Origin of the sequence: Reinekea sp. G2M2-21, assembly GCF_015687175.1 — a bacterium.
Lineage (GTDB): Bacteria > Pseudomonadota > Gammaproteobacteria > Pseudomonadales > Natronospirillaceae > Reinekea.
This window is the reverse complement of the sequence record NZ_JADPQG010000007.1, coordinates 1-56,662: the sequence shown is the minus strand read 5'-3', so window position 1 is coordinate 56,662 and position 56,662 is coordinate 1. Positions and strand designations below refer to the sequence as shown.

Here is a 56,662-nt window from a genome sequence, read left to right as displayed (position 1 = left end):
ATAGCTGTAGTGGTGAATGTCATTGTGAAATCGACCAGGTTTGCACAAAACGCTCACTTTAAAAGATAGCGGTGACTTGTTCACTTGAACAGCAGTGCTCTCACCGAGTCTCCCTATGGGCCTGTTAAGTTCTGTTGTAATTCTAAAGTTCGGGGCATCACGAAGTAATATGGCCAGACCGTCTGAAGGTTGATCCTTCACACTAATCAGAGATTGGAGATTGCATCTCCAAACAACATCGTGAATTGCCAGGCTAAGCGCCCGATGAAATGCAGCTTGAACAAAATGCGAATCGATTTCATTTAATCTAAACTCGGAATCATCGCTGGCAAATTCATACCATTGTATGAAATCGATCAAAGTCGTTAGAAGTGACTTCCGGACAGAGTGATACAACCGTTTCTCGACCAAGGATTCAGAGCCATCTTGGATAGCACTGGCCGCAATCGCAGAATTGCCGAACTTCACCAGCATCGTTTGTAATTCTGCGTCTATCTCTGTGGACAATCCAAGTTCGGTGCTAGATAAAGACTTCGCGGCTTGAACGATATGGCACATAGCGTCAGCTCCATTCTCTTTATTTTGATTGGATATGATTATAAACAATATTCCAATTCTAGAGGAAGTGCAAGATCACGCCATAATGCTTGAAGGAATATAATTGTCGTTCCGACGGTTCGCTGGGGGCCATTGCTGCTTGCCCCTCAATCGCTTGAAAATGAGGGACAAGCAAAGCTTGCCTTACTCATCCCTCTCTAGCTTTTTTCCAGCGGCAATTAGCTGGTTGCGTTCGTTCCAACGCTCTTTAAGCACATAGCGCTCCTCGAAACGGCCTGCCAAACGGCTTTTCATGATTCGAATAGCGCCCATTTCAAGTAATAGTCGGCGCAGCTCATTGTCGGTGTATCCCGGGACACGCGATCGTATTGCTCGGAAAGAGCGCTCAACAAAACGCTTGTGATTCAGCATGTCTCGTATGATTGAAATCGCTCGTGTATCCATACGTCGAGCTTTCCGCTCCTCGTAAGTACCAACAAATTTCGCCGCGATAGTCACCCCTGCGCCTATAACAGCACCAACAACGGCTACTACCACATCAGTAAAATCTAAAGTCATGTTTCGATACCTCTTGTACCTTGTTAAAGACAAGGTCATGGTATCCAAACAAAACACCAACGAGATCGCGACTCTAACCTACTGACCTTCGCCATATTGCTTTGCGCCTAGAGATCCGACGGATTGCTGGTCGTAAACTTAGAAACTCATACCTCTGAGATCATCTGGCGCGCTCTCAAGAGTCCATGTAGCGAATTCAAAGGGTATATCTTCAAGCAAGATCTGGGATTTCTCAAATAATGCTGGGTTTACTACTGGCGCGCACTTGATAACGAAGGTGTATCCATCCTCACTATGTCCTTCTGATTCAGGCGTTCGGCCGCTGATTGGATTGATAGCCGTATAGTCAGCGCTTAAAAATCCAATAGATGCCCCGATCGCAAACTGCTGACCATTGAATATGCAGCCTTCCTGAGCGAACAACATTGAAGATGAAAAGAGAATTGCCAACAGTAGGGATGTTGATTTCATGACTTAGTGCCCGGATTCAATTAGTGGTTTTTTGAAGTGGATGTCGCCGTCTTGATAGATCGCCCATGATTTGGCATCGGTGTCTGAAATCAAGAAAACATGGACTAAATGATTGGAGTTTGGGAAACTGGCGCTATAGTAAAAACAGTTGCCAAGCTTTTGATGAACGAAATACCCGTAGTCACATTCTGTTTCAGGCAATGTTTTACAATGATCGATCAAGATATTCGCCGCCCAGTATGTTGACTGGATCGGACTACCTTCAATGGATTCAAGCATTTTCTGTTTCACTGGTATCATCGATGATGGAACAAATGCGGGTTGTAAGAATTGTTGTAGCGTCATTATTTTTGACCCTCATCTTGATAATGGCAAACGTTACTGTAGTCTACTGTATGATTATAATCATATCTTAGATTAATAAAGATATTATCCGCTTCCAGGTATTGATGCAAATAATGAATTGCAGCGATATGTCCCCAGCAAACAGCAGTGGCATATCCGCGTTCAGCGAGTGCCTTACACCACCGTATCTGCTCTGCGGAGGGTAAGGCGCTTTTTGAAATTCGTTTCATTTCGATCCGCAAACCATGAAATCCGCGGTGGGGTTCATCAATTAGAATGTCAGGAAACCCTTCTCGGACACCAGTGCCTTTGAGTGACCCACCTATGCCGCTTGGTCTGAGGCCCCCCAAAGGCACTGCTGTCGTCACTTCCATCACCCGAGGAAAGAACATTTCGACGTAAAGCAAGAACATCTGTTGTTCCATCTCTTCCCATTCAGTACGAGACTTTTTCCCAATGTTGTTGACGTTCAAACACAACCCCGTCAACAAATCACTAGAATGTCCACGCCTGGCCGCAACTTCCATGAAATCGGTGGCAGCCAATGCAGGGCTGTACGCAGCATCCGGTGACCGTTTTTTAGTGCGATTCTTACCGTCTCGGCCATGTTTTGCTTGGTAGTCCACAAGCCAAGTGTTGGTTACTCGCATTAGCCGTAGACCTCGTCAAACAGAGCGTCACCAGTTTTACCAGCGGCTATGGCATCCTCGACATCAAAAATGCTCAAGCGAAGCTTTCGCAATGCTTTCTCAAACTGTTTGCCTTGTGCGTCCAAGGATAGTTTCTTGGCCAATACAGCAGCCTTCTTCGCCTCGCGACGATAGTGGAACATCCGATTTTTGATACGATCTATCGCCTTTTGAATATCTTCTTCACAATGAACAGTGCGAAGCTGAGATTCGAGAATTTCCAGAACAGTTTTCATGTAGTGAGCCCTCATTCGAAACAAGGGAAGAATAAAGGTACCAGTACTGTAAATAACCGCGGCATTAAGTCGCGGCTACTCGCCATATTGTTTTGCGCCTAAAAGGTCATTGGTAGCCCATATTGGATTTTTCACATATACTGTATTGATGTACAGTATATGTGTGGAATTTAAGGCCAAAGTGAGTCTTGTTGTATGAGGTTTTTACCAGACGAAGTGCATAAATTGGATTTTTCGGACTTGAGAAATCTTATCCGCCGCGGTCAAATATTTGGTATTAAGCGTGAGTATTCCCACTACGGAAATGAAGCGACCTGGCGGCTGTTTGTCGAAGTGTTGAGGCCGAACGGAAAAACTGAGGCATTGCTTGTGGGTGCTCCATTTTACACCGAGCTGGAGATGTGGCGCGCGTTTGGCGATGCCACTGTGCCTGAAAATCCCGCTGAATATGTCCACTACATGCCAAATTCATATCCGCGAAAGGCAATTTGCGGCGTTGGCCGATTTGCCAAATTGTGCGGCATTGATACGACAGCTGATCTGGACGAATTCTTAGCGAGCGAAAAGCGATGTTTGAAGTGCCATATAGTGCTACGAATCGAAGGGAAAGCCGGCCCAGACTAGCTGGACCTAAAAGTACAGACCTGGTCTTATTCTATGGAAGCCAAAGGCTTGTCAGCTACAGGTTTGGATTCAGCTTTATCAGCATCAGGGATGATACCATCAGCGATCTGTTGTGCCTGCAATCGAGCCTGTTCCAATTGTGCGCGAAGGTCAGATTCTTGTTGAATCAAATCAGCGCGTTTTTGATGACTCTTCGCGAGCTGTTTAACTTGCTCCAAGGCTTTTTCATAGTCACGCTCTTGAATAGCTTCAATTGCGCTTTTTTCGTCAGTTTCAAAGTTTTCGAACTCAAGCAACTGGTCCAAAACTTTGTCCAGGTTCCGGTTGAGCTTTGTGATTTCTTTGCCGATCGTCACGAGATGTTCACCAATTGCGTAGAAGTTAAAGTCTTTCGAGTTGGGGGTTAAAACCGTTTCCAGTGCGGTTGTGGTCATTAAAGCCTCCTTTGGCCATTAAATAAGTTTCATGTACTTCTCTCAAGCTACGCCCTTAAACGGCAGGCGCAGTTAATCTTTTAATTGGTTCCGGACTTCAAGCATCAACTCAACAACATCGAGCTGAGTACCCATGAAGGAGCCAATCAGTTGGTGCATGCTGTCGTGGTCTTTTTGCTCAATAATTTGTATGAGCGCTTTTGCCACAAGTTTAATAAGCGCTTGCTTCTTTTGATGAAGGTCGGTCGACCCTGCGGTAATTGAATCCAGGGTGGTAGACAATTTCACAGTGTTTTTACTCATAGAATGATTCCTGCTCCTTATGGATCGCTTTCAACATTTTTTCGACAGCCTCTGGATTTAGCCGCGCCAATGCATAGCCAGTCATACAATCACTGCCTAAACTGGCCTCGGTAGTGACATAGTAATGACTGTCATGCCCCTTGATTTTCCAAATATCCTGACTGGGGCTACTGGCATCCTGCAACAATTGATAGTCAGAAGCTTTTACCTTTAGATATGGGCGCTTCACATGCTTTATCTCTAAACCCAGTCTTTCGACGGAAGCACCTTGAACGAGCTCTAACCAGCCTGTATCCACCGGCCACCGAATGAAATAGTCTTCGACCAAGTTCGGCAAAGCACGATCCCATTTCTTATCCATTCCCTGAAGGGCATCGACTGTTGAGTACGGAATGTCTTTTTCTTCAATGACCGGAAAGGCAGTTTGAAGTAGGGCGCATAACTTACTTTGTATGGAAGCGTAAAAGGTATCCACCAATGCCACGGAATGCGCTTGAACTCGACCTGTTACACCATCCGTAATGAAAGACTCAATTCGATTGTCATTCCGATCGACGGTAACGTCTATTTTGTCAGGAAAACTGACGGTTACCTTTCCTTCATCACGGCTGATGCTTACATCGACGCTACCGATTGAATAAACACTTGATCCGGTCTCAGACTTCTTCGCCTCTATGGCTTGATCAGACAGATGCTTAAACTGTTCAATCACGATCTCTGCATGGTCGACTGCAGCGTCGACGACGGCTTTATCCGGCGCCTTGAGATGAAGGGCTAAAAATTTGCAGGCCCTGTATAGTTGGCGCTGGCGGTCTTGAGCCACTTCGACTTTGCCAACCATGCCTTGCAGCTCACCTTCAAGTGCATCCACCTTTTCTTGGTTTTTGCTTAATCCGGCACAGAACAGTTCGTACCAGTAGTCAATATCCGGACAGATAACATTCGGTCTGTCCTTCCAGCAGTATGAATCCTTATCGAGGTTGTAGACCGCAAAGTCTGGAACGTTGGCGATCTGTTCAAATTGCTTCTGTTTGGTGTCAGCTTTCATGACAGTTTCCTTGTTATCTTTCATGACGCAACCTTAAAATCAGAGTATTCCCGCTCAAGAAACAAAGCGATTTCGGCAATGTCTTTCGCATCGACGCTGGCATCCAGTCGATTATCGACCTGTGTTAGCGACTCCAAGCCAGCTAGCCGCTTGAGGGCAAATAGGGAAGGACCAGGATCTGAATCATCGGCATCACTGGTTTTACAAAGCTTACTAATACAAAGCGGCTCCGGCCGATCAAAGGCGATACCGCACCGGTCAAATTGAGCTTTCAGGGCAAGCCAGTGAAAATCGGAGGCATGCGTGATTAATGGGATACCCGGATCGAGATAGGCGGTGATTTCGTCTGCAATAGCACTGAAAGGAGGCAACGCTTCTAAATCTGACTCTCTGGCGCCATGCTTGCGAGTCGCGTCCTCTTGAATAGGGCAGGTAGGTTTGCACTGGATAGTCATCGTATCGATGATTGAGCCTTGATCAACCAATACAGCACCAAAGCTAATGATGTCTGGAAATATCAGTTCGCCTTTAGCGTTTTGGGTGATCAGCCCGGTTGTTTCAGTTGAAAACGTAATAAACAGACCGGGTATCATGCCGCCACCTCATTATCTTCTCTTTCACGGCAGTCGGTAAAGTTTTGCATAAACACCAAAGCATCAGTACGAGTAGAAAAGCAGTTGATACGGGTTTGGCCGCGATAGACCTCGAATGGCAGATACAGACCATCCCAATTGCGAACGGGACTTTCGGAATCAACCAACGTCAAATCCTTTATGTTTACTGGTGTGTAAAGAGTGGCTTTCCAAAGAATTCGATTCGAATCGCTACTGACAACCTGGACAACTCTTGAATCATCGAATCGATTCACTGTATCCCCATCAATAAGACACAATCGACTGAAGTAGCCATCCACTTGGCCTTCCATCATCCCTGCTTCACAGTAATCTTGCTCACCAGTAGCCGGATTCCCCAAAAACAGCCTGACGCGCCGATCAGAGGTAGCCAGGTTGCTGAGCAGAGCAACTAAAGACATTTCAGTAGAGTCGGAGAAGCGAATTCCGTTAAAAATCATGTGGACACCTGCTATTAAAAAGATGAGAAGAGGATAACAACGCACAACTATCCATCCCCTCCCGACCTTACATACAAACTACCGCCACATTGTTTCGCGCCAACAAAACTCGATGGCAAAAAAAACCACGCCTAGAAAAGCGTGGTAAATAGTCGAGGGTCGCCATGAAACTAACATGATTCGATATTCAGCCTAATGCGTTATATGTGCCTTGTCAACTTAATAATGATAATTTATCTTTATTATCATAAAGTGTGCAGTTGTGAGGTGCTATATGACAGATATTGAGAAATACAAAGAAGCCATAAGAAGTCACAAAAAATGGCACATTGTCATTAGACTTCAGCTTAACAACGGCAGCACGATGGCCATTGATCGATATGTCAGTCGCTATGAGTCATTACCTAATAGTCTCCTCAATTCATTCGCGAAAGGAGAGCTGATAAACGCCAAATCCGTACAGTACGCACAAATAAGAACGATGAGGGCAGTCCATGAAGAAATTTATGGTCCTGCTAGACGGCACTTATATTTAATAGCCGCCAGTTAGTGCTAGTCTTCAAGCAAACGAAATAATCCAACATCTATCTCTTCTAACCGGTCAATGGGAACCCAGAAGCTTACCCACTCAAAGCACTCGCCGTCTTCCCATTCACTTCGATAGATAGGCCAAAGCCGCATTTTACCATCATGAATTTTCGGACTCATATCGAAAGCATTTGGATAGCGCAATTCCCCGCAAAATTCGACTGGAATATAGTGTTCACCCTCAACATCGTCAGGGCGGATGCTAATCAAAGTAGAAGGCAGTAAGCTGAGATCAGAGCAGCCAGACAGCACTCCAGTTGCTTCAATCCTTTTTTGCAAGCGTACGGCATCAACCAGTGCTAAATCAACAGTCATGGCTTGCGCCCTCTACCTGGGTCGACACAACAGCGGTACCATGACTTAGTACTACTGAGTGCTCACTTGATGGTGGTAGGCTGAACTGAAGCACATAAGTGTCATCCACCGAATAGTGCAAGGCGTCGATTGGCCTTGTATTTTCAACGATAAAGTAGGAATGAGCAGAAAAACTCACCAGGATATGAGTGCTGTGTACCAGCGCTTTCTGTATGTCCACCGGCACGTCAGCCAAAAACTGAGTGACGTTTCCTGCTTCACAGATCGCAGGGCTACCCAATGCACAAAGAATTTTGCCATACTCAACATCAAGTTCGTCGTCCAGCAACCCGTAGCGCAACGTATAGCGGGCTTCAATAAACCGAGCAAAGCCACGCAGTGCTGACCCGACTGCGTCAAGTTGGTTCTTCTTCGATGCAAATTCTGGCCGGTAACCTAACCGAAAAACGTCATCCACCATTCCCTGAAGGGCACTGTCACCAAATTCACGGTGCACCCAAGAGTCGAAGCTGCCGTTGGTAATCACCGTCACAAGTGATGTATCAACATGGGAAAATAAATTGTAGATCATCAGCATAAGCGAACTGCTCATATCAGCTGATGTAAGAAATCTTCCTGGCTCAACACGGCTGATCGCAAACAAATCAGAAAAAGAATTCTTTAAATCTTGATTCAGTGCTTCGGCGATATCTGAGAAGTTTGATAATCCATACCGATCTGTAGGTGTGCGCATGTAGGTCTGAAACTCAGGTAGATCAAGAGCCAGTGCCATCATAAGCAACTTTCGTTTAATGCCATCGAGCGAATACTCCGAACGCATGAAATTCACCTCATTCCAGTTACTAAAAGATTTCGGCAGGAATAACACCCTGCCGCCCACCAACGGCCGCTAATTTAGCAAAGAGCCTTGCTCTGAATCCGAAGATTCTTTTTCGTCAACGACGGCACCATCGACCGTTGCGCTGTATTCATCTAATGTAAGCCCTTTCGCAGCAGCTCGGATGCGTTGTTCAATCTCATCCGCAACATCCAAATTGTCTTCGAAGAATTTACCGGCATTCACTTTGCCCTGACCAATCTTCTGACCGGCGAATGAGTACCAGGCCCCCGATTTTTCAATGATGTTAAATTTAACACCGAGTTCAACCAGTTCGAGATTGCGATTGATACCCGCGACATAACCATCTTCACCAAAACCGATGACAAAGTTGGCCTGCTTAAATGGCGGCGCTACTTTGTTTTTGATAACTTTAACGCGCACTTCGTTGGCAACAGCGTTATCACCATCTTTAATCGAACCCGTACGACGAATGTCCAAACGCACGGAGGAATAAAACTTCAAACTATTCCCCCCTGAAGTTGTCTCAGGATTCCCAAACATAACACCTATTTTGAGACGAATCTGATTAATAAATACGACGTGTGCTTTTGCTTTGGCAATCGAACCGGTGATTTTTCGCAGCGCACTGCTCATTAGTCTGGCTTGGACACCGACACTTGCGTCTCCGATTTCCCCTTCAATTTCAGATTTTGGAACTAGCGCTGAAACAGAATCGATTACGATTAAGTCAACCGCATTCGAACGCACCAAGCGATCACAGATTTCCAGTGCCTGCTCACCGGTGTCAGGTTGCGACAATAGTAAATCATCAACTTTTACACCAATCTTCGCAGCCCATACGGGATCAAGCGCGTGCTCAGCGTCGATGAAAGCACACGTTTTTCCGGCTTTCTGCGCTTGCGCAATTAAGCTCAGCGTTAATGTAGTCTTACCCGAGGACTCTGGCCCAAAGATTTCTGAAATTTTCGAGACGGGCATACCGCCTACACCCAGCGCAATGTCCAATGCAAGTGAACCGGTAGAGATGGTTTCAACATCCACCATTTCGCAATCGCCCATGCGAACACAAGCGTTTTTGCCAAAGCTTTGATTAATGTCGGCCAATGCATTTGCAAGTGCCTGGTCACGACCTGCGATATTCGTACTCATAATAAGTATCCTGTTCAGTTCAAGAAAAAGCATTCTCGGTTCTTTGTAGAGCACCCAAACAATACGCCCTTACAGCGACAGCACCCCCATCGGCTAGTTTTCTAGCCATGCGCCACATTGCTTTGCGCCTTCAAAGTCGCACCGAACTGCCTTGCGGCAATATCAGTCCGTAGGGAATTAACCTTTTGAATTTTTACTAAACCCTAGGAGGTCAATAAGAGCCATCACTAAACCGCAGTGCATCTCTGACTTGATGCTCTGCAATACCTGCTGTTCTGTTACAAACTTTTTAGGAAAAGCTGTGCCAATACCATTTTCTTCATAGCCACCGTTACCAGCGTATTGATCATTCTCATGTTGCCATTCGGAGAAAATATCATTGATGATCTCTCCAGAAAGGACATTTGATTCACCATCGAAAACGTTCAGTTGATTGAACATGTCTCCATCTGTGTGAAAGAGACAGAGATTACTGTGGCTGTCCAAACCATCTTCAATAGTCTCTGAAAAGGAAGGATTACAGTCTGCTCTGGAAGCCAAATACTGAAGTCCACTGCCAACGATTCGTTCAATATCATCGTGGGAAGTGATTAATTGCTGGCAGATAAGTTGACCATTTTCGGTGCTGTTCATATTGAAGCGATTACCTGTTCGTTCTTCAGCAATTTGTTCTGAAACGAACGAAGCTAATGCTGTAGAGGTGCTCCTGTAGATTTCTTCGTAGTGACACTCGGCCAACAACGACTCAAACTGCTCGACATGAGTGCGAAGTACGATGGGGCAATTCACCAGATTCATTAAAAAATCAGATTGACCATCAATCTCGTCTACAGTGATTTCATAACGATTTTCCATCGCTTTGAGTAGCGACCTGACAACGTAAATGGCCGACAGTTTTTCACGATCATTCGTGACGATCAGACTGGCATAATCGCGGTGATCTAACTCCATCATTAAACGATCATGAAAGGTCATAAAGGCATTGCCACTCGCCCATGCAACTAAGTCTTCCAAATTGTGACCGCAAACGGTATCTGTTACAGGTGGAAAGTAGGAGATGCTGCTTATGTCTCGTTCCAGGGTCAGTTCTTCCGTATGGGAATTCACACAAAAGGAAAGGTAATCGCGGAAAGCGAAGGTGCTGTCACGTATCTGAAATGGTGATGCCGAGTTGGTACCATCAATAGCGGTTATAATTTTGGTTTTTGTGTCATTGTCGATCTGGCCTGACCGCCTGATTTCGCGTTTGAGCCAATCGAAAAATGGTATTATAGCACGTTCAATCAGGCCATTGTCGCCATGAAGATACTCTGCTATTCGGTCGTTTTTGCTATCGTGACCAGATTTGATGTTGTGGTCACCTAAATAGCGATAGAACATGGAGGTTGGTATGATACCGGCTTCAGTCGCATTTCTGAGCGCAGTGATAGACTCGCTCAGAATGACTCGTTTTGCCTTCAATTTGCCGAGATTTCCAGCAGGGCAGGCAATAGAATTACCAAGTTGAAATGGAATCCTATCTAATCCGCAAATCGAAAGTGGGCTTTTTATAGAGGCGGCAAACTGGCTCTGATAATCTTCAACACTGATGGTGAGTGAACCAAAGTCTTGTTGCGTGAGAGGTCTTTTAGCTGCGCAGCCCATAGTGCTATCCCATTCGATTCTGTATGCAAATCGCTTTCTTCAAGTATGTTGCTAGTGGTGACAAAACCGTCACCACGAGACTCTTTGATTGCTTTGATCTTTAGATCAAGGCGATCCATGTTTCGCATGAGCGCTACCCCTTGGTTTTTACGGGTGGCAACACAACAGGGTATACCATCACATCTCCCATCAATCGAGCATCTTCTTCGTAGATGGTCGTGTTACGCAACATTGGGAACTGTTGCGACAAAATGCGCTTCGCATCTTTGAGTACCGATACACCCGAAGGCCATGCAATGCGCTGCCCATTAACTTCAAAGCAAATATTCATGTGGCTCTCCTAAAATAATGATGCGTTTTCGAGGACGGAATCGTCGTCCTCGGTTGTTAGCGGTACTGGCGCTGCATCCGGTGCAGACGTATCGTTATCGGCTGGCAAATTTGCCAACTCACTAGCGGGGGTCGAATCGGTTTCGCCACCTGCCTCTACCTCTGACTGATTGTCAGAGGCTTGATTAATACTGGCGACCAGGGCGGAAATCACATCATCAGCGTTGGTTTTCTCTCGGTACTGATCCACTGCCAGCTTAGCAACGGCATTCATACGGTGAAGCGCCTCTGCTATTGCCAATTCAATCTGCGAGCCATTCCCTTCCGATACAATCGGCTGGCTCAAAGCTGAACGCAATGCGGTGGTCTTTGCGTCGAGCTTGTACGAGCTTTGCTGATCTACAGCGAAGTGAACGATGGCGTTTGCTGCACCGTCACCGCGAGGTTGCACCGTGATCACAATGCGATCCAGGCCAATGCCTTCACCTTGCTCAATTAATGATTGGATAAGAGACATAAACAGTTCCTTTTAGGTAGATGATTTAGGCTGGTATGCCAGCTTCAATCAGAAGTGAAAGAGGCGCATAAGATGACCAGTCATAGCTTTCGTTGCTCAAAACGCCGTCGATGTATTCTGAAACCTTGCCCTTACTCAGCTTGCTATACGTGGACTCGTCAAACTGCTTGATGTAGTTTGCTTTGAAGCTCTCTCCGGCTTGGGAAGGCTGATCGAGCAATACGCTTAGGGCAGCTTTTGTGTATAAGCCGAGTGATTCCTTAGTAGGTTGCCAATTCGCTATAAGATTGGACTTGTAGATATCTGTATATTCGGAGACAACGTAAGTTTTCAGCATCTTATATAAACTCTGCGTGGCCGGTTCAGCCGTTGAATCATGGCGACCTCGTCCAAACTCAGTTGCGGCTAAAACAATGACGACTTGCAGTTTATTCAAAGTCGTTAAATCCAGCGCAACCAGCTTTCCAATGCGATCAGGACTGCTGCTCAACGCCGAAATCACTGACTCGTCATAGCCATTAGCTGTAAGAAACGCTTTAACCTCTTTCTGATTTGAATCAACGCAATAGGTATCTGCCACTGCGTTGATTGCCATTGCGCGTATTAACCGATCTGACTTGATATTGGCCGAAATAGCCTGTCGAGCCGCTGTGCGATGGTGACCAGCGTAAGCAGTAAGAATACCTTTGCTGAGTGTTGCCTTTTTAGGCGCAGTCTTAGCTGGAGATTTGGCTGAATCGGGCTTGCTCTTGCCTTTCGCTGTACCAGCCTGCTTGATAACATTATCAGTGGCAATCATGTCTGCTTTCTTGGGCAATGCTGACTCAAAACAAGAAAGGTTGGTACACTGGTTTTCAATAACAACGCCAGCGGTCAGAATCCGGTCGTCAATGATCGCGCTGTTGTTTGCACAGGTGCGGCATGTCGCAAACTGATCCGCTCCCATGATTTCTTCACTTGTAGTTTTTCGCAGATTCGCAGGTTTCTCATGGAGCAAAAAGACCGACTCGTATTCCTCAGCCAAAGCCTCTTTCTTTTTGAGTAATTCGGTGGCTTGCTTTCCACCAAAGCACTTGGAATTACCACATTTGCCGCCCTGAACACCAGTTGAAGCAAAAAGATCGCTTTGAACGCTTGAATTGTGTGGACACTGTTCGCAATCGGCCAAATCGAATAGTGCTTTATTCAGTGGAATCGACTGCTTGCGGCAATGCTCATTTAACTGAGCCACCGTCCATTTTTCTTGAACCACCTTAGTCAAAATGGCATCTTGTTTATCAGATGGGAACTGAGACAGAACGCTGGCGTGACCAACGTCAATCAGTCTTTCGCGTATAGCGACCTTAACTTTGTCGCTGCAATTATTCAGAGTGATTCGCTGGCGAACCATTGTTTCGCTCCAACCCAACTGCTTAGCCGCCAGTTTGTAATCACCACCGTTAACCTGAACCGCTAACGCGGCACTTTCGGCCTCGTCAGCCGCATTCATATTCTCACGCTGCTCATTCTCGTCCAGCATGATGGCAAGCGCCTCGGCATCATCACACTCAACGATACTCACATCGATTAACGGCCATTTAAGATCGATTGAACCGTCCCGACGACCGTAGCCAGCCAAAAGCTCGTATTCGCCTTCGTTTAGATAATCGACCTTACGGGCAACAACCGGCTGAATCAGTCTGCCACGCGCACGCATGGAGGTTTTAAGGTTTACAAATGACTCAGGGTCGCGGCTAGTTCTGACATTCCCCCACTTGGCATCTTTGAGGCAATAAGGCGAAACTTGAATGGTCGTTCTTTCAGAAATCGCCATGTCAATAGTTGCAGGCTGGTTCATACGGTGCTCCCGAAATTAAACAATACAGTTAATTTTTATACCGAGAGTGTAGGAGAATGCCCACCGGCAGACTCCACAGCACTAAAACACGGCAATGCGCCTTATTGTTTTGCGCCTCAATGCACGCATTCTTAGCGATAGGGAGATGGATCACCGACTGGGGCAAAGGTTAGGGGAAAAGTGAAGGAGAAACGCACTGCAAGGGTGAGTGCGTTTAGATCAAATTAGTTAAAATCTAATTACTGGTCTTTGTAGCTTTCTTAGCTTTTGGCGATTTAATTGCTTTACATTTGGCATCGACTTTCTTCTTCAGCGCTTTTTCTTTAGCGTCCTGGCTGGCAGTAAACTTGCGTGTTTTTTTTGCGTTTGCGCGAGCTCTATCTGTTGACCATTTCTTAGTGAAGCGTTCAATAGCTTTCGCCAATGCTGCTTCATCGGCCGCAGCCAGTGAGGCTTCGAATTCAGCCTGAGCGGCAGGTTTGCTAGCAGAAAACTCTACTAATGGTAGGCGAGCCAGGAACAGTTTCATGTCCAGTTTGGCTTTATTTAGTTCAGTCTTTGCAGAGGCCAGTAATGGGGCAAGTGACTTAACCTTATTTTGCGCACTGAGTTTAGCCTTCGGTGATTTAGCAGTTTTGGCAGTGTCCTTGGCTTTGGCCAGTTGCTCTTCCACTTTTGCTACTTGAGATAATGCTTTGTTCAATGATTTCTCTTCGGCAGATAAAGTAGGAACTATTGCAGCGGACGCTTTCTGAGTTGCCTTTTTAGAGGTTATCTTTACCGGCGATTTCTTAGGAGCAGCTTTACGAGCGGCGGGTGTTTTCTTTGCGGTGAGCTTCTTTTTAGTTTGAGGCATACCATTCTCCTGGTAAGGTTACAATAGCTTTTTAACCAATGAAAGATGACCGGCAAATAGGTTTTTGTCAAATATTTAGGCAAACCGGCTCAGATATAGGTGGAGGCTCCTTTTATACGAAGTGGCATTTCAACTATTGAACCAAGCAATCTCTGGAAATATTAGCGAACATTTCGATAAATGGTTGAGGACTGCCTATTTGGTGCTATTCCATATCTCAGCGATATGTTCTTTTACGTAGAGGGGGACGATATCTAGATATCCTGAGTCCAAGCCTTCAGTTGCTCCAGTCAGTATTGCTACTCGCGCCCAATCATAGAAAGACGCATCCTGACCTTTACTTACAAGATCAGAAAAACCGAGTTCATCAGCTAAAGATGGGTCGTCAGACGACTGAATGGCAGAGTTGATGTCGGTAGCCAAAGCACTTAACCAAGTCTTGAGTTTTACAGAATCGCAATTAGGTACCATGACATTAGCCGAATTGTGCGCGAACACCTTCTGAGCATAAGTATCGATTGAACCGCTATGTGCAGCAAGCACATAGTGCATCCAATGACTGACAGGTACCGAAGTGTCATTGTGGAGTATCGCACGTAATTCAGAAGCGTCTAAGCCAGCATCTCTCATTAGAGTAGAGTGGGAAACACCACTACTCAACGAAGTACGAGTATTCACGTCATTAAGGAGCGAATGCGAAAGTATTTCAGCTTCTTGTAAGATTCGATCTTTTCTATTCATGAAACAAAAGCCTAGCTTAATCTAAAAAAAGTGTAACCTTTAAAAGAATCCTAGACAATGAATAATTAATTGCAATAATGATGCCATATGTAAATAAAAAGTGCGGGCTATCATTATGATTTTTAGGTCAGAACGTTTGTTAACTTTTATTCTATTACTCGTTTTTTTGGCAGCCACGAACTATGTGTCGGCTAGTACGCGTTTTGAGCAAACTAAAGACGAAGACTTTACGATAATTATGAACTGTGAGAACAGAGGCGCAGATTTGGTTATCTTTGTCGTCAAATCTGATAAAGGCAACGCCAAACGAAGTAATTCGTTTAGTTTTGACAAGACTATTAGCCGAGATTGCCAACAAATGAGCACCAGCGGATATTCTGGCAACATCGATGGTGCGCCCTATCAAAGAGGACACTATCTCGCGTTTAATACCCGGGACGACACTGAAGAACTCGCAAAAGCCACGAATGTTGTGACGAACATAACCCCAATGACGAAAAGTTTAAACACCGGCGTATACTATGAGACGGAATTAATAACCGAGTGCTATCGCGAAATCTCCACATTACATGTCTTCACAGGTCCGATATGGGGAGTTAACATTTCAAATGATTTCTTCTTGGCATCGCATGGCACGCCAACACCGGACTATATTTGGAAGCTGATCTATAGCGCGAATGCAGATGCATATATAGCTTGGATCTTTCCAAACACGCATAACGTATCGGATTATCCCTTGGACGACTACCAGGTTACGTTTGTAGAACTTTTGGATGCCATCGGGAAAGATAAGCCCAGTATTGCCTCAAAAATACCCTGGCCCAAGTCTTTGATGAATCCGGAAAACAACCTAAGAAATCTGCTTATCGATTGGTCGATGCAACGAGATGGACGATTTCATTTGACTTGCCAAGGCGTGAAAGCTGAAGTTGATTGAGCGCCATACCGTCAATTCTGCAGCCCGGATTAACGGGCTACAAAATTACTGAATTAGTCAGGCTTCCGCTTTGGTTCTGGCAATGGTTTTGGCGAAGGTTGATTTCGACCACTACGCTGTTTTCTGTATGCATAAGTCTCGGATCTATCTGCCATATTAACTCTGCGAGAATGCATGTTTTTCGCAAGTTCTGCAAAGTCATGAATTTCCTCTCTCTCACCAATATGCTGAACCGCACTCACCCCATCTTTGTAGTAGTGATTTAATAAGTGATTCTGGTGAATATCATCAAGGTCGATCGACTCCGAATTGGTATTCCAACAAATTGCACGCGTTGCCAGCTCTCGATTAAGCACTCTGAGATTTCCTTCACGAAAAGACTGAATATCTTTTTTCAGCCGTGACATTCTCGGATCCCGTGACCCTTCCAAAAAGGCCCCACGATCAATTAATTCGTTCGATGACAAAAGTACCGATTGATAGGCGCGACCAATTGATTCATCAATTGCTCGATTGTAATAACCGGCAAGGGTTTCACGTGAAGTAAACAACTGTCGCTCAAGTTCTCGAATGGGTGTGTCTGATATTTTATTAATTGAAGCCTGTAGTGCGGCATCGAAGCTTGCCGCATATACGACGCGGCTGAATGCATCCACAATAGAGGTTGTGTCACTCATGTCGACACTTGTGCGGATGTGGCTGTCACGTTGTGAAGTATAATCTGCACGGAATTTCACCGGTGAATTTGGAAGAATCGGTCTCCGGCCGGATTTGTCGTTGCCTTGGGCAAATCTTAGCTTATTGGATTGTTTTGATAGGGCATAGCTTAAGGCTTTCGACGCTGATGGGCTTTTATCTATTAGCGCAAGCGCACCAAGCCCATACGGCGTACTTACTAGGTTTTTCAAACGATCGCGCATTCCACCTGCAGAAAGCCGTTGACCTTCAGCCATGTAAATTGCCTTGAGCAGAAATGCAACATTAGAATCTGATTGAGGTCTACTACGATCCCACGGTGGAAACGGTAAGGTACCCGATTCAGTCCTATCGCTTTTTTTTAGGAAATGTAGGGTGGGCGGATTTACCACGCCTCCTAAATCAATACCAAGCGATCGGCATAGCAAGTCACAATTGTCTTCAATAGTGTTGTCAGCAATATCATGCGGCACAACTATGTCTCTTTGAGAGATACCTTTTACTGTTACAAAGTATTCTTTGGCAATATCCTTGTTTGTTAGTATGTCCTTATGCATGGCGTGCCTTCCTTATGGGATATTCAGAAACACTCTGATCGAGCTGCTCGATAAAAGATTTTGCATGAACAACGTCAAGAGATTCCTTGCCTAAAGCATACAGTCTCACATTGAAAGGCTGTCGATAAGCCGGGTCAAGGATGAAAGTAGGAAGGCTAATGCCTGAGTTTTCTGTAAGCTTGTACTCAATTGTTGGAACCGCCATTGATCCAGAAAACCCCATGCCTGGCATAACATCAGTATAGAATTGGGATAGCGATTCAATAAGATTCACTCGTTCTGAAATTCGAACGACAATCTCTTCAACGCGATTTGATCCGTCCACCTGCAATGAAACGGTGCTGATTTTCAGCGCCCTCGATAGACTCATTGACTCAAGGTATTCATCACTGAAATGCAAGTATTGCTTGGTCACTGCCTCTGAAGATAGCTCCAAACGCCTCGCCCAAATATTGAAATACCAAGCTTTAATCCCATCTGGAAAAGACACATCAACAATTTCTTCAATTGGACTCTCGATTACTCGATCTGTTAGTTCCCCCAGTCGCTCAAGAACTGATACCAGTGGTATACCGATGAGTTTTGAAAGTGCATCAATTATTGCAACATAATCCAACTCGTGGACATACTCTTGAAGTTCCAGCTGCCGCTTACTTGGTTTAGTCATGATCATCTCGACATTTTTAAAGAGGCTTGATTATCCCGGTCATGTTCTTCTTCAAGAATATGCTCTGCAGCCAATTCCAGACGCACGTCAAAATCGTTTCGCAGACCATTTGCAAATTCCTCACCAAAGGTTAGCGAAACGGCTTTAGCAATTTGATTAAATTGTTCTTTGGTCATTCCATGCTCAGCGGCATGGTCTGGCAATGACATTACACCGGATTTTACGTCGTTATAAACTTTACGAGCTTCATCTTCTGACAAACCCATTTCAACCCGAACAATGTCAATACAGGTTGCCTGGTCGCTCAAAGGAAGCATTCCATCATGTTGTGGCGTTATCTGACCATTGTAAAATCCGTTTCCAAGCGAAATTTGCATCGAATTTGCTGCATTTGGATCTGGGACCAAGCCGAACGATAGCGGCACCATTTCGAAATGCAATCCAGTTTCAGGGTCGGGATCAATCGATTTCACAACGCAACGAATATCGCCGATATTGAATCCTGTGGAGTGGACTGCATGGTTAAATAACATTGACCGAGCCAGGCTTGCCTTTGCTTCAGAACTGTTAATCATCATTCGGTCAAAAGTATCTGCAATGGCTGCATATGTAGGGATCTGACGGTCTTCTTGAGAGAGCAAATCAGTTAATGGGAAATTAAACATTGGTATGCTATTCGTTGTCTTAAGGTTTCCTTCTGAGTCAATAAACATATCCGAATAAGCGTACTCGGTAATTTGAGCTGCAACCCCCGTTTTTTTATTTTCATGGACACGGGATTCATAGGAGTCACTGATGCCAGCGCTATGTGCAGCGTCACATAGGACGGATGACATGTAAGCTTCATCCACCTGCGAAACAGGTCCTTTTCCGGAAGGTAACTTCACATTAAAGACTTTTTCTTGATCAGAATCTGCTGCCAAAACTGATATAGACGTATCTCGTCCTGTCATATTCACAAAAAGTTGGCTTCGGCCGTAGCCCATGCTTTGCAGTGTAGCGACGGTGTCTTTTGTTACACTGTCAATGTCAACTTGCGTGAATATGTCGAGCATTCGGTCGTTTAGAGGAAGCATATTGAAGGTATTCGGACTCTGTCGGGAATCATGGCCATAAATGTCAATGCTGCCAATAGAAGCTCCACCCATGTTGCACAGCGCGTTTAGACGGTGCACATCATTCTTCAATGACTTATAGCTAGACATGCCAGGGTAGGCCTGAACAACGTCAGCATTTTTACCACGCGGAATTGCATTAGCCAGTACAGATGGGACATTACCGTTTTCTAAGACAATAAAGTCGAACTTTTGGTTTTTCACTGTTGGCGGAGCATTGTGATTGGAAATGCTGAGAGCCGGGCCGTTGAGTTTCTTATACTCATCCGAATATTTAAAAATGCTAACCATTCTAGGGGGGTTGTTGGGATCCTTTAGATCTGGCATTGGGACATCATGAATGATGTCACCGATCCTAAAATGCTGGATAACACCATTTTTATTTGGCAGGCGTCCAAAAACACTCATTCTTTGAAGTTTCTGCTCGCTTGAGCCATCACGAGACGTTGCTAGTTTGCGCTTTGCCATGACATCACACCCCTTATTAATTGACAATAATACTAGTCCTTCATTAAGAAAAGTGCAACATCATGCTATGTTAAGGGTCTTTGTATGTTTGGGGCATTCCCGGGATGCGCCTTGTACCGATGGCCAAGGCGCTTGCGTCAATAGAATAAGGGGGAGCGAAGCATGAAATATTACCGTACCATATGATAATCCTATTTGGTGAGCTGGAATATTTTGGCCGCCTTTGCTGTAAGCCAGAGCTGTTTACGAGGGTTTTCCCCGTGTGGATATGGCACATCAGTCTTTCCTGCATCGAAAATCAACTTATCAACTACATAATAGCCCGAAGAAGGCCGGGCCACACCGCTTCAGAGAACCAATCCACCGGCGTTTCATCGATCTTGACCTTTATTTGTAAACATGCGATATCATTAAAATTATTCTAAGTGATTAAAAAGATTAACAAGTTTTCTCTATTGCAAGGTAAAAATTCACGTTTTGACACAAAAGTTCTTGATTTGCTTATAAATGTCGATCAGTCTTAATCTGTTATGGAGGTGTAATATATAGGTATGCAGTCGAGCACATTAAGCGGAAAAAAAATTCTGCTATTCGAAGATCAGCCGGCCGTGATTACTACTGTCACTGCGCTACTCGGAAAGCATAATTCGACTCTTGAAGCGTTTAGAACGCCGTTCAAATTGAACCAGTCTGATCTCCAAGCCTACGATGCCATCATCCTGGACATCCGTTTTTCCAATGAAAGTGAAATGGGTCCACTTGACTCTAAAAATGGGATTGAGCATCTCAAATACCTTCGTTCACAGACTCAGACTATCCCAATTATTATGCATAGCGTTGACAACAACACAGTAACTATAAACGAAGCGTTCCAATTCGGTGCGACAGCGTTTGTGCCAAAATACTCTTGTAACCACTCGTTGATTGCAATATTGAAAGCGGCCATTAATGGCGACCAAAAAGCATTGGAAAGTTCTAAAAAATCTCATAATCACGAAGAGCAGAGTCATAGTTCCTCAAGGCGAATTGATGCCATTTTAGGACAGGAGCCCTACCTGAGCCTGATAAACATGATTTCAGCTGGTAGTAGTATCCGGGAGATTGCTGCAAAAAAGAGATGCACTCCAAGGGAGGTTGTCGTAAGAGTGGAGCTGCTCAAGAATATCCTCAGGCGCAGCGCTAGTTCTGAGATGATTGAGGAAGTAGAGAAGTTTATCCGCGATAACGAAGACGCCTTTCTTTCAAGAAGATAAGCTCACGACCTTAGAATTTAGAGTAACCCTTCTTGCATATGCTTTCGTTGATTACCAATTTTAAGTTTTGGTGATTGTTAATCACTTACAGAGGGACCCAAGTGTCCACAAGTCAACAGGAGTTTCGGCGCCTGTCTTATCTTTCACTAATCTCAGTCTTCCATAAACAGTCCCTGAAGAGATACAAAGTTCGTCAGCAATTGTTTCTTTGGAATGCCCTTCTGACAGTGATATAAGCAGTGCGCGTTCCTGGTCAGATAAGCTTTCTATTCTATCGACCTCAATACCTCTTTGCTTTAGATATACATCAGCTTTCCAATACGCTCGTTTTAGACCAATTGTCCAAAGTGAATGTAGTGGATTTGCGCTGGATACTTGAAATACGTTACATAGAGCAATTAGCCGATGTCGGTATGTTGGCAGTGAGCAGCCCACCATTAAAGCAGCGTCTTGAACATGCCATGTAACAAAAAGAGCACGTAGCGATTCCTTTAAAACACTGGATAGCTTTAGTCGATCTATTCGCGAATGATCTACAGGTGCCACATCAATCAGTTCATAGACATCGATGGCAGGGTTATTAGATCTAAGTCCTTTAGATAGCGCCACTAAGGTCTTTGTTAGTAATGATCCCCAATCATCACCGTCTTTATCGTCTTGGGTCTTATCCAAGACAGACTGAATTTTATATTGGGACAGATCTCTTCGAATCGGCATTGTTTCAATTTGTGAGCTTACAACAATTAGGGCATCGGGCTGAAGCTCCCTAAGTTCACGAATAATCTCATACCCATAGTTTCGAGCCTGCCCCCTAAGTAAGCAATCAATTATATAGACGTCAGACCTGTACCCATCCCTAAGTGAACCAAAGAGCTCAAGATGATTAGCATAGGACTTGGCCAAAACGAGCCCTCGGCTCTCGCTGACTACTTTCTCAGCATACATCCTCGAAAGACGCTCATCCTCACAAATTGTAACACTAAGCATAAAATCACATAGCCCAAAAGAGCAGCAGACCACGACTGCGCGAAACAGAAAGCATATAAACTCAATATCAAAGGTGGCGACCAGGTCTTTTCGGAGCAAGGCAGCATATTCATTCTAAGAAAAATCGAACGCTATTAATAGATAAGAGGAAGACTATTAATAATGAATAGATCAAAAAAATGACATTCAGTTCAGTTCAGATCAATCTGTACTACCTACGAAACCCTCAGCCGATAACAAACCGCCTGTGCCTTAGGTATGGAAGGGCGGCTTGATTTGGATTGCAACGGCCACCTTTCACCAGTAACGGGAATATACCGCTTATTCGAACCAAATACATTGCTACCAATTGCTGATAACTACCTGTTTGGCAGGTGGAAAGTCTTAGTCAGGTGATTTGCAGCCAAAGTTGACTAAATCCCCACTAAATTAATATCCGCGATCTGGGCTGGCGATCCCAGATTGGCCGTGTTTCCTGATGTCAACCTGTAAAGTATTGCAGTATGAGAAAAGGCGATTGGAATGCAAACTGCTGTATCTGACTGAAGCGGGGTATTTAATGCTTGATTATTGGTTTTTTGAATTCGCTTACAGGCTTAAGCATTGATTCCATAAAACCTCGATCCATGCAAGTACGCCTGTTCATAAGAATCAAACGATGATAGATTGGCATTCATGGTGCTTACCAAAGTACAAGGCTTGGCTAGCTCTAATGGAGTATTGTGAATCAGCAGGCAGTTTTTAAAATTGCCGGCTTAAGAATCCATTGAATGTAACAATCGGGGCAGGATGCACCCACCTAGAGTTGAAAGAAATTCACAGGGAAATGGAGAGTAGTAATGTACCTTGAAGCAAAAAGAGATATCAGTCGAATTTTGACAGAGTTCGCAGGCCTTTTTGCGGATTTATCTATCAAAGATGCGAAAGATTGGGCATCATCTTACATCGAAATGTCTCGAACTTTATCAGATTGCGATAGAGAGTGGCTAGATGAGGAGATGCTGTTCATCTTGATTTCAGATGCAATTACTCGCAATTCGCTAAATACTATTCTGGCTTTTTTTATTTCGTTGAGAAGTAAAGGGAATTCCCAATTTCAGCAACCATATCGATTTACATTAACCGAAAGTCACGTCTCAGACCTTCTGTGTTTTGAGCAGCACTTTGTTGCGCATAAAGAAGCTTTTTCAATAGGGAATTTAATATTCGCTCATCATTTTACACGAAATGGATTGCTCAAACTAATCAGACACGCGGATATTAATACGGTTATAAGGGTTATTGCGGATCCTTTGATACAAAAGGAACACAAGTGCAAGCACATTCAAAAGGCTATTATGGACAGGGCCTTTAAATCTAGGTTCGCAGATGATGCTTTTCAATTACGACAATATGCTCGAAGGTATGAGCCGAGCCAAAGTCAATCGACCAAACGAGCAATAAATGTTTCCTGTTTGGCTGATCGCTTCCCAGGTAAGCAAGGAGATAACGACCTTTGTTGCGCTGAGAATTAAAACCTTAGTCCAGCAGTCCCTATTCATATTTTCCTCAATAATCGTATTTACCGTGGCGCTCCTCTAATAATCTCATCATTTCCCATCGCCAACATTTGAGAATCCAATTTTTTTGGCTCCTTCGCTGCTCCCGTATCAAGTAAGTCACTGTGTCTTGATCGTCGGCAACACTTTTTGGTATTCAGAAATTCACAAAAGTAAAATATTGCCATGCCTAATCTAATGATTATAATGCAAATTCATCATTTTAATGATAAATGGAAATTGCATTGCACTCGAGGAAAGGCCAATGAGAATCGCGTCACGAGCAACTTTGTTTTTTGCACTATTTACACTAAGTGCTTTTTCCGTTGCGGAGATTAAACCCGCAATTTCCTATACCACAGCAGGTATATGGGATTCATCCTTCAACCAAGCCGTGTACGAAGAGGGCTCCTTTGTGTACGCATTTAAAATGGGTAAAGGCCCCGTTTTTAACCACGAGCCAAAAGGTACAGAAGGAACGGCCTTGTATCGAGCCGACCTGGCACGACTTGCGCGAGAGGGGTATGACCCAATTGTTGCAGTAGGTTTCGCCTATGAAGACGCGGTGAGGGATATAGCCAGTTATTACACAAGCACTCGATTTACTCTAATCGATGCTGTTGTGGATCTTCCCAATGTCCAATCCGTGAAGTTTGCTGAGCACGAAGGGTCATTCTTGGTTGGAGCGCTTGCAGGTCTCAAGACTGAATCAAACGTTGTTGGTTTTGTCGGTGGCATGAACATTCCACTTATTCACCGGTTTGCTTGTGGCTATGCCCAGGGCGTGAAACTAACCAACCCAAGCGCAACAATTCTGGGGCGTTTCGTTGGAGACAGCTATTTAGCTTGGTCAAACCCAAGACGTGGTGCCGAATTGACAGTAGAACAATATCAGTACGGAGCAGATATCGTTTTTGCTGCTGCCGGCGGCTCATCGGTTGGCGTTTATAAGACCGCGCAACATTATGATGCCACAGATACGGACTTTCCTACTCGATATGCCATCGCGGTTGATTCCAATCAAAACTCCAAGTTCGAGAATTCGATTTTAACTAGTATGCTCAAGAACGTAGGTCGTGCGGCAATTGAATCGTTTGAAGATGCCGCGAATGGGACATGGAAGCCGGGGTTGAAAATAATGGACTTGCGGGCTGAGGGGGTTGATTGGGCGTTGGATATTTTCAACGAAGGGAAAATTCCACTAAATGTGGTTCGAGAGATTGATCAAATTAAGGCAAATATCGCGAAAGGGAGCCTGCAAATTGGGGATTACGATACAGAAGAATCCTGTCCGGTTACCATATTATGGGAGGGCGATGTAAACACTAGCGCAAACGGCGTGCAGCGCACAGCGCAGCTGGAGCGTGTCTTTAGTCGTGGAACAATACCAATTGAATTTGATGAACTCTCGGAGGTGAGTCAATGAAATACATAATCACATTGTTTCTTGCTGTGTTTTCAACGGCGGCCAGTGCTGCAGACCTCAGAATATTGGTATGGGACCAGAATAATAATCCGGCGACATTCAATATGATACGAAATAACTCTGGCCTTAAAATCTCTGTTGATGTTTACAGCACGTCGGAGGAAGCATTCACCGCTATCGATTCAAAACAATATGACCTGATTATCGGGAGTGCAGAGCACATGGCTGCACTCCAGCAAGACTACGAGTTTGCAGAGCTAAACCGAAACCGGGCATTTGGTTCGGAAGCAGGAAATATTATGGATCGAAATGAGCAAATGGGATTAGATCCGGTTTTTTTTCTGCCCTTTGCTCGTCGAACTGTTGGGTTGTTGTTTGATAGGTCCAGCGTGAATCGATTGGTCTCGGAAGGTGTCCCAAGCGATCCATTTGCGCTAGCGTTTGACGATTTGTTTGTTTCACGCGTCGACATTTGCGGTATTTCTTCATTTTCCGATCCGATGGACTTTGTGGCAATTTGGTCTAGCTATCACGGTGTCGGGCAAATTGGCTTTGAAGATGTGGGGTCTGCGTCGAATTTCGCTTTTAAGAAAAACCTTTCAAAAATCACAAGTCGATGGTCAATGCTCAATTCAGGCGAATACCATAAGCAAGCCTCTTTGAATCGCGCTTGTGTTGTTTTAGGGCAGTCTGGAGAATTGCTCAAATCTATGGAAGATCTCAGTGGCAATGGTAATTTTGTCCTTATTGGAACTGCTAGCAATATGCCTATATTTACTGACGTTATTGCAGTGCCCGGTGACCAAGTGAGTCCGGAGGTTTACCGGTTATTGGAGGCTATCTACCTACCTGAAACACAAGGAATGATTGCGAATGAATCAGGCCTCATGCCTATCAATCGTAAAGCCTCAGAGTTTGTTAAAGGCGCCCTAATTGATGAGAGACTGGTGTTTCCAGAGTTGAATGGCGCTTCTCTAAACTATCTCGAATTACCATCAGAGTTTGTCATGAAACGAATAATTCGTTCATGGTATCAAATGTCTTGTAGTGCACAAAAGGACTGCACAGTACCAATATCATTGTCACCAGGCTGGCCAATTAGCGCTTATTACCGAGCTCACTAATAATCCGCCTTACAATTAATTATCTTGGTGTGTTTCGTTGAAGCACACCTGGTGTATCAGTAACTGAAACGCACCGCCTTCTAAGCGGTCCTCAAACGATTCATTAACAGTAAGAAAGCCATATTTAACTCCGTCTTGATCAACGAGTAGAGGCGGATAACTCGCGCTAGGTTCACAGGCGCTGTAAACTGAACCTAACTTCGAATACATTGAGTCTGGGTTCATTAAGCTGTTTTGGCTGAAATCCGAACCGTATTCTTCCAGGTTATTGTATATAGAGGTTCTATTCGATTGCTTGCAGTCAAGACAACCAAGAAACTGAAGATAGCCATCACCGCCAAAGAAAAGATATCTTTCTAAAGGGTGGCTTTGGAAAGATAGGGCGAATGCCGGCACCAATAGCGCCGACAATGTAAGAGATATGATAGTTGGGTGTTTCATACACGGCGATCTCCGTAAATCAGAGAGAGATAGCCAAGTAAGGCAGAAAATCTAGCTATTCGCTAGATTTAAAGCGTCTCTTGGTTGCTCGGCGATTGATCTCACGTTTGGCTTCTAACAATTCATCAGACAGTTTAGCATCTCTAAAACCACGCATCTTCTTAACGCCGTGCTTACAAACTGCCGCCGAAAACTCATTTGACTCAATTTTGCTTTTTTCGAGAGGCGAATCGCTTCCAGGGACGACATAGACGCCTGTGTCAATACTGCCAGCAACCTCCCGAGCTTCGGCTTCTTTGTCCTTAAGTGAGTGTTTCAACCGATAGGTAGCGGTAAAGTAGTCATCAGCATGATTGAATAACTCGGGATCTAGCTTATCCATTAAATCAAGAACAATCTCAGGGCGCGCTACTAACAGGACGTCCTCAATTTTCACAGTTGAACTAATCTCAAGTTCTTTTATACCTTTCTTTAATGCAGGTACAATAAACTTCGAAAGAAGTGACCGGGCATCCTTTGCACTCAATAAATTGGAAGGCTTGGACTGTGCAATTTGCTCTTCTTTTTTGCGCTTTGCTTCTTGCAGCTTTTGCTCAAGCAGGCGAATTTCCTTGTCCACTGCAGTGTTTGATAAATTACTCATTATTTTGCACCAATATTATTTCATAAATTAATTGGGATTAGTTTGAGTCCTAGGATCAATTCTTTCAATAAATTGGTTTATAAAGAAATAAGGAATTAGAATATATTCTGGGCATGATAGGTGTAAGTCATTGAAAAATATAGCATTTTCGCGAATTAAAAAAAAAGAAAGTTTAACAAAGCATCAAAGACATTGCCAAATTGCGAAGGTAAAGCGCCCCTTATTAGCTATTTTTTGACGTTATTTAGTGCATAATGTCAATTTTTAAGTGCACAGCAGACCCAATAATAATATGAATAACAAGAATGGTAAGCCATGAAAGCGATCAAAATACTAATTATTGCACTTTCTTCTTTCTTAACAGTTGCCGCCTACGGTTCAACGATTGATCTAAGTAAAAGCGATAGTACAAGCTTTATACTGGATGGTGACTGGTCTTTTGCAAAAGAAATCTATATTCGGCCAGAGAATGGGCTACTTTTCAGAGACTATCAGGACCAGATACCAGACCTGCAAGTAATTCAGGCTTCAGGGGTTTGGAATGAATACTACAACCCGGAATGGAATCACGGACTTAAGTTCACTGGTGAAGTAGGAAAGGGTTACGGAACTTTTTTTACAAATATCAAGCTTCCGCAGAACATAGATTGCGACCAGCTGTCGATTCAAATGGATCGCGTAAAAATGGCCTATAGAATGTATATCGATGGGAGGTTAATTCTTGAGCATGGGTCACCTGGGATAGACCGCGCATCAACCGAGAATCTCTATTATCCTCAAATTGTACACTTCCCGTCCACGAGCAATTGTCATGATTTCGAGATCGGCTACCATGTTGCAAACTTCATTTATTTGAAAGGCGGGCTGGATGATCCAATTCATGTGGGTCTGATCAGTGATCTCACTCACAAACGTGAACTGCGCATTTCGATCAGAAGTCTAATTATAGGAATCATGCTGTTTGCTGCCCTCATTTCGCTTACATGGTATGTAACTACTATAGAAACAATTCGGACCGGATCGCTTCTGTTTGACGTTACAGCCCAGAAAATAACTTCTCCTGTCAAACAGTTTGTGGGCGGATTGCGTCGCCTGCTAAAAAGTTTTTATACGCCTTATAGACAGACGGAGGATCAAGAGTCAGAGTTAAGCGGAATTCATCGGCGCAGCAGGGCGCACCTTATCTTTTTCTTGGTTGTCATTGGTTGGGGAGTTCGTACGGCAACGGAGTCAGAAAAAATCATCAATATCGTATTCCCAGGATTGCCACCTGAAGTTACTTTAAGACTGGATCTTGCTTTCATCTATTTTGCTTGGCCTCTTTTGATGATATATAAAGAGAGCATTCTACCTGGATCCACTAATCGATACGTATACTTCATTAATTTTGTTTGGATGTCTTTTGCATTTCCGCTTGGGCTATTTTCACTCTATATGAGTGGTTACATCTTGGTTATCTCACATATATACCTCTTGTTTTTAACCGCTTACCTAACACTGTCTTGTGGCAGATATGCCTTGAATTCAAAAAAAGTCTTTCATGTATTCCTAACGGCAGTAACTGCGTTGGTGTTCTTAGCCACAGTGAATGACATTCTTTACGAAATTGGGGTTTTCAGAGATCTTGGATACGTATCTAACTTCGCGATAGCTTTGTACTGCATAGTGAATGTCACACTATTAAGTACTGATTTGATTAGGCTCAATTCAAAAAGAGAGGAATCAATAGTTAGATTTACCAATAAAGCAAGAACTGAAGCTGAAATAGCCAACGAAAGACTTCGACAATATAAAGACAGTATTGCTGATACGATCCATGACAGGGTCAGCACTCCACTTTCGCTTATCCTTCTTCAACTAGATCAGATAAAAAGTGATCAGCTAGATCCGGAAAATGCTGCATTGATCGAATCCGCAAAAGCCAATCTTGACGGTTTGTACACGGACATGGATAACTTTAGCGCAGATACAAAGCCATCAATGGCAATTATTGACACAATTGGCATAGGCGGTGCCGTAGAGAACCTAGCCCTAAAACACTCAACAGAGCAGCAAAATATTATTGCTGATATTGATAGAAGCTGCGAACAGAGATTATCAAAAAAAGCACAATATGAGCTTTGGTATTTGATTCAAGAAGCTGTGAATAATGCAATGAAGCACTCGGGGGCAGATGCAATAATTATTCGCGGGACATGCAAAGAGGATCACGCAGTATTTATGGTAATAGACAATGGAGAGGGGTTGCAAGATATCGACGATACCGATGGAATAGGATTGCAGAGCATGCGGAATAGAGTCGAGATTAATCAGTTCCAACTCAATATCGACAGTAGCGATGAAGGCGTAACCATTCAGATTGTTACACCTTATTCAGAAGTAAAAGGCGATGTTGAAGGATTAATTAATGTTTAAAAAGGTTGTGTTTATAGTTGGGCTCTGCATTTATGCTATCCCATTTGCCATAGCTAACCAAACTATGGTAGTTGAGAGCAAACGAACAGACCTAATCAATAAGATTGGTGAGGTCAAGTACTATCCGAGAGAGTTAATTGCCAGCCACACAGAAGCATATGGTCCTGGCGAAGTTGTCCAGATACCTCATGCGCAGGAAGAAGCAGATACATTTGGCACGTACATTGTATTGGTGCAAACCGACAATTCATTTCTGCCGTTGACTGGCTTGTTAGTCAATGGAGCCAAGTTTTCTCATGCTATTTTTATCAACGGGCGGCTCGTTTCTAAGCAAGGATCACCAGGTTTAAACAAGAGTGAAACTATTCATCGCTACTTACCGTCGATCGTTCCGCTGCCCAATAAGGAGTCGATAGCATCTTTGCCTGACAGTAAAAAAGTTGTAGAAGTTGCGATTCAAACTGCAAACTTTACTGGCCTGCCAGGTGGTTTAGATGGCCCGTTGTTGATTGGCGACTTCAATGCTCTATTTGAGAGGCAAGCTAAAGCCACCTTTGTGAATATCATAACAGCGACTGTCGCAATCGTATTAAGTGTTTTCTTCCTAATCTCATTCATTTACGGGAGAGATGTAGCGCATTTGGCGCTTTCTTTGGCTGGGGTGACGATTAGCATAAGGCAAATTGTTATTGGACATGAAAGTATTAGAAGCATAATTTCCTTTTTTAATGAAGTGACTCTAATCGCAGTCGATTATTCGACCCCATATTTCCTGGCTTCGTTTTTTGCACTGTTTACTCTTTCAAGTTTAAAGACTGAGACAGTGCGCTATAGAGAAGAAACTGTGCTTAGCACCGCGCTCATTATCATTACTGTTGGAATGCCGATTTTATGTATCAGTTTGACATATTTAGGCGGCCCGCGATTGTTGCACGACGCATTAGTTATTGTCGTTCTTGCGCTTTTGGTGATTGTTTGGGGTCTACATGAGTTAATTACACATAAACGGAAAATTCAAATATTTGATTTTTTACATGGATACTTACTGCTGATAGCTATGCTGTTTTCGGTATTGTGGGATGTGAGCATTGTTTTTGATCTAGTCGATGGGCAGCTGATAAGCACTTACACTCTGATCGCAATGATGTTTCTGCAAGTATTAGTCAACTTTAAAGAAGGCAATGAGAGTTCAGTAAATTACAAAAAAGCAGTAGAACGGTATGAAGGCGAACTTATCGCGAAAGAAACCGCTGTATTAAAAAGCCAACAGGTAAATGACAATTATCGCCATATTGCTGAGGAAATGGTTAAAGGAAAAGAGAACGAGCTAACCACCATGGCGCGCGAAATCCATGATGCGATGTCGAAAGCAGTGACTACTGCAATTCGCGTAATGCGTGAATCCAAAGATGTTATTGACTTGGATCATCGAGGTGTTGCTCAGCAGCTCGAAGCAGCGCAAGATGAGCTATCTTCGTCATATAAAGTTTTTAGGGCCCTTTTGCATCACAATCGGCCTGCTGATTTGGATATGATAACACTTTCGACTGTTTTGGAGCGACAATTGCTCGTACCGAAATCGGTCATTTATGATGTCGCGGTAGCGGAAGATACAGATCAGCTCAACATTGATTCAAAGATCAACATCTTCAGAATCTGCCAGGAAGCTGCGACTAACATGATTAAATATTCCAACGCATCGCTTTTTCAGATCTATATAGACTCCGAACGTAGAAATGGAATTGATATTTGGACAATAAAGATTCTAGATAATGGTGACGGTGTGGATCTGACAAAAGCTCGGAGAAATGGTTTGGATAATATTGAGTTTCGTTTTGAGCTTATGAAGGGCAAGGTTGATATCCATACAAGCCCGGGGAATGGCTTCATATATGACGGATGGATTCCAAAAATCCCAAATAAACTACGATCAATGGACGAAGAATATGAGGCCTTTCGGGCATCTCAAGAAGGCAATCGGGCAGACTGAGCGAACTTATCTAGCCTCATTTCTTGAATATAATGATAGTTAGGTATTATAATGATGTAAAAGCTATTCGCGGTAGCCAATGAACACGCTCAAACAAATTGATAGTCGTTTCTCTAGTGACATTGGACGATATATTGCCGCCAGGGCTAGGCATGATTATATGCGGTCGAATCTGATCGCCAGAAAGTATTCAATTCCGAGTGATCTTTATCTTTCGAGTGCTGTTCCTTTGGTGTTGCATGATAAGAATACCGGCATATCGTTAGCATTCAGTGAGAAGTACCAAGTCGTTACTGAAGCTGACGTTCGGACATTTAGTCGAGATATTTTTTCACTTTCGACGGTGTTCGATGTCACTCAGTTTTTGCCAGTTTATCAATCATCCTCTGTAAACCTTTACAAAGTTTCCTTTAACGACAATGCAATCTTTGGATTCAGAAAAAAAATTGGTGAAGATGAGCATATATGTGCGGTTGCAATTCTGCAGATTGGCCGTCGCATATTGTACAAAGGGTGTCGGATAGAGCCTTTTGTCGATTACCCTGTCTATACATCAGAGCAACTTACACTAAATCAGCTGATCTTGAGTTTAACTACTGAAATGTGAGCACCTGGAGGCGACTGCTAATGAGTCACGCAAAAATTACTAAAAATTCAATTACTGCACACGAAGAAAAGCAAGCAAGGAGAAAGAAGCGGACTGATGAAGACATTGATCTGCAGAAAGTAGAAGTATATCGAAGGAAAGCAGACTTGCAGTTGGAAAGGGAAATTCGCCGCATTGAAGGCTTGGATGGTCTGTTGGCAGATATATAAGAGAGCAGCACCAAATGGCTCGGGTACTGCCTCCAAAGAAACGCTATAGGTTAACAGCAACTTTCAAGGCTTTGCCTGCCTTAAATCGCGGTACTATAGATTCAGAAATCTCAATAGGCTGGCCAGTCTGAGGGTTTCGACCTGTACGTGCTGCGCGAGTACTTACATCGAAAGAGCCAAATCCAATCAACGTTACTGACTCACCGTCAACCAATGCCTTTGTTATCGTGTCGATCACTGCGTTTACTGCACGCTCAGCATCTGTCTTAGTTAATTCGCTCCCTGTGGCAACTGCAGAAATAAGTTCACCTTTGTTCATAATTGTTACTCCATGATTGTGTTAGGTAATGGTATTCACAATTGGCTCAATTTAGAAGGAAAAACTGCTATCAAAATAGCGTGAGCTCGGTTTCTGTTTTTGCTAGGTTTTCTAATACTACAGGAACGGTTTCGAAATACCTTTTACTGAATTGATCCAGCGTACTGAAACATCGTGTAGTGGATCCCTGCTCATTTAGTCCAGGTTGCTTCTCACCATATTTCCATACGCCAAACCATTCATTTTTTATGATGTCTGGCATATCACTCACCGGCTTATCTGACTCAAGCAGCTCTTTGTGTTTGAAGATTAAATCGGGATTCATTGCTAATGGCCGGGTGAGATTTTCTGAATACAGCGTGAGCCAGTCTTGGAAAATCGCTTCAGCGTCATTAACCTTTAAAGACGTAATGCCAACACTATTACCTTCAATGCTTATCAATATTCCTTCCTCGGCGATTCCATTTGCCACAGCAACGACCGTTTCGACCCATAGATTAATGAGCCGTGCGGGTGTTGCCTTACCTGCTGCGTGGTGAACAACTTGTCGGCGATCATTAATCCCGCGTACTGCAAACTCACCAAACATCTTTTGCTCGCCTACTGTGGCACTTGTGTTGATGACTCGTTCGGCGATAGGACTGAATTGTTCTACAACTGAATGTATCGACTCCGCCAACCGCATTGATCGATTTAAGATCAACTCAGATAATTCGCCCTTTGGAAGCTCACCAGATGCTTTTTTGCGTGCAAACCATAGACCCTCCTGCCGGCCGGTTTGTAGCCAGTCAATGGCGTCTGTCTTCAAACCATATTGCGGTAGAGCGTCAATCAACATTGGCTCCAAACTGTCTAGTGGTTCATGCCTACCGTCGAGGTAGGCGCCATATCGTGTTCTGAGGAATAACGCAGCAGGGTTGCGAAACAAGGTCTTTAGATCAAGAATTGTGATTGTGTTGGGTAGGTGCTCAAGTGCAATGTTGCCACCGGAGAGTGTCGGTGTTTCAACACAGTCAGCGTTAGTAGAAATTTTTTGAGCAACTTTTGCCCAGTCTTCAGCGAACGTAGGTAATGTTCCATCAAAGTAAGCAGCACTGAACGGCTGAAGCGCGTTTCTTTGGTTAGTGTGTTCAATGATGCCGATGTACTGATCCGATATCGAAGCTTGTTCGCTTCCGCGTAGTATGAATTGCGAAGGCAAAAAACGTTGAATTTCCTGTACCACGGTGGAGGGAGTGCGTTCTTCATTTGTTTTGGCGCTGTTCCCCTGATAAGAAAGATAAACAGAGTCCTTGGCAAGAAGCAGTGTTTCGAGGATGAAATATCGGTCATCGATCCGAGGGTTCCTGTCTCCTTTGCGAGGAAACTTCCCTATGAGGTCCATGCCTGAGGCCGGGACTCGGCGAGGAAATGCAGTATCATTCAATCCTAGCAGGCAGATTGCGCGAAACGGAATAGAGCGCAAAGGAACACAATTTGAAAAGTTTACCGCGCCGGCGAGGAATCTTGAACGGACCGAGGTTGTACTGAAGCTACTCGATAAAGCTCGCTCAATGAAACTAAGCGATACCGGTAAGTCGAAGCCGATTGATTCAGCTGAATCAAGTAGAGCCGCAAAAGCATCTTGAATTATCAATGCATTATCGGGCTCAATCGCATCATCGATCAGGGTTGCCAAGACTTGTCTCAGACTGTCAATCCATTTAGGAACGGGCTTGTCATTCATGGCATTGTCGTGCCAGTCGGCTAATTCATCCAGGAACAGAGCAACTTTCGCATAGTCAGCTCTGTCAGAAGAGGGCACTCGGAAAGGATAAATACCATTCACACAGGAGTCTGAACCAAAAACCTGCCCTGCAGTAATTCTGAGAGTACCATCCTCCCAGGTATTATTGTGTGTGCTGTCATCAATACCGTGGCGCAGTCCCCAGCGCACATGGTTTCGGTAAGCCAGGGCCATCAGTTCGCCCGCGCGGTCTGCTGTTAGGTCAAACCGAGCGAGCACCGACGGAGAGCTTAAGAGTTCTGTTAGCTCGAGAACACTAATGCGGCGCTTATTAATGCTCACCAGCAACGACACAAGCTTAAAGATGGGAGCCGATTCAAGTATTGAAATATCCGAGATAGAATAGGGCATCGGTGAGCCCCGGAATACCTGATGCACAAACGGTGCATACTCCGCAATGTTTGGCGCCATCACCGCCACATCATGCGGCTTTAAGTCTGGGTGGCTCTGAAACAGCCCCAAAAGGTGGTCCTTCAGAGCTTCGACTTCTCTAAGAACGCTATGCGCAGAGGCGATTCGAATGCTGCTGTCTGTTGGCTCGATAACGGGTCGATCATCAAGTCCATATTGGCCCGCTTGGCGGATTGCATACTGAAGATGGCCAAGCATCGTATCAGGGGGCACGATATCGGGTTCTAGCTCTTCAATTGTAGCGCCACCGGCAAGAAGCTGATTGAAAAAGGTTTTACCCATAACGCCAAAGCTTGAGAGCAGGGGATTGCCGATTTCCATGTGTTCAACGTTTTGCCCGGATGACTGACTTTTCAGCAAGCGTTTGGTACTCACATGATCAGCCCAAAATCCTTCAGCGGGATTCATCCAATACAAAACAACATCAATATGCTCGGACAGGGCGAGCAAAATTTCTAAAAAGACCTGCGGTATCTGACTGACACCAAAGAGCGTGATCTGATTCGGTAATTTATCGAACGGTAAGTCACCCGTTTTGATCTTGGACATCAGAGTTCGAATGAGCTCAGCCCTGTCATTTATGTATGACAGACCATCAAACGTCGCGCGGATCATTCGCCACATATGAGCCTGCCACTTTTGATCTCCCGGCAATGGGTGTGTGCTGCCTTCAGAAATTATTGAATCCTTTCCGTCGGCCCAGGCATTTAGCCAGTCAGGTCGATAGAAGCTATAAGCATCAAAGGTATCTGCAATTTTGCCAGCAAGAGCAAGGTGGTCTGCGTCCGAGGGATTATTCTTCAAATAAGGGACCAGTTCAGGCCACTTGTGCTCTTTCATTAATTTGAAAATGCTTACCTGCATCGTTTCTTTGTCAAGCGCCCAGCTGCCAGACTGACCCAACACCGAATTCAATAAATCCCAAATAAAGCGGCTAAGCATCGGAGTCTGAATGTTCGCCGCTATTCCGCTACGCGTAGCCAGTTCCTGTTTTAGCCACCGGTCCATGCCTACTGTCAGCAGAACACAGCTGAAAGGTTCCAGAGGGTGGGCGCCTGTAGTCTCAATTCGGTCAATTAGGTGTTCAATCAACGGGCCTGTGTCGGTGCAGCTAACTACCTTCAGCATTTTTAACCTCGGTATTTGTAAATATAGACAACAATATTATCTATGAATTTAAAACTTACAACAAATTATTAAGATAATTTATCTTTAAAAACATATTGCGTCAAAAATAATAATGGATAATATTGTTATCCAAATAAACGCATTCAGACAGAGGTTGATTATGGAGCCGATAAAACCGCTCACTCTAAAGCTGGAGGACCAAATTGTAATCGAGGCCTCCGCCGGCACCGGTAAAACCTACGCAACGGCAACAATCTATGTCCGTTTAGTGTTGGGGATTAATACACCAGATAATAAAGCTTACCAGCCGTCTGAAATTTTAGTGGTCACTTTCACTGAAGATGCCGCCGATGAGTTGCGTTCGCGCATTTTTCAGCGATTGTCCGATTCCATCATGATGATTCAGCAAAAGAATCCTGAGAATGAACTCGAAATGGAGTTGTTATCAGAAATCGCTCAACTTGAATTTCCTGAACATCAATTTGAATCAGCTGAGGCTTTCGCTATTGCCAGGCTCCAGTCTGCCCTTATTTCAATGGATGAATCAGCAATATTTACCATACATGGTTTCGCACACCGTGTGCTGTCCGAGTTTGCATTCGAAACCAGCGCACCTTTCGATTTCGACCTAATAACCAATACCACTGAGTTAAAAAATAATGCGGCGGCCGATTTTTGGAGGAAGCATGTCTTAACTCTGCCGGCGCAAACACAGGAACGCGTAACTCGCGCTCTAAAAAGTCCAAGCAGCCTAGCCCGCTCTTTCATTCGCCACACCCAACATACCGATGTTATTTACGGCGAAGGGTTGTCTATCGAGCAGGTAGAGCGACTACAGAGCCAGAACATCGTAGCGATTGGCGAGCTTGTGCGTGCCTTTGAGGAAGCTGGTGGACCCCAAGCCATGGCTGAAGCCCTGCTTTCCATGGGCCTGAAGGGCAATGTCTACAGCAAAAAAACACTATCGGGCAAGCTAACAAATCTCTATGAGAATGCATTGGATGGTCAGGTCGACAATAGTAAAGATCTTGCATTATTGTCAGTTGAGAAGTTCAACGACAGCAAAAACAAGACATCTACTGCTAACTATGAAAACATTCCTGGTTCCCAGCATCTGGTTCAATTTTTCGAAAATTATCGAAGCATAAATTGGGACATGGTGGAGAGTAGCCTTCGAGAACGGGCGAATGCCTTCATGAACGCATACATTGGGGATGACAAATCAAAAAACAGCCTACTTGATTTTGACGATTTGCTCTCTTTATTGGAGCAAGCTCTTCATTCAGCCTCGGGAGACCGATTGGCGGAAGCATTGGCCACTAAGTACCCCATTGCTTGTGTCGACGAGTTTCAAGACACTGATCCGGCGCAGTATGCAATATTCAATAAGATATACAGCTCAAACGCCGCTCAGTCGCTTTTGATGATCGGGGATCCAAAGCAGGCGATTTATGCATTCCGCGGTGGCGATATCCATACATATCTGACTGCAAGAGCAAAAGCACCCAAGCAATTTACGCTCGATACAAACTATCGTTCTCACCCTGATGCTGTCAGCGCCGTGAATAAGATTTTCGCCGGTGTAGATCTAGCCAAAAATGCCAGTAAACATGAAATGCTATATCAGTCAGTTAAAGCAAATTCATTAGGAAAGGCTGAATATTCGATCAAGGGGGAACGTCAGCCAGGTGTCGATTTTGTCTCTTTTGATAAACAATTGAGTAGCTCTACCGCGGCAGAGCATTTTTTGGCGGAACAGTGCGCTGCTCATGTGAGTAGATTGCTGGCAAAAGGTGTCGACAATACCGCGTTGGTCGGTGGTGAATCACTGGCGCCACAACACATCGCTATTCTCGTAACCACTCACGCCCAAGGTGAAAAAGTTGTCGCTGCGCTCAATAAGTTCGGAATCGACTCGGTAAGCCGGACGCGTCAAAGTGTATTCAGCACTCAAACCGCTAAAGACCTACTTGTTTTGGTGCAATCCATCATGAATCCGGGCAATGACAGGGCGGTAAAGTCCGCTATTTGCTCACAAACTCTCGCATACTCTCAGTCCGAATTGGATGAATTGTTCGTTGATGATGACTTGTGGGACCACCAACTAAACATTCTTGCCGAAGCAAAAACGGCACTAATGGAGCAAGGAATCGCAGTCGCGGTTCAGCACGTTTGGAACCACCTTTCGATTGGTGACCGAATTGCACAAACCAAAATGGCAGAGCGAATCATTACAAATTGGAGGCACATCGTAGAGCTTCTTCAAATCAAAGAGCAAGAAGTCCCGGGCGCACCTGAGCTACTACAGTACTTTGCACAACAAGTTGCGCGACCTGACGGTTCTGAAGATCAGGAAATGCGATTGGAAAGCGAAGACAACTTGGTCCAGATAGTCACATTGCACAAGTCGAAGGGGCTGGAGTATCCCTTAGTATTCATGCCCTTCACGACCTTACCTTCGCGAGCCCGCTCCAACGTTTATTACGACGAAGGGGAGGAGGGATCAAGAAAAGTCATCGATCTCTCAGCCGCCAATCCTGGAGAGCAGGCGCAAGCTGAGCATGCTGCAGAGCAGCTTCGGCTGTTCTATGTCGGTATAACTCGCGCCAAGTTCAGTACAATTGTTTACGTGACTAATGTAGAGCGGGGCCGTCGACAGGACCTACCCGGGGTTGAGTCGAGTCAGCTGGCCCAGGTGCTGGAGTGCGCTTCTATTGAAGATATACTTGTTCGATTGTCTGACCTGGCCCAGAACAATGAAATACGTTTTGTCCAGAACCCCAAAATTGAAGGTGTCAGCTATTCGCCCGCAATAGATTCAAGACAAGCACCGGTATTTCAGCGATTCATTGGCAAAATTGATCGATCATGGCGCATAGCCAGTTATTCATCCATCAATAAAGACTCGGATGAACACTATATCACCGAGGAAAGCATCGAGAGCAAAACCGGTGAAGATGCGACTGGATTAATGGAATTGGAAGAGATCGGTAAACCAACGGGTATTGAACAGAGCTTTCCCGCCGGCGCTGTGGCTGGCCAGTGCCTCCACGACATCTTAGAAGGGGCAGTGAATAACGGAACTACAAACATTTCTCAAACAATTGGTTTAAACCTTCAAAGGTATGGATTTGACCCAGAATTGGAGGGCGAGACTTGTGATTGGATGGGAAGGGTCCTAACGCAGCCGATTTGCAATGGAACCAAGTCCATTGCTGAGCTTACTCCGCAAACCGCGTTAGCGGAAATGCAGTTTCATCTCGCCACCGGCATGGTAACCGCGGAGAACCTTAATAAAATTCTCCGACAGCATCCTCTCCACAAAAAGGATTTAGCGTTTTACGAATTCCAAGGTCTATTAACCGGATTCATTGATTTGACTATTGTAGATGATAAGGCATGGATCATTGATTATAAGTCAAATCGACTGTGCGAATACACAGACAGCTCGCTATCGGAGTCAATAACCGATCACAGGTATTACGTTCAATATTTGATCTATACCGTGGCGCTACACCGGCACCTCTCACGCCGGTGGCCACAGTATTCCTATGAGTCGCATTTTGGAGGTGTGGAATACCTCTACTTAAGAGGCATGACTGGCGCCCGGCGCGCGGGGGTCTGGTTTGAAAAGCCAGATTTTGCACTGATTGACCAACTAGACAAACTATTATCTACAAAAAAAGGAGTCACCGCATGAGCTTGTTAAATACGCTGAAGCAAATGGCACACAGCCCAGACTCACTAATTACTCCTTTGGTTTGGTCCAACACTAAATACCTTTCTCAGATCGTTGAAGACAACTCTGACGAATTCCTATTTTTGGTCGCGCTTGCAACCTATGAGCTTGCTAAGGGAAACACTTGCGTCAACGTGCGTGTCATAACCGGTCCCCGTCACTGGCCAAATCACCCCATGAGTCAGCTCAATATCAGAATAGATGACGCTCTGGGTTATCTCGAAGCAAAGCAAAGTGAATGGCTGGAAGCATTCTATGTCACCCCATTGCGCTATCATCGCGGTCGCCTGTATTTAGATCGCCAATTCCAATTGGAGCGAAAGTTAGCGAAATGGATCTCAACGCGAATTTCGGAGGGCGCGCTTGCCTCGATTGATCTTATGTCAGTGAAGACCTTAAGCGATCGGTATTTCGCCTTCAACCAGCCAGATAGCGTGGATTGGCAGAAAGCAGCTGCTGTAATGGGATTGACTCGCAAGTTCACGATTATTACCGGCGGTCCGGGTACGGGAAAAACAACTACCGTAACCAGAATGCTATCCATGGTATTCGAAGCGCCACAGCTGTTTGGGTTTGCGGGTGAGCCCAAAGTCGTACTGGCTGCCCCCACTGGCAAGGCAAAGAACCGGATGGCTGAATCCATCCAATCTCAGCTGTGCATCACTGAAGGACCAATGGCTTTGCCTGTAAATGACAGAATAAAAGAAAAGTTGAGCGTTGAGGTTCAGACTATTCATCGGTTGCTGCAGGTCAACCCGACGAAAGAACAGCCTCATTTCAATGCCTTTAACAAACTGGACTGCGATCTCTGTGTCGTAGATGAAGGCTCAATGATCGATCTAGAAATGGCCTGTCAGCTGGTGGATGCCTTGCCCGAAAAAGCCAGGTTGATCGTATTAGCCGATAAGGACCAGCTAGCCTCCGTCGATGCCGGAGCGGTAATCAGTGAGTTATTTACGCCAATTACCCCGATCAATGATCATCAGAAATCTATTGGCCTGTCAGGCGCTACGCGCGAAATAGTTGAATCCTGCCTCGACTGCTCAATTGCCCCTTGGTTAAAGAACGAGTCGATACCGCTGGCAAATCACGTTATTAGTCTGCAAAAGTCTCACCGGTTTAACGAGAGTACAGGTATCGGTGTATTGGCAGCAAGCATCAACCAAGCAGATAGCGTTACAGCGAAATCAGTTTTTGACGAATACCGCGACGTTAATTGGCATTTAGCTGACGATTTAGCGCGTCTCCGACAAATAGCGGTGAACCATTTTGAAGACTACCACCGAAGGATCGCGGACAGTGCTAATCCAGAAACTGCGTTTAATTGCCTTGGAGAGCAAGTCATTTTAACATCGGTGAAAAAGGGACCCTTTGGCTCTACCAGCATCAACAGAGATATAGTTCAATATTTTGGTCAATCAGGCATGTCTTGGTACCTGGGCATGCCGGTAATGATTACTGAAAACGCTTACAAAACAGGGCTGTTTAATGGGGATATTGGAGTAGTACTACCCGACGAACAAGGGAATCTGAAGGCCTGCTTCCAAGCACCCGATGGCAGCTATCGGTTTTTGAGCCGGCATCGATTGCCCGCGTGGGAGGTTTCTTACGCCCTCACAATTCACAAATCACAAGGCTCCGAATGGTCCAGCGTCATTGTGATTCTGTCCGATAATGCAAACCTGGAGACCAAAGAGCTCCTGTACACCGGATTAACTCGTGCAAAGTCGACGTTTCAACTGATTTCTTCAGAGATCGCTCTTTCTAAAGCTATACGACGGCGCAGCCTAAGATCTAGCGGGCTGTTTGAGGAGGTAGAAGCAGCTTGCCGGAGCGTCAAATGAGCAGATATGAGCATCTTTGGCAGCTTCTGTCCCAAATAGTGCGCTCGCAATCCAACATCAAAGAGTTGGCACATCAGCTTGATTGGCCTGAACCAACAGTTAAGCATCGAATTACACAACTTAAGAATATTGGTGTTGATATTCAACGTGTAGGGGATAAGCGCAAGGGTTTCTATGCAGTGATATCCTGGGGCCCCATCGACAAGACATACGTATTGAAACGGTATTGATAATCGACTCTATATGCCTTTCATTGCTATGGAATTTATGATTATAATCTTCCATTGTCTTAATAATGATTGAGGGGCGTACTTTATGAAATCTATGGGGCCGGATGCACTTATAACAGTAAGCCAATTCCTTGGTATCGAAAATAATGACTCATGGGCAGTAAAAAGTTGCCGAGTCGATGAAAACAACGTGCTTGTGATTGAGATGCGCAAACGCAGTCACATTGAATCATATAGACAAAGAGTTATTAAACGTTACTGGCACTTACCGTTAATGGGTTATCGTTGTCAAATTGCCTTAGCAGATGACGAACGACTGCTGCCTGAAGACAGCACCCTTCCGTTTGTCCCTCCTCATAGTAACCACAAATACACCAACCAATTAAACGCAAAAATCACCAATCTGCGTTCAAAAATTGACCCTAGCCATATATTGGAAGTATTGAACATCCCAGATGCTAGCGGATCCAGTAAAGAACCGTCTGGGTCTCATGGATCAAGTTTCGGCTCAAATCGATTGACAACAGAGACAGCAGAAAATGTCGGAGAAGTACCTCCAGAGGATTCTCCGGTGTGGCTGTATCTTGCGGAAAATCGAAATCAGTATCGAGAACAGTTTGGTGCAGGTATTTCTGAAGCGGTGACTCGGGTCATTCGAGACATCCAAAACTGGACAATGCAAGACTTAGCGCGCCGACTGTTTAGTGTCTATGTCGAGCCCCATGCCAGAACTCATATTCGGAATGAAATTCCACACTTAAAGCTTCTATCCGAAAAAAGCAGTGATGGATCTGACAAGGTCGTCTATTCAATTCCTGTCCTTCTTGAAGCTATGATTCTTGGAACAGTGCAATTAGAGTTTTCGCTTCAGGCCAAACTCATGATCAACAATGGTAAGCGCATGGTTCAGGCTGGTAACTATCGAAAGCTGGTGATAGAGGCGGAAACGACAAAATTGAGAGCTTGGATCAAATCACAAAGAAGCCAATCTAGCTTTCGGCAAAATTTAATGGAAATCCGTCGGGTCAGTCAAAGCTCTTCAGAGCTCTTTATGTCTTTAAGGAACCCAAACAATACTTCAGAGAGCTTCATTGATGCTCTGAAAAACGGAAACTTTAAAGCAATTGCGGGTGATGGCAAGCTTCAACGCATTCAAGAAACAATGCAACAAAGCAATATTTCGAACGGCAACCTGGGCGCTGCCTTCACTAAATTCATTGGTGAAGACAATTTATTTGTTGAAAGATTGCTGGGAAAAATCAATAAACTGTACATCGTAAATGAGCAGTCAAACATCACTTCGCTGGCTGGTTAGGAGAACTTTTAGTGACAACATTTAAGAATCAATTCTTAACTCTTCAAGAAACCATATCTCTTATTAATGCTGGCGCCAAGCTGGCCATAGCCGGGGACCACGAGGTCCTAAAAAGGCTCCCCCCTGGAGACTGGATTGCAGGTACAACTGCTAATTTTATGACAGAACTCGGTGGTGTGACAGCAAACGATAAATTGTTTGTGACAGAAATAAAGGGTGCTCAGAACGTTAAATTGCAAGTTTATAGCATCGATACGATCAGTGGTATCGGGACAGTAGCTGCCAATTTTGATCTAACCTTATTGATAATTCCGGCGCAGAGTCAATTGCACTCAAAATACGCAGAGGACGCACCAGGGTTTCCCAATCTCTTTGACAGCGCTATCACTGGCTGGATATCCGGCGTACCAGTAGAGGATATTGGCACTGAGAAGCGAGCAAAGGTGGCATACGGCCGCGCATTGGGATTGCGTGATAATGCAGCTGTGGCGCTACATGTCAAGCTCCAGAAAGGTGAATACGCGAATGTGGACATCATAAACACGTTCGAACCCGATCCTTACAGTCCAAAGATACAATTCCTCGAAAAGGGATTTAGCGTGACCGATGCCATTATTGACGGGAAGCGGGTTAATTTTGCTGACTACTGCCGAAACCATAGCATTAATACCCAATTTCCATTGGTAGGTGACGCAACCGGTGCCCGAATGAATGTATCATTTCAAGCAATAAATGGCGCAGTTACTGACTTTTATGCCCCGGTTGTTAAAGGAATGACTTATCAATTTGCCAAACCACTGGATAACTATCTTGAGGCTTTTGAAAATGAATTGACCGGTCGCCAGAATCTGGTTAATGGATGGTCATGCAATTGTATTTTGAACTATCTCTATTCCGGTCTCGAAGGAAAGTCAACCAAAGGCTTTATTGGTCCTATTACTTTTGGGGAAGTAGCGTACCATCTCGTGAATCAAACCCTTGCTCTCGTAGACATCCAGCGAGATGCTGCATAAGTTGTTTAAAGAGTGTATGACATGCGGCAAAAGATCGCCGCATGCCTGAACTCAATATATCGTTTAAGACCAAGCAAACGTTCTAACCTGCGCCCACCTTTACATTATTTAGAGAGACAGATTTGCAGTAATGAGTGCACAACTAATCGAAAGGAATCCCGATTTCGTGGCAAACTCCCATAGGCATTGTCTCAAGTGCGTCATACTCGCCAATGACAATGAGTGTGGTATGGCTGCTAACGACTTACTGACCTATTGTGACCTGACTCAATTGGCCCTATCCCAATACTTGAAAGTCTTGCGTGATGGCGGTATTGTCAAATGTCGCAAGAGGTCTCAGAATAGGTTCTACTCTGTATCAAACCCCATAATCGCAGATTTGATTACATTGTTATCCAAAAAGTATTCTGAAGGTTGCTTACTAAACTAAGAATTCGACCTAAACTTAAAAGCTGAAGCGATTCAAAGGTAGGTACTGGCTAGGTATCGGACGCCTTAAACGAAAGCTCGTACCCTTACTGCTCGGGGACATCCTTGGATAACTGAACAATCACCGCTTTGGCTTATGATAGAAGAAATGGAGTTTAGAGGTAAAAAATATCTCTATGAAATATATGGTCATGGTGATTTTCCTCCACTGGTATATATTGGCGGCGCCTTTCAGACCATTTCCAACTTGCGTCCCATTTCTCAGGGTCTCCAAGCTTTTGGTTCTGTAGTCGTTTTAGATCTTCCTGGCTTTGGGAATGCTGACTTATTGGAAGCGGGATACTGTTTTGACTTCTACACCGATCTCCTAATTGATTTTTTCAGAAGAAAGCAACTTAACCGGGTGGGACTTGTTGGCGCTAGTTATGGTTCGGTAATCGCGAATCAGTTTGCCTGTTTTGCTCCTGATATGGTTGAAAGCTTAGTATTGGCTGGAACAATGAAGTCGATCCCATCCTGCCAGAAGCCCATAATTCAAGAGTCCATCCGTCAACTTGAGGATGGCTGCATTGGTGACTTTGCGCAAACAGCAGTCAGGGTTTTGATGAACCACGACCATTGCGATCGAATAATTCGCTTTCAGGAAATCAAGAAGATGATGATTCGATCATTAAGGCGACTGACCATACAAGATCAACAGAAATACATTCAGAACACAAAAAGACTACTAAAGCTTGATAATACAAGAGTGACTGCGCCAACCTGCCAATCTCTATTGTTTACCGGTGAGTACGATACTTTTACCACTCCTGGCTATTGTTTCGAATTAGCAGAAGATTTTACAAATGCCAGAATAGTAACGGTAGATAGTTCAGACCACTTAGTTCATTTGCAGCAATTACATACCGCGGTTAACCTATGTGCATCTGTCCACTATAGCATTCCGCTAAGTTCGATTCCCAACATTAAAGAGATAACCAGAGCAAAAGCCGAGGCCAAAGCAGATTGAACTCGCTAAGAAATAGAACCTCAAACTAATTCGCTAGGTATCAGTAATTCTGGGCGCGTCAGTGAGTTTGAGGTGGGTCTCCGATAGAATCGAAAAACATTTAGAAACTTAAGGCTGTCGCCTCACTTGCGACCTTTTTAAGAGGCGTAAAGTCATTAGAAGATCTGACTGCAACTAAACTGGATTTACATGATGAATTGTTGGAAACGACTATTTGGCCTTTAATGGAAGCCCTGAACTGCTTTTGATAGCGTGTTTCTGATAGGCTATCTCGGTTTACTGCTGCTCTTTTCGGGTTCGGCGTCTGGATTGCCAAGAATATTGACGGTGTTCATCACCGAAGCAATCGGTTTGCTTTTGTAAAGCTTCCAACGGATCTCGGGCCGCCACCGTTTTATCAGTCCAGGTATTCTCTTCCGACCGCCCTTAAAGACGAGGTCTTCTCTATCGGATTCTGGTAGGTTTAGGTATTCTGCCAGTACAACCGAGTAATCCTGCGATTCGCCGTGACCTTAGTCCCAGCCATCTGCGTCGACGGTTAAGTCAGTTTTTTCCAACCGTCTTAAGTCGATAGTTTTGTTTTCAATGGGACACGGTATGGATTGTTCCTCTAGGTTACCCCAGGTGACAAAGAGTTTCATATTAGAGTTCTGGAAAATTTGTTCGCCTATTTCCGAATCCATGTCGGCAATCTGTCTCATGCTGGTCTTCGCGAATCGAACCAATGGCGGGCAGTTATCAGCAGTTCCATAATACGGATCAGTGTTGAAAGAGTTTAAGCTTGGATTCGTAAGAATTCGTTGGTCTATAGGAGCGACCAGCATTGCGATTTCCGGTGAGATTTCAAGGGTCAAAAACAGAGGAAATTCTGGGGTTAAACGATTAATGCCGATTTGGTGGAAACCGGCATCAGTAGGGAAGTTATCGGAAACGGCTATTTGGGCTTAAATGGAAGTCCAAACGATTTTGACAGTGTGTTTCTAATAGGCCATCTCGGTTGATTATCGTTCTTTTCGAGTTCAGCGAAAGGATTGCCAACAATATTGACAGTACTCATCACAGCAGCAATCGACCTACTTTTGTATAGCTTCCCACGAATCTCAGGCGGGCACCGCTTGACTAGTCCAAGTATTCGCTTACGACCGCCTTCAAAGATAATGTTTTCCCTATCAGCCTCAGGAAGGTTTAGGTACTCACTCAGCACAACTGCGTAGTCTTGAGATTCGCCATGACCTTTTCCCCAGCCATCGGCATTAACGGTTAGATCCGTATCGTCTAGTAATGCCAGGTCGATGGTGTTGTTTCTAATGGGGCAAGGTGTAATAGATTGATTATCTGGGCCAACAGACACATTCAAATACTCAGAATTTTCAGAATTGAAATGCGACAGATCGAAATGCGCCAATGTAGGGTTGCCCATGATCTGGTGGCTCCAACGCAGGGAATACCGAAGAAACTCATAAATAGCTTTTCGCTCTCCAATGAAACGTACTTTTTGTCGGTGCTCTTCAGTCATCGCGATATACCGATCAACGATGAGCTTAGCGAGTGTCTTTTTCGTATCGCTTGATGCTGAGCCCGAAAACATAGAAACGTCGATACAAGGCTCCTGGGCGCTATCGAGCAATGAGCTAAAATCCACATCAGCGGTATCAGCACCCCAGTCCAGAGTAACGCTTTCTTTTCGATGGTCGTCGCCAAGGGTAGTCTGAACTCCGAATTTTCGACTTTCAAACATAAGCTGTTGGATTGTCTTTTTCGCACCGGTGGTCAAACTCGTTTGAGCCAGCACCTTCATAGCTTCGGCCCATTCCTTATCAATCCCGTTCTCTGTTGCAATTTGGCGCAGCGCCTTAGCCAGTTGAATATTTTCATCGCGGACAATTTGCTTCGCTTTTTGGCGGGCATGACGGACGGACAATCCGGTTGGGAATTTCAGGTGGTCGTGTGAGTTTTTCTTAGGCATAACATATTACTCCGCGCTCATTTCTAGTGTGGCCAGCCGACAGACGCACACGCTTGAGCGGTGCAATCGTTATGTAGTTTGAGAGTCACTGCGGTCTCCAGTTGGACCTTCGCCAATGCAAAAGCATTATCGGCTAACAGGCGTTGCAGCGCGCCTTCAATGGTTAAATATACAGTTATCAAATCAGGTGTCAATATAATGATGAAATGATGAAATGATGAAATGATGAAATGCTGGCTTGCGGGCGTACTGCGATTTCCGACAAGTCCAGACAGCATGCGGGTTCCGTTGACTGAAGACAGGAATCAGAGTATATGTAGGTAATAAACTCAATGAGTGGTAATTTCCTACATGGTAAACAAGAAGTATTACCGAGCGCCATCCGAATCTAACGGAGCGCCAGCCTTTTCAAAATCACAGCTAAAGCATGCTGTAATGGTCGCTAGAGGATCTGGCAGAACGCCTGAAAGAGACGCCGCACTCATTCTTTTTTCGGCATGTACCGGGCTTAGGGTTTCTGAAATTGCTCAGATTGAAGTTCAGCACATTATGCGAGAGAACGGTGAGTACTGTTTAGAAGGGTGGATACCTGGAGAATTCACAAAATCCGGAAGGCCGGGGCCAGTTTATGTTGCAAATCCAAAGCTCAAGGAAGCACTAGACGAATACTTTTTGGTTCGAATTAACAAGAAACATCTGACTACAGACGACCACAAAAAATACAGAGGGCTTAAAAAAACTAGCAAAGTATTTCTAACTGAATCAGGCCGTAAGTTTGCAATGAGTAAGAAGATTAGAGAAAAGGATATAGACGGCAAGCTGGTATCAGTTGAATATGAAGCTTGTGACGTACTTGAAAGAGCGTTTAAGAGGTTTTACGTTCGGGCTTTCGGAGAGAATACAACTTTTTCTAGCCATAGTGGCCGAAAATATTTTGCGAAAATTCTGATGAAACTAGTGCAGAAAAAAGGGGAAGAACACGCAAGGTATGACGACGTGGTAACCTTGATGAGAAGTCATAATCTCACAGCAATACAACCTTATGTTGCTCCAACACAGCAAGAAATTATTGACGAGTTAAGGAAGTAATGGATAAGAACGAACTACAAAGTTGGTTAAAACGATGGGGTCTACAGCCTAGCGATGGTGCCAAGGTGCTGCAAATTCACAAGTCAAAAATGAGTGAGTATTTGTCGGGTACGCGAAAGGTACCGAGCTACATTTCAGCGCACATCGAAACCTTCGATAATTTGTCTGATGCAAAGGCCACACGATTAGTAAAGAAAAGGCTTGCATAGTTCCCAATGGGAACTATAATGTAGTGCATACATAAAGAATTCGAGAGAAGGAAAAAATGATGGCTACCAAAAACGTCTTTTTACATGCAGTAATGAATGGCGATGTGAACAAAGTTGAGCTTGATTACACCCAGGAGGAATGGGACGCATTGACAGAGAAGCAGCAGCGAGATGTTGTCGCTGAATATCGCGACGATGTGGTAGAGCTTTTTGTAGCAACAACTGACGACGAGTAAGAAAAAGTTGAATCACTCAATTCAAAATGTAGCATCAGCAAGATTTCTCAATTATGAGAAGGTATCTGATTTTGCAATGAAGGACGATGTCATAGCGAAATTTTGCATTTCGGGGACAGTGGAACCAGTCGTTAGCAGCTGGCATGTAGACGATTTTGTAAATGCGTTTAAAAATACTCAAACGAAAGCAGATCTTGAATTAGATCGTAAGCTTGAAATCGTTAAACTAAAAAGTTGAAGGAAAAACATGCGCTTTCGATATGGGATGTATTTGAATCCGCAAGATAATGATCCAACCCTGGATGATCAGGTAGAAGCTGAAAATAGAGCTCGTGAATTGTCTATTGTAAACAAGGGTGCTCCTGTTGCTGTTTGGGATGCGAACGATAGAACGCTGAAACTTTTTGCTGGTTACGAAGAATTTGTTCCGGACAGATAAATAAAGGAAAAAAGTTAATTGAGGATCTCACTCATCAATATTTAAACTATATGTTATAGGCAAGCCTTTTTTGATCGACATGGAAAGCTGTTTGCCGGCTCAAGAAATAATAGTTGTAAATTAAAAAACATCATTAAGCAAATGAGAATGACATGAATAAAATTCCAGCACCCTGTACTTTTATTAAATTAAAGAATCGAAATGAAAAATATGTAGTTTTGGGGAATTTCGTTGAAAATGATGGAACAATTTGGTGTGCTGATATATCGAATGGTTCGCAAACTCATTTACGCATCATTGATATGGATCTGTATCTGCCTCATTATAGTGAACCTGAAACAATTAGGTTGACCACCTACTGGGCTAATCAAGGTATCGAATATGCAATGTGGTGGTTAGGATGGTGGTTTGAGGGGTATAACCACCCCAAGTCGGCCTGGTACTACGTTGCGGCAATTCAGCGTACATGGGCGACGTATTGGCCAGGAGAGCGAATAAGCTCGCATGTTTATAGTAGGATTTATACAACCGAAACAATACCTTTCTTAGAAACACTCTCAGACATACCTGATTTTGTTAACAATGAAATGGGGGCGAACTCTAATTGGGAATCAGCGATAGCTAAGGCCGAAAAGGTTGGAGATGTCGATGAATTTAGTAGATCTCAGTCTGATAGAGAGTGGTTATGGTCATATACTTTTCCGCCGGAAGATCTGGGAAGATCATGGCTTCATACAACCTGGCTATGGGAACACATGTCAATACGCGTGCTTGCATCCTTAGGTGTTGGGTTTAATCGGAAAATGTACAAAAGATTCTATCTTAGATCTAACAATTCACCTTGTGTATTAAGCGACCCTGGAGAGAGACCTTTTAATTTATGCGCTAGAGATGATGATGTATTCCTTAGTTTCCGAAATTTGACTGAAGCAGCACATTTTTACTTGAAACACATGGGAAACGACTTCAACGAAATTTGCCAGCTTTACTGGGAGTATTGCGATGCTAAACGTAGCGAGCCTGCATACAGTGTTCCAAGTCAAAATAATGAGGTAAAGGTGAATACCTATAAGAGCAATAAAAACATTGAAGCATCTGGAGGTATTACAATAGAGGTTATATCAGTCGATGCAGCACCAAGGCCAGATTTGCCGAGCCATTTTTTTCCCGGTGCTGGAACTGATAAAGCAGTGTTTAGAGTTGTGAATCCAGATAAAATAGATCGCGTTCAGCTTGATACGCAAGTGCAAAACACGTTTGTCGACGTCTACGTGGATTCCTTTGATGAATCAACAGGCTACGGTCGACTTCTGTGTATCGATATTGACGCCCCTCCTGTGGGCGAGCATAAACTAAGCAAGGAAATGGTTTAGACAAAAGAGCCATACACTGCCTTTTGAAGACAATGCTCTAATTGAGCCTAACGGAAAAGACATGAGCCAATCGCAAGAGTTGTTTATACAGCATGGGAATGGCTTGTTGATGCCCCTAATGCGTTAGCACTCTATTTAGCTGGCTCGGGTAAGCTGTCATTTTCGATGTATGTTGCGTTATGTGTCGGCGGTTCAACTAGTGTTGCTTCGTTAATAATAATCACTAAAACAGCAAGTTAAAGTTATAGGAAAAAACATGTTCATTACAGTTGATGAGAAACCGTTTTGTAGTTGCTGTTCAAAAGCTTACATTGAAGGCGTTGATCTCGGCGTTAAGTGTTCTTACGAAGATTTGCCGGAAGCAGAACGGGCAGCCAGTAAACTTCGCTTAAGATTAAATGCCGAATTTCCTGACTCAAAATCATCGGTTTCGATCTCCAAAGGGTTGTGTCCAGCACAGGTGTCACCACAACACTAATTCATTTCGAGATACCTAATCGGAAAAATGATATGTCGTTTCAGAATAGGGTTTACTACAGATGGCCAAAAGACAGCAAGATCAATGATGGTTCGAAAGGGGTTTGTAGCGAGATTACAGTAGCAAATCCTGTTTCTGTTGGAGATATTGTGGATTCGCCAATCGGTGGACAAGGCTTTCGTTGTAAAGTGGTGTTGGTTGTTCATGAGGAAGAATTCAGTTGGCTATTCGTAGAGACGCCATCTGAATACGAGCAAGAAATTATTGAAGATGTGCCTAAGTTTTAGTGAAGATTAATTAAAGGAAAAAAGTATGAGCAAGTCTAAGCGAGTGCAAGTTGGCGTAAGGTTTTATGACTGGCAGGTTTCAGCTAACGTTGTGATTCTGGATGTTTCTAAACCGAATTATCCGAAATGCAAAGTAGAGTCTTCAGGTGTCGAATATTTTGCGCGAATTGATGCGTTAGATCCCCCAAAAGACTAGAAGGAAAAAACCGAGTGAATATCATTATTCAGGCTGCCTCGTTATTGTTGATTTCATGGGCGCTGATAGGCCTTATTAAAGATGTATGTATTAAGCGTCCGTATGCCTGGCTACTAGAAAACTATTTATCTAATAGCAATCTTACGGATCGCACTGTTATTGCGGCCCTTGAGGATATTAAATCTACTGGCGGATGTTCAAAATATAAGTTCCGAAAAAAAGTCAGGCAGGCGATATATGAAGGCAATAAATAATTAAAGGAAACATCATGACGGGATCGATCGAATGCAAGTGCCCTCGGTGCGGTAAACCTGCAAAGTGTAGCGCAAGCAAGGGCATTTGGTGTTCACACTGCAAAAACGGTCATGCTGACCAGCCAATTCGAAGATGAAGGAAAGGACTGATGGCAGAGAAACCAAAAAGCATCTTGGCAGAAGTTCTAATGTCCCAAAACACGACAGGTGAATACTTCATCCGAATTGAAGATGCTGAAGGCATTAAAGAGGTCATCCTAACGCCTACAGAGTTTGCTAAAGCTGTTACTGGCAAGCTCGCTAAAGCCGCTGTTACTAGTTGATGGAAAAAGTCGCATGGCATTAGAAGACTACGTAATTGCTTCAGATAAGTTTGAAGTCGATGACAAGGCGATTCGTAATGGCTTTGGATTTCCTTGCAATGTTTGCTCACACCAAGACAAAGATCAGCATTCAGAACCGTGTGATAGTTGCGGCCACAACCTGAACACACGTAGCTTAGAAACTAAATAACTTGAGGGAATAACATGCGCTTTCGATATGGGATGTATTTGAATCCGCAAGATAATGATCCAACCCTGGATGATCAGGTAGAAGCTGAAAATAGAGCTCGTGAATTGTCTATTGTAAACAAGGGTGCTCCTGTTGCTGTTTGGGATGCGAACGATAGAACGCTGAAACTTTTTGCTGGTTACGAAGAATTTGTTCCGGCCAGATAAATAAAGGAAAAACGATGAAAGGAATATTTGATTCGATAGTCTTTATACTTTTTACCGCATTCTTTGCTGGCGGCTTTATGATGGCCCTAGGAGGCTTTGCCTCTGGTGTTAGTGATCTGCTGGCAGCGCTTCATATAACATACTACTGGCAGACTGTCGGAGCAGCCTGGCTAGTTACACTATCAGTCCTTATCTATAAACAGCGATCCGGTAAGATTCGGCCGATCTCTTTCATGAGGTTGTGTGGCTATGTTGGTGTCGCGTTTTTTGGAACGGTCGGCCTGCTAATGATTATTCCTGGATTTGTGAGCATGGAGGTCTTGGTAGGGCACAAAAAGGCGCTTCAGTTTGGACTTCCAATTTATTGCAGTTTGGCAATCCTATCGCTTGTTTTCGCAAATGGAAAACCTGATCAGATTAGTGATAGAACGACATAAGGGAAAAAATAGTTGAGAAAGATTCGCTGCCCAAAATGTCGAAGCATGCCAGATAGTTTCAAAGAAATTTGGAATTATTCTGGAATTACATGGAGCGTATCTTCCAAAGGTCTTCCTGAAAAAGTAACAGGACACGACCTTGGTGGTGACCCGGCTGGAGTTGAGGCCACCTGTGGTAAATGTGGACACTTCTGGAAGATAAGAAACGTTTCACAAATTACCGATTTAAAGCCTGACGAAAACGAATAGGAAACAACGATGGCCGTATCATACTACTTATTCTGCGATGAAACCGGACACGGAGTAATGATTGGCCAAGCTTCCATGGGGGTCAATTCTGACGCAAGTGAACCAAGAGAGGTGATCACCCTTTTTTGCTTAGCGCATCGTGGAATGCCACTTGAAATCGTTGCAGAACCTGATTGTACAGCGAATTGGGAGTCCGACGTAGCCATAACCCTGTTTGAAGAGCTGACAGGCGAGAATTGCCCAGAACCGTGGCTAACATTACTATGTAAAACTTGAGGGAAAAATTTGTGAGTAATATGGCGGATCTAATTATTGAGTACTATGACCATGAGCGAGTATTACGACATCGTCATGTAACCAGCATTCAACGAAGTGGTCGTCATCCTCAGCATCGCCTCGATCGTAAAGTAAGATCCATATTCCCAAGAGGGAAGATTGGCGACAAAATCCCTAAAAGCATTGCTTACGTCAGCAACCCAATTAGTTGAAGGAAAAATTGCACATGAAAATTGACCCATATCTAGTTAATGAGGGTGGAATGTGGGAAATGAGAGCCTCCGCAACACTAAAGATGATCCCAGAAACATGCCGCTCCATTGAAACAATGCCCACGGTCGAAGAGTTTTTCAAAATTATTAGCGAATCGGGACATGCGGATTTTCTATTGACATTTCCGGGATACACTGGAGGCGAGAAGGTAATCCCAAAGATAACTCGCCAACAAGTAGAGCTCACATACATCGCAATGTTCTATTTAATTAATCCTGAGGTGAGTCCTGATGAAGCAGAAGTAAAAGCGCATTCCTTGTGCTGGGGAACTTGAGGGAATAAGCATGCCAAAAAGATACATTGTTCAGCTAACCGTTAGTCTCGGAATTCTAACTGGGTTTATTTTGGCCTTGCTTCCATTTTCATGGGGTAGCTCGCTTAAAGAAACATTTGCACAACATCAGATCATAGGAACAATCTTATTTGTTGCCACGCTGATTAGCTGCCTAGATAGTGCGTATAAGGATGGCCTTACTCACGGTCGATTTGATAAAGAAAGAAGTTAAAGGAAGAATCAATGTCATATTCAAAAACCATGAAACATTCTAAAGACAATCAGAAGATTTCAAGTTACCTGTTTGGTTCAGCTGTAGTGCTAATGCTCTTGGCGGCCGGAATATCACTATCATTCATTATACGTGGGAGGTTTTCAAATGGAGAAGCATGGTTTGTGATTGCCTTTATATTGATATCGCTAGGAGAGATGATGTTCGTAGTGAGATCAGTTACAAGCACAGCAAGTTCGCACACAAAGAAATAATACTCCATGACACAAAGTATAGAAATTGAGCTTAGAGCAAATTTCCTTCAAAAATTTGATGAGTGCCTAAAGCAAGAAAACAAGGGCAGAGAATATTATGAATCTCAAGCTGCAGGAGAAATCGAGGCTCAAGAAAATCGGCTCGTAGAACAGCTCGCAGATCTCAAGATCACCGCCAGAAGCAAATATAAGGAAAAACATGTCATTAAATCTTGAAGGACATAAATGGAAACACAACGCTGTCCCACAGCAAGGCGAACTTGAGAGAGCACTAGTGCATATGATTAAGTGTGCTGATGACGATGGATCGATTGCATTTCTTGCTTGCGATATTGTTGATGTAATTAAAGAGTCTAAACCGAAAGATATTGAAAGTGCAGTGGTTCATTTAAAACAACTTTCTCATTGCTATTATGCAACAAGTTCAATATCGAAATATACAGATCCTGCGATCGTTCTGTTAGCATCCATAATCGGATTTTCTGGAACGCTAATCCTCTTTTCCGGGGAAATGCACCTAGAACCCAATGGAATACTTCTAATTTTAATTGGATTATTAGGGTTGTATAAGAAAAAAAGTATTGGTGCAAGATTTTCCTATTATATCGTAGATCGATATCTCAGGAAGAATCGAGTTATTGAGGTAGTTTCAGGCAGTATTCTTTTTGTTGGTTGCTTCAGCATAGCGCTATCCATCCTAAGCTGGGCATTTAGACACGTATTGTGAATCGCATTTATTCGATAGGAAAAATCAGCACATGGGAATGTTTGATAACGTCACGATAAGCAAAGAAGCGATTCCTGTGCCTGAGAGACTCAGAAAGACGGGTTATCAGACAAAAGAATTGGACTGCGATGACTCACAGTATGAAGTTGACCCTGAAGGGCGCTTTTTGAAAGTAATGTGGACGAGGGATCGTGGTGAAGAAAGATTCTTTGCGTGCAATTTGAGCTGTGATGTTGGTTGTTATGATGGAATAGATTCTTTCTACTTAAGAGTTAGGAATGGAAGAGTTTGGACCACTGAGCCAGAAATGGCTGAAGTCATACCGTACATTCCAGACCTTGTTGAATGGGAGCTGGCCACTAGAACATAAGAAGGAAAAATATGTCTTACGAGACTCTACTAAGGGCTATTCAAGTTTCAGAAAACCCTATCTGTATCGTCCAACCTGACGGCTGGGCAATATACCAAACAGAGTGGGCCAATGAGTTGCTGGAAGATCCAAGCATCGTTGGACGTCACAAATACTTCCTTGACCATGAGAAAACAGGGCAAGTAGTACCAGTAAGCACTGCTCTAGACATGCAAAAAGCAATCTCGAATACTTAAGGGAATATATAGATTTAAAACAGCCCTTCTTTTTGAGAAGCCCTACAGAGGGTTTAAAAATTGTTACAAGGCATAGCGGTGGTAAGGCTCGACAAAATATGGATAACTTTAATCGAGTGATTCGAGCACGAATGAAAGCCAATGGGCTTGAAGGATCAATAGATAGTGGGTTGCGCACCTGGACAGTAGATCGGCATAGAGAAGAAAGGTCGCTAGAAAGAATTTGGGCTTATCGAAGTGATGCTGATATTGAAACTGTACGGAGAGCTATCGGTAATGATCCAGTGAGAATAGGTGCCCTTGTGGAGCTAGCGTACTAAAACACTGTGATATGATTTGCTGGTGTGAATTATAGGTGAGTAAGAGAAGCTGATGGATAGCAACGAACTGAAAGATTGGTTAAACCGATGGGGTTTACAGCCGAGTGATGGAGCCAAGGTATTGCAAATTCAGAAGTCGAAAATGAGTGAGTACTTGTCTGGTACGAGAAAGGTGCCAAACTACATTTCAGCGCACATCGAAACCTTCGATAATTTGTCTAATTTAAAGGCTACACGATTAATAAAGAAAAGGCTTGAATAGTTCCCATTGGGAACTATAATGGAATACATACTTAAAGAATTTAAGAAAAGGAAA

Annotated in this window: 64 protein-coding genes (1 of these 64 cut by a window edge); 33 read left to right on the top strand and 31 right to left on the bottom strand. The window is 44.1% G+C overall.

The features are described 5' to 3' along the window. The 6 genes from IYN85_RS20530 to IYN85_RS20505 all read right to left on the bottom strand — a co-directional run. Window positions 1-558: the 5' portion of a hypothetical protein gene (locus IYN85_RS20530; protein WP_196160827.1), read on the bottom strand. 204 nt of this gene lie to the left of the window's left edge; the window shows 558 of its 762 coding nt (coding positions 1-558); its start codon is at window positions 556-558; its stop codon lies beyond the left edge, outside the window. Between the two features lie 183 nt (window positions 559-741). Then, the gene (locus IYN85_RS20525) at window positions 742-1,116 is read right to left on the bottom strand and encodes a hypothetical protein (protein ID WP_196160826.1); all 375 of its coding nucleotides are present in this window, start codon (window positions 1,114-1,116) and stop codon (window positions 742-744) included. 138 nt (window positions 1,117-1,254) lie between these two features. After that, window positions 1,255-1,587, bottom strand: a complete 333-nt coding sequence (locus tag IYN85_RS20520; RefSeq protein ID WP_196160825.1) for a hypothetical protein — start codon at window positions 1,585-1,587, stop codon at window positions 1,255-1,257. Between the two features lie 3 nt (window positions 1,588-1,590). Beyond that, complete coding sequence (locus tag IYN85_RS20515; protein ID WP_196160824.1) at window positions 1,591-1,932, bottom strand: hypothetical protein; 342 nt, start codon at window positions 1,930-1,932, stop codon at window positions 1,591-1,593. Continuing rightward, on the bottom strand, window positions 1,932-2,582 hold the full coding sequence (locus IYN85_RS20510) for a VRR-NUC domain-containing protein (RefSeq protein ID WP_196160823.1): 651 nt from the start codon (window positions 2,580-2,582) through the stop codon (window positions 1,932-1,934). Before IYN85_RS20510 ends, IYN85_RS20515 begins: the two co-directional genes overlap by 1 nt. Further along, complete coding sequence (locus tag IYN85_RS20505) at window positions 2,582-2,857, bottom strand: hypothetical protein (protein WP_196160822.1); 276 nt, start codon at window positions 2,855-2,857, stop codon at window positions 2,582-2,584. Before IYN85_RS20505 ends, IYN85_RS20510 begins: the two co-directional genes overlap by 1 nt. Window positions 2,858-3,052: 195 nt before the next feature. Between IYN85_RS20505 and IYN85_RS20500 the strand changes: the two genes are divergently transcribed. Then, window positions 3,053-3,481 carry a hypothetical protein gene (locus IYN85_RS20500; RefSeq protein WP_196160821.1) on the top strand — a complete coding sequence of 143 codons (429 nt, stop codon included), beginning with the start codon at window positions 3,053-3,055 and terminating at the stop codon, window positions 3,479-3,481. Window positions 3,482-3,507: 26 nt separating this feature from the next. Here the strand turns inward: IYN85_RS20500 and IYN85_RS20495 are convergent, their stop codons facing one another. The 14 genes from IYN85_RS20495 to IYN85_RS20430 form a co-directional block, all read right to left on the bottom strand. Continuing rightward, window positions 3,508-3,915, bottom strand: coding sequence for a hypothetical protein (locus IYN85_RS20495; protein WP_196160820.1), 408 nt, complete (start codon window positions 3,913-3,915; stop codon window positions 3,508-3,510). 72 nt (window positions 3,916-3,987) lie between these two features. Continuing rightward, window positions 3,988-4,218: a hypothetical protein gene (locus IYN85_RS20490; RefSeq protein ID WP_196160819.1), complete on the bottom strand. Its 231-nt coding sequence runs from the start codon at window positions 4,216-4,218 to the stop codon at window positions 3,988-3,990. Continuing rightward, entirely contained in the window at window positions 4,211-5,290 is a 1,080-nt protein-coding gene (locus tag IYN85_RS20485; protein WP_196160818.1) for a hypothetical protein, read from the bottom strand. Before IYN85_RS20485 ends, IYN85_RS20490 begins: the two co-directional genes overlap by 8 nt. Then, the gene (locus tag IYN85_RS20480) at window positions 5,287-5,859 is read right to left on the bottom strand and encodes a 3'-5' exonuclease (RefSeq protein ID WP_196160817.1); all 573 of its coding nucleotides are present in this window, start codon (window positions 5,857-5,859) and stop codon (window positions 5,287-5,289) included. Before IYN85_RS20480 ends, IYN85_RS20485 begins: the two co-directional genes overlap by 4 nt. After that, on the bottom strand, window positions 5,856-6,338 hold the full coding sequence (locus IYN85_RS20475; RefSeq protein ID WP_196160816.1) for a hypothetical protein: 483 nt from the start codon (window positions 6,336-6,338) through the stop codon (window positions 5,856-5,858). The genes IYN85_RS20480 and IYN85_RS20475 overlap by 4 nt, the downstream gene beginning before the upstream one ends. A 552-nt stretch (window positions 6,339-6,890) precedes the next feature. Next, complete coding sequence (locus tag IYN85_RS20470) at window positions 6,891-7,241, bottom strand: hypothetical protein (protein ID WP_196160815.1); 351 nt, start codon at window positions 7,239-7,241, stop codon at window positions 6,891-6,893. Continuing rightward, window positions 7,231-8,061, bottom strand: coding sequence for a hypothetical protein (locus IYN85_RS20465; RefSeq protein ID WP_196160814.1), 831 nt, complete (start codon window positions 8,059-8,061; stop codon window positions 7,231-7,233). Before IYN85_RS20465 ends, IYN85_RS20470 begins: the two co-directional genes overlap by 11 nt. A 69-nt stretch (window positions 8,062-8,130) precedes the next feature. Then, on the bottom strand, window positions 8,131-9,231 hold the full coding sequence (gene recA, locus IYN85_RS20460) for a recombinase RecA (RefSeq protein ID WP_196160813.1): 1,101 nt from the start codon (window positions 9,229-9,231) through the stop codon (window positions 8,131-8,133). A 177-nt stretch (window positions 9,232-9,408) separates the two neighbouring features. After that, entirely contained in the window at window positions 9,409-10,875 is a 1,467-nt protein-coding gene (locus tag IYN85_RS20455) for a hypothetical protein (RefSeq protein ID WP_196160812.1), read from the bottom strand. Window positions 10,876-11,008: 133 nt separating this feature from the next. After that, window positions 11,009-11,206, bottom strand: coding sequence for a hypothetical protein (locus IYN85_RS20450; RefSeq protein ID WP_196160811.1), 198 nt, complete (start codon window positions 11,204-11,206; stop codon window positions 11,009-11,011). A 9-nt stretch (window positions 11,207-11,215) separates the two neighbouring features. Next, window positions 11,216-11,722 carry a hypothetical protein gene (locus IYN85_RS20445; protein WP_196160810.1) on the bottom strand — a complete coding sequence of 169 codons (507 nt, stop codon included), beginning with the start codon at window positions 11,720-11,722 and terminating at the stop codon, window positions 11,216-11,218. Between the two features lie 25 nt (window positions 11,723-11,747). Beyond that, window positions 11,748-13,559 (bottom strand): ParB/RepB/Spo0J family partition protein, encoded by a 1,812-nt coding sequence (locus tag IYN85_RS20440; RefSeq protein WP_196160809.1) that lies wholly within the window; start codon window positions 13,557-13,559, stop codon window positions 11,748-11,750. A 235-nt stretch (window positions 13,560-13,794) separates the two neighbouring features. Continuing rightward, window positions 13,795-14,415 (bottom strand): hypothetical protein, encoded by a 621-nt coding sequence (locus tag IYN85_RS20435; RefSeq protein ID WP_196160808.1) that lies wholly within the window; start codon window positions 14,413-14,415, stop codon window positions 13,795-13,797. Between the two features lie 195 nt (window positions 14,416-14,610). After that, window positions 14,611-15,156, bottom strand: coding sequence for a hypothetical protein (locus tag IYN85_RS20430; RefSeq protein WP_196160807.1), 546 nt, complete (start codon window positions 15,154-15,156; stop codon window positions 14,611-14,613). Window positions 15,157-15,292: 136 nt separating this feature from the next. Between IYN85_RS20430 and IYN85_RS20425 the strand changes: the two genes are divergently transcribed. Beyond that, window positions 15,293-16,093: a DNA/RNA non-specific endonuclease gene (locus tag IYN85_RS20425; protein WP_196160806.1), complete on the top strand. Its 801-nt coding sequence runs from the start codon at window positions 15,293-15,295 to the stop codon at window positions 16,091-16,093. Between the two features lie 53 nt (window positions 16,094-16,146). Here IYN85_RS20425 and IYN85_RS20420 read toward each other — a convergent pair whose 3' ends face one another. From IYN85_RS20420 to IYN85_RS20410, 3 genes are read right to left on the bottom strand one after another with little or no spacing between them, the layout of a single operon-like run. After that, window positions 16,147-17,346: a hypothetical protein gene (locus IYN85_RS20420; RefSeq protein WP_196160805.1), complete on the bottom strand. Its 1,200-nt coding sequence runs from the start codon at window positions 17,344-17,346 to the stop codon at window positions 16,147-16,149. Beyond that, window positions 17,339-18,013, bottom strand: coding sequence for a hypothetical protein (locus tag IYN85_RS20415; RefSeq protein ID WP_196160804.1), 675 nt, complete (start codon window positions 18,011-18,013; stop codon window positions 17,339-17,341). Before IYN85_RS20415 ends, IYN85_RS20420 begins: the two co-directional genes overlap by 8 nt. 2 nt (window positions 18,014-18,015) lie before the next feature. Next, window positions 18,016-19,596 (bottom strand): hypothetical protein, encoded by a 1,581-nt coding sequence (locus IYN85_RS20410; protein ID WP_196160803.1) that lies wholly within the window; start codon window positions 19,594-19,596, stop codon window positions 18,016-18,018. Window positions 19,597-20,147: 551 nt separating this feature from the next. Here IYN85_RS20410 and IYN85_RS20405 point away from each other — a divergent pair. Further along, window positions 20,148-20,849 carry a response regulator gene (locus IYN85_RS20405; protein WP_196160802.1) on the top strand — a complete coding sequence of 234 codons (702 nt, stop codon included), beginning with the start codon at window positions 20,148-20,150 and terminating at the stop codon, window positions 20,847-20,849. An 81-nt stretch (window positions 20,850-20,930) separates the two neighbouring features. On the opposite strand, the gene IYN85_RS20400 is transcribed toward IYN85_RS20405, so the two are convergent. Beyond that, window positions 20,931-21,935 (bottom strand): hypothetical protein, encoded by a 1,005-nt coding sequence (locus IYN85_RS20400; protein ID WP_196160801.1) that lies wholly within the window; start codon window positions 21,933-21,935, stop codon window positions 20,931-20,933. Window positions 21,936-22,675: 740 nt separating this feature from the next. Here IYN85_RS20400 and IYN85_RS20395 point away from each other — a divergent pair. From IYN85_RS20395 to IYN85_RS20385, 3 genes are all read left to right on the top strand, one after another. Then, window positions 22,676-23,350 carry a hypothetical protein gene (locus IYN85_RS20395; protein WP_196160800.1) on the top strand — a complete coding sequence of 225 codons (675 nt, stop codon included), beginning with the start codon at window positions 22,676-22,678 and terminating at the stop codon, window positions 23,348-23,350. 289 nt (window positions 23,351-23,639) lie between these two features. Continuing rightward, entirely contained in the window at window positions 23,640-24,800 is a 1,161-nt protein-coding gene (locus tag IYN85_RS20390; protein WP_196160799.1) for a BMP family protein, read from the top strand. Then, window positions 24,797-25,924 carry a hypothetical protein gene (locus tag IYN85_RS20385; protein ID WP_196160798.1) on the top strand — a complete coding sequence of 376 codons (1,128 nt, stop codon included), beginning with the start codon at window positions 24,797-24,799 and terminating at the stop codon, window positions 25,922-25,924. Before IYN85_RS20390 ends, IYN85_RS20385 begins: the two co-directional genes overlap by 4 nt. A gap of 15 nt (window positions 25,925-25,939) precedes the next feature. Here the strand turns inward: IYN85_RS20385 and IYN85_RS20380 are convergent, their stop codons facing one another. Together IYN85_RS20380 and IYN85_RS20375 are read right to left on the bottom strand one after the other, a co-directional pair. Beyond that, on the bottom strand, window positions 25,940-26,365 hold the full coding sequence (locus IYN85_RS20380) for a hypothetical protein (RefSeq protein WP_196160797.1): 426 nt from the start codon (window positions 26,363-26,365) through the stop codon (window positions 25,940-25,942). Between the two features lie 55 nt (window positions 26,366-26,420). Further along, window positions 26,421-27,008 carry a hypothetical protein gene (locus tag IYN85_RS20375; protein ID WP_196160796.1) on the bottom strand — a complete coding sequence of 196 codons (588 nt, stop codon included), beginning with the start codon at window positions 27,006-27,008 and terminating at the stop codon, window positions 26,421-26,423. 315 nt (window positions 27,009-27,323) lie between these two features. Between IYN85_RS20375 and IYN85_RS20370 the strand changes: the two genes are divergently transcribed. The 4 genes from IYN85_RS20370 to IYN85_RS20355 all read left to right on the top strand — a co-directional run bounded on the left by IYN85_RS20370 (window position 27,324) and on the right by IYN85_RS20355 (window position 32,229). Further along, window positions 27,324-29,423 carry a 7TM diverse intracellular signaling domain-containing protein gene (locus IYN85_RS20370; RefSeq protein ID WP_196160795.1) on the top strand — a complete coding sequence of 700 codons (2,100 nt, stop codon included), beginning with the start codon at window positions 27,324-27,326 and terminating at the stop codon, window positions 29,421-29,423. Then, the gene (locus IYN85_RS20365; protein ID WP_196160794.1) at window positions 29,416-31,413 is read left to right on the top strand and encodes a sensor histidine kinase; all 1,998 of its coding nucleotides are present in this window, start codon (window positions 29,416-29,418) and stop codon (window positions 31,411-31,413) included. Before IYN85_RS20370 ends, IYN85_RS20365 begins: the two co-directional genes overlap by 8 nt. Before the next feature lie 79 nt (window positions 31,414-31,492). Further along, complete coding sequence (locus IYN85_RS20360; protein WP_196160793.1) at window positions 31,493-32,020, top strand: hypothetical protein; 528 nt, start codon at window positions 31,493-31,495, stop codon at window positions 32,018-32,020. Window positions 32,021-32,040: 20 nt separating this feature from the next. Next, window positions 32,041-32,229, top strand: a complete 189-nt coding sequence (locus tag IYN85_RS20355; RefSeq protein WP_196160792.1) for a hypothetical protein — start codon at window positions 32,041-32,043, stop codon at window positions 32,227-32,229. Between the two features lie 43 nt (window positions 32,230-32,272). Here IYN85_RS20355 and IYN85_RS20350 read toward each other — a convergent pair whose 3' ends face one another. Both IYN85_RS20350 and recC read right to left on the bottom strand, forming a co-directional pair. Continuing rightward, window positions 32,273-32,548 carry an HU family DNA-binding protein gene (locus IYN85_RS20350; RefSeq protein WP_196160791.1) on the bottom strand — a complete coding sequence of 92 codons (276 nt, stop codon included), beginning with the start codon at window positions 32,546-32,548 and terminating at the stop codon, window positions 32,273-32,275. A 70-nt stretch (window positions 32,549-32,618) separates the two neighbouring features. Beyond that, window positions 32,619-35,873, bottom strand: a complete 3,255-nt coding sequence (gene recC / locus IYN85_RS20345) for an exodeoxyribonuclease V subunit gamma (protein WP_196160790.1) — start codon at window positions 35,871-35,873, stop codon at window positions 32,619-32,621. A gap of 112 nt (window positions 35,874-35,985) precedes the next feature. Between recC and recB the strand changes: the two genes are divergently transcribed. The 6 genes from recB to IYN85_RS20315 all read left to right on the top strand — a co-directional run bounded on the left by recB (window position 35,986) and on the right by IYN85_RS20315 (window position 45,452). Further along, window positions 35,986-39,573, top strand: coding sequence for an exodeoxyribonuclease V subunit beta (gene recB, locus IYN85_RS20340; protein WP_196160789.1), 3,588 nt, complete (start codon window positions 35,986-35,988; stop codon window positions 39,571-39,573). Further along, window positions 39,570-41,456 carry an exodeoxyribonuclease V subunit alpha gene (recD, locus tag IYN85_RS20335; RefSeq protein WP_196160788.1) on the top strand — a complete coding sequence of 629 codons (1,887 nt, stop codon included), beginning with the start codon at window positions 39,570-39,572 and terminating at the stop codon, window positions 41,454-41,456. Before recB ends, recD begins: the two co-directional genes overlap by 4 nt. Further along, complete coding sequence (locus IYN85_RS20330; RefSeq protein ID WP_196160787.1) at window positions 41,453-41,686, top strand: helix-turn-helix domain-containing protein; 234 nt, start codon at window positions 41,453-41,455, stop codon at window positions 41,684-41,686. Before recD ends, IYN85_RS20330 begins: the two co-directional genes overlap by 4 nt. Before the next feature lie 85 nt (window positions 41,687-41,771). Beyond that, window positions 41,772-43,001 (top strand): hypothetical protein, encoded by a 1,230-nt coding sequence (locus tag IYN85_RS20325; protein WP_196160786.1) that lies wholly within the window; start codon window positions 41,772-41,774, stop codon window positions 42,999-43,001. An 11-nt stretch (window positions 43,002-43,012) separates the two neighbouring features. Continuing rightward, on the top strand, window positions 43,013-44,014 hold the full coding sequence (locus IYN85_RS20320) for a hypothetical protein (protein WP_196160785.1): 1,002 nt from the start codon (window positions 43,013-43,015) through the stop codon (window positions 44,012-44,014). A gap of 565 nt (window positions 44,015-44,579) precedes the next feature. After that, a complete protein-coding gene (locus IYN85_RS20315) occupies window positions 44,580-45,452 on the top strand; it encodes an alpha/beta fold hydrolase (RefSeq protein ID WP_196160784.1) in 873 nt (290 codons plus the stop codon). 512 nt (window positions 45,453-45,964) lie between these two features. Here the strand turns inward: IYN85_RS20315 and IYN85_RS20310 are convergent. From IYN85_RS20310 to IYN85_RS20300, 3 genes are all read right to left on the bottom strand, one after another. Further along, a complete protein-coding gene (locus IYN85_RS20310; RefSeq protein WP_196160783.1) occupies window positions 45,965-46,153 on the bottom strand; it encodes a hypothetical protein in 189 nt (62 codons plus the stop codon). A 233-nt stretch (window positions 46,154-46,386) separates the two neighbouring features. Next, a complete protein-coding gene (locus IYN85_RS20305) occupies window positions 46,387-47,418 on the bottom strand; it encodes a hypothetical protein (protein WP_196160782.1) in 1,032 nt (343 codons plus the stop codon). 23 nt (window positions 47,419-47,441) lie between these two features. After that, a complete protein-coding gene (locus IYN85_RS20300; protein ID WP_196160781.1) occupies window positions 47,442-47,696 on the bottom strand; it encodes a hypothetical protein in 255 nt (84 codons plus the stop codon). Between the two features lie 73 nt (window positions 47,697-47,769). On the opposite strand from IYN85_RS20300, the gene IYN85_RS20295 reads away from it, so the two are divergent. From IYN85_RS20295 to IYN85_RS20215, 17 genes are all read left to right on the top strand, one after another. Further along, window positions 47,770-48,507 carry a site-specific integrase gene (locus IYN85_RS20295; protein ID WP_196160780.1) on the top strand — a complete coding sequence of 246 codons (738 nt, stop codon included), beginning with the start codon at window positions 47,770-47,772 and terminating at the stop codon, window positions 48,505-48,507. A gap of 265 nt (window positions 48,508-48,772) precedes the next feature. Beyond that, window positions 48,773-48,952, top strand: a complete 180-nt coding sequence (locus IYN85_RS20290) for a hypothetical protein (protein ID WP_196160779.1) — start codon at window positions 48,773-48,775, stop codon at window positions 48,950-48,952. A 247-nt stretch (window positions 48,953-49,199) separates the two neighbouring features. Beyond that, window positions 49,200-49,391, top strand: coding sequence for a hypothetical protein (locus IYN85_RS20285; protein ID WP_196160778.1), 192 nt, complete (start codon window positions 49,200-49,202; stop codon window positions 49,389-49,391). A gap of 152 nt (window positions 49,392-49,543) precedes the next feature. After that, window positions 49,544-50,764 carry a hypothetical protein gene (locus tag IYN85_RS20280; RefSeq protein ID WP_196160777.1) on the top strand — a complete coding sequence of 407 codons (1,221 nt, stop codon included), beginning with the start codon at window positions 49,544-49,546 and terminating at the stop codon, window positions 50,762-50,764. Window positions 50,765-51,020: 256 nt separating this feature from the next. Further along, window positions 51,021-51,242, top strand: coding sequence for a hypothetical protein (locus IYN85_RS20275; RefSeq protein ID WP_196160776.1), 222 nt, complete (start codon window positions 51,021-51,023; stop codon window positions 51,240-51,242). Between the two features lie 32 nt (window positions 51,243-51,274). Beyond that, window positions 51,275-51,529 (top strand): hypothetical protein, encoded by a 255-nt coding sequence (locus tag IYN85_RS20270; protein WP_196160775.1) that lies wholly within the window; start codon window positions 51,275-51,277, stop codon window positions 51,527-51,529. A gap of 25 nt (window positions 51,530-51,554) precedes the next feature. Continuing rightward, window positions 51,555-51,725, top strand: a complete 171-nt coding sequence (locus IYN85_RS20265) for a hypothetical protein (protein WP_196160774.1) — start codon at window positions 51,555-51,557, stop codon at window positions 51,723-51,725. Between the two features lie 14 nt (window positions 51,726-51,739). Next, the gene (locus tag IYN85_RS20260; RefSeq protein ID WP_196160773.1) at window positions 51,740-51,979 is read left to right on the top strand and encodes a hypothetical protein; all 240 of its coding nucleotides are present in this window, start codon (window positions 51,740-51,742) and stop codon (window positions 51,977-51,979) included. Between the two features lie 149 nt (window positions 51,980-52,128). After that, a complete protein-coding gene (locus IYN85_RS20255) occupies window positions 52,129-52,302 on the top strand; it encodes a hypothetical protein (RefSeq protein WP_196160772.1) in 174 nt (57 codons plus the stop codon). Window positions 52,303-52,315: 13 nt separating this feature from the next. After that, window positions 52,316-52,492 carry a hypothetical protein gene (locus IYN85_RS20250; protein WP_196160771.1) on the top strand — a complete coding sequence of 59 codons (177 nt, stop codon included), beginning with the start codon at window positions 52,316-52,318 and terminating at the stop codon, window positions 52,490-52,492. A 14-nt stretch (window positions 52,493-52,506) separates the two neighbouring features. Then, window positions 52,507-52,698, top strand: a complete 192-nt coding sequence (locus tag IYN85_RS20245; RefSeq protein WP_196160770.1) for a hypothetical protein — start codon at window positions 52,507-52,509, stop codon at window positions 52,696-52,698. A 14-nt stretch (window positions 52,699-52,712) separates the two neighbouring features. After that, a complete protein-coding gene (locus IYN85_RS20240; RefSeq protein WP_196160769.1) occupies window positions 52,713-53,135 on the top strand; it encodes a hypothetical protein in 423 nt (140 codons plus the stop codon). A 45-nt stretch (window positions 53,136-53,180) separates the two neighbouring features. Further along, window positions 53,181-53,384, top strand: a complete 204-nt coding sequence (locus IYN85_RS20235; protein ID WP_196160768.1) for a hypothetical protein — start codon at window positions 53,181-53,183, stop codon at window positions 53,382-53,384. A 502-nt stretch (window positions 53,385-53,886) separates the two neighbouring features. After that, a complete protein-coding gene (locus tag IYN85_RS20230; protein WP_196160767.1) occupies window positions 53,887-54,207 on the top strand; it encodes a hypothetical protein in 321 nt (106 codons plus the stop codon). Window positions 54,208-54,699: 492 nt separating this feature from the next. Then, window positions 54,700-54,909, top strand: coding sequence for a hypothetical protein (locus tag IYN85_RS20225; RefSeq protein WP_196160766.1), 210 nt, complete (start codon window positions 54,700-54,702; stop codon window positions 54,907-54,909). After that, window positions 54,893-55,420 (top strand): hypothetical protein, encoded by a 528-nt coding sequence (locus IYN85_RS20220; RefSeq protein ID WP_196160765.1) that lies wholly within the window; start codon window positions 54,893-54,895, stop codon window positions 55,418-55,420. Before IYN85_RS20225 ends, IYN85_RS20220 begins: the two co-directional genes overlap by 17 nt. Before the next feature lie 31 nt (window positions 55,421-55,451). Beyond that, window positions 55,452-55,790, top strand: coding sequence for a hypothetical protein (locus tag IYN85_RS20215; RefSeq protein ID WP_196160764.1), 339 nt, complete (start codon window positions 55,452-55,454; stop codon window positions 55,788-55,790). The last annotated feature ends 872 nt before the right edge of the window (window positions 55,791-56,662 follow it).

Coding starts and splice junctions, on each gene's coding strand:
- IYN85_RS20475 (WP_196160816.1), bottom strand. CDS start 6,338: ATGATTTTTAACGGAATTCGCTTCTCCGACTCTACTGAAATGTCTTTA.
- IYN85_RS20365 (WP_196160794.1), top strand. CDS start 29,416: ATGTTTAAAAAGGTTGTGTTTATAGTTGGGCTCTGCATTTATGCTATC.
- recA (WP_196160813.1), bottom strand. CDS start 9,231: ATGAGTACGAATATCGCAGGTCGTGACCAGGCACTTGCAAATGCATTG.
- IYN85_RS20230 (WP_196160767.1), top strand. CDS start 53,887: ATGAAAATTGACCCATATCTAGTTAATGAGGGTGGAATGTGGGAAATG.
- recC (WP_196160790.1), bottom strand. CDS start 35,873: ATGCTGAAGGTAGTTAGCTGCACCGACACAGGCCCGTTGATTGAACAC.
- IYN85_RS20495 (WP_196160820.1), bottom strand. CDS start 3,915: ATGACCACAACCGCACTGGAAACGGTTTTAACCCCCAACTCGAAAGAC.
- IYN85_RS20420 (WP_196160805.1), bottom strand. CDS start 17,346: ATGCATAAGGACATACTAACAAACAAGGATATTGCCAAAGAATACTTT.
- IYN85_RS20285 (WP_196160778.1), top strand. CDS start 49,200: ATGCGCTTTCGATATGGGATGTATTTGAATCCGCAAGATAATGATCCA.
- IYN85_RS20300 (WP_196160781.1), bottom strand. CDS start 47,696: ATGCTGTCTGGACTTGTCGGAAATCGCAGTACGCCCGCAAGCCAGCAT.
- IYN85_RS20330 (WP_196160787.1), top strand. CDS start 41,453: ATGAGCAGATATGAGCATCTTTGGCAGCTTCTGTCCCAAATAGTGCGC.
- IYN85_RS20510 (WP_196160823.1), bottom strand. CDS start 2,582: ATGCGAGTAACCAACACTTGGCTTGTGGACTACCAAGCAAAACATGGC.
- IYN85_RS20480 (WP_196160817.1), bottom strand. CDS start 5,859: ATGATACCCGGTCTGTTTATTACGTTTTCAACTGAAACAACCGGGCTG.
- IYN85_RS20385 (WP_196160798.1), top strand. CDS start 24,797: ATGAAATACATAATCACATTGTTTCTTGCTGTGTTTTCAACGGCGGCC.
- IYN85_RS20380 (WP_196160797.1), bottom strand. CDS start 26,365: ATGAAACACCCAACTATCATATCTCTTACATTGTCGGCGCTATTGGTG.
- IYN85_RS20515 (WP_196160824.1), bottom strand. CDS start 1,932: ATGACGCTACAACAATTCTTACAACCCGCATTTGTTCCATCATCGATG.
- IYN85_RS20225 (WP_196160766.1), top strand. CDS start 54,700: ATGACACAAAGTATAGAAATTGAGCTTAGAGCAAATTTCCTTCAAAAA.
- IYN85_RS20290 (WP_196160779.1), top strand. CDS start 48,773: ATGATGGCTACCAAAAACGTCTTTTTACATGCAGTAATGAATGGCGAT.
- IYN85_RS20215 (WP_196160764.1), top strand. CDS start 55,452: ATGGGAATGTTTGATAACGTCACGATAAGCAAAGAAGCGATTCCTGTG.
- IYN85_RS20220 (WP_196160765.1), top strand. CDS start 54,893: ATGTCATTAAATCTTGAAGGACATAAATGGAAACACAACGCTGTCCCA.
- IYN85_RS20305 (WP_196160782.1), bottom strand. CDS start 47,418: ATGCCTAAGAAAAACTCACACGACCACCTGAAATTCCCAACCGGATTG.
- IYN85_RS20325 (WP_196160786.1), top strand. CDS start 41,772: ATGAAATCTATGGGGCCGGATGCACTTATAACAGTAAGCCAATTCCTT.
- IYN85_RS20295 (WP_196160780.1), top strand. CDS start 47,770: ATGGTAAACAAGAAGTATTACCGAGCGCCATCCGAATCTAACGGAGCG.
- IYN85_RS20525 (WP_196160826.1), bottom strand. CDS start 1,116: ATGACTTTAGATTTTACTGATGTGGTAGTAGCCGTTGTTGGTGCTGTT.
- IYN85_RS20450 (WP_196160811.1), bottom strand. CDS start 11,206: ATGAATATTTGCTTTGAAGTTAATGGGCAGCGCATTGCATGGCCTTCG.
- IYN85_RS20505 (WP_196160822.1), bottom strand. CDS start 2,857: ATGAAAACTGTTCTGGAAATTCTCGAATCTCAGCTTCGCACTGTTCAT.
- IYN85_RS20360 (WP_196160793.1), top strand. CDS start 31,493: ATGAACACGCTCAAACAAATTGATAGTCGTTTCTCTAGTGACATTGGA.
- IYN85_RS20415 (WP_196160804.1), bottom strand. CDS start 18,013: ATGACTAAACCAAGTAAGCGGCAGCTGGAACTTCAAGAGTATGTCCAC.
- IYN85_RS20455 (WP_196160812.1), bottom strand. CDS start 10,875: ATGGGCTGCGCAGCTAAAAGACCTCTCACGCAACAAGACTTTGGTTCA.
- IYN85_RS20390 (WP_196160799.1), top strand. CDS start 23,640: ATGAGAATCGCGTCACGAGCAACTTTGTTTTTTGCACTATTTACACTA.
- IYN85_RS20440 (WP_196160809.1), bottom strand. CDS start 13,559: ATGAACCAGCCTGCAACTATTGACATGGCGATTTCTGAAAGAACGACC.
- IYN85_RS20310 (WP_196160783.1), bottom strand. CDS start 46,153: ATGAGACAGATTGCCGACATGGATTCGGAAATAGGCGAACAAATTTTC.
- IYN85_RS20370 (WP_196160795.1), top strand. CDS start 27,324: ATGAAAGCGATCAAAATACTAATTATTGCACTTTCTTCTTTCTTAACA.
- IYN85_RS20520 (WP_196160825.1), bottom strand. CDS start 1,587: ATGAAATCAACATCCCTACTGTTGGCAATTCTCTTTTCATCTTCAATG.
- IYN85_RS20405 (WP_196160802.1), top strand. CDS start 20,148: ATGCAGTCGAGCACATTAAGCGGAAAAAAAATTCTGCTATTCGAAGAT.
- IYN85_RS20470 (WP_196160815.1), bottom strand. CDS start 7,241: ATGACTGTTGATTTAGCACTGGTTGATGCCGTACGCTTGCAAAAAAGG.
- IYN85_RS20445 (WP_196160810.1), bottom strand. CDS start 11,722: ATGTCTCTTATCCAATCATTAATTGAGCAAGGTGAAGGCATTGGCCTG.
- IYN85_RS20350 (WP_196160791.1), bottom strand. CDS start 32,548: ATGAACAAAGGTGAACTTATTTCTGCAGTTGCCACAGGGAGCGAATTA.
- IYN85_RS20245 (WP_196160770.1), top strand. CDS start 52,507: ATGCGCTTTCGATATGGGATGTATTTGAATCCGCAAGATAATGATCCA.
- IYN85_RS20395 (WP_196160800.1), top strand. CDS start 22,676: ATGTACCTTGAAGCAAAAAGAGATATCAGTCGAATTTTGACAGAGTTC.
- recD (WP_196160788.1), top strand. CDS start 39,570: ATGAGCTTGTTAAATACGCTGAAGCAAATGGCACACAGCCCAGACTCA.
- IYN85_RS20240 (WP_196160769.1), top strand. CDS start 52,713: ATGAAAGGAATATTTGATTCGATAGTCTTTATACTTTTTACCGCATTC.
- IYN85_RS20485 (WP_196160818.1), bottom strand. CDS start 5,290: ATGAAAGATAACAAGGAAACTGTCATGAAAGCTGACACCAAACAGAAG.
- IYN85_RS20255 (WP_196160772.1), top strand. CDS start 52,129: ATGGCAGAGAAACCAAAAAGCATCTTGGCAGAAGTTCTAATGTCCCAA.
- IYN85_RS20315 (WP_196160784.1), top strand. CDS start 44,580: ATGATAGAAGAAATGGAGTTTAGAGGTAAAAAATATCTCTATGAAATA.
- recB (WP_196160789.1), top strand. CDS start 35,986: ATGGATAATATTGTTATCCAAATAAACGCATTCAGACAGAGGTTGATT.
- IYN85_RS20430 (WP_196160807.1), bottom strand. CDS start 15,156: ATGAATAGAAAAGATCGAATCTTACAAGAAGCTGAAATACTTTCGCAT.
- IYN85_RS20465 (WP_196160814.1), bottom strand. CDS start 8,061: ATGCGTTCGGAGTATTCGCTCGATGGCATTAAACGAAAGTTGCTTATG.
- IYN85_RS20410 (WP_196160803.1), bottom strand. CDS start 19,596: ATGGCAAAGCGCAAACTAGCAACGTCTCGTGATGGCTCAAGCGAGCAG.
- IYN85_RS20375 (WP_196160796.1), bottom strand. CDS start 27,008: ATGAGTAATTTATCAAACACTGCAGTGGACAAGGAAATTCGCCTGCTT.
- IYN85_RS20490 (WP_196160819.1), bottom strand. CDS start 4,218: ATGAGTAAAAACACTGTGAAATTGTCTACCACCCTGGATTCAATTACC.
- IYN85_RS20280 (WP_196160777.1), top strand. CDS start 49,544: ATGAATAAAATTCCAGCACCCTGTACTTTTATTAAATTAAAGAATCGA.
- IYN85_RS20500 (WP_196160821.1), top strand. CDS start 3,053: ATGAGGTTTTTACCAGACGAAGTGCATAAATTGGATTTTTCGGACTTG.
- IYN85_RS20270 (WP_196160775.1), top strand. CDS start 51,275: ATGTCGTTTCAGAATAGGGTTTACTACAGATGGCCAAAAGACAGCAAG.
- IYN85_RS20235 (WP_196160768.1), top strand. CDS start 53,181: ATGCCAGATAGTTTCAAAGAAATTTGGAATTATTCTGGAATTACATGG.
- IYN85_RS20275 (WP_196160776.1), top strand. CDS start 51,021: ATGTTCATTACAGTTGATGAGAAACCGTTTTGTAGTTGCTGTTCAAAA.
- IYN85_RS20355 (WP_196160792.1), top strand. CDS start 32,041: ATGAGTCACGCAAAAATTACTAAAAATTCAATTACTGCACACGAAGAA.
- IYN85_RS20250 (WP_196160771.1), top strand. CDS start 52,316: ATGGCATTAGAAGACTACGTAATTGCTTCAGATAAGTTTGAAGTCGAT.
- IYN85_RS20435 (WP_196160808.1), bottom strand. CDS start 14,415: ATGCCTCAAACTAAAAAGAAGCTCACCGCAAAGAAAACACCCGCCGCT.
- IYN85_RS20265 (WP_196160774.1), top strand. CDS start 51,555: ATGAGCAAGTCTAAGCGAGTGCAAGTTGGCGTAAGGTTTTATGACTGG.